The sequence below is a fragment of the Streptomyces azureus genome (assembly GCF_001270025.1).
Classification (GTDB): domain Bacteria; phylum Actinomycetota; class Actinomycetes; order Streptomycetales; family Streptomycetaceae; genus Streptomyces; species Streptomyces azureus.
The window spans coordinates 175-45,411 of the sequence record NZ_DF968486.1 but is presented as its reverse complement, the minus strand read 5'-3'; the positions used below and the strand labels follow the sequence as shown (position 1 = coordinate 45,411).

Below are 45,237 nucleotides of genomic sequence, written 5' to 3'. Positions count from 1 at the left end.
GGGCGGTGGCGGAGGGCGCTGGGGGCGGGGGGTCGGGGTGTTGTGTCGCGGCGGGGATGACGTCGGGGGCGTGGGGGTCGTGACCTGGGTGGGCGGGTGTGCGTTACCAGGGCATCGCGACACCGCCGTTCGGGCGGATGATCTGGCCCGTCGTGAAGGCCGAGGCGTCGGATGACAGGTGGAGGACCGCGTGGGCGATGTCCTCGGGGGCGCCGACTCTGCCCAGGGGTGACATGCGGGCCATGACGGCCTCGGCGTGCGCCTGGGCCTCGCTGTCGTGGCGGTCGGTCATGGGGGTACGGGTCCAGCCCGGTGCGACCGCGTTGACACGGATGCCGTGCCGGCCGACCTCGGTCGCGAGGGTCTTGGTCAGCTGGAACACCGCCGCCTTGGCCGCGCCGTAGCAGAGCAGGCCGGGGGCGCCGGTGTCGACGGCACCCGAGGCCATGGTGACGATGCTGCCGCCGGTGCCCCGGGCGATCATCAGGCGGGCCGCCTCCTGGCAGGCGTACAGCACGCCCTTGAAGTTGACGTCGAGCACCCGGTCGAGGTCCTCGTCCCGGGTCTCCAGGACCGGGCTGCTGTGCATGATGCCGGCGATCGCGGCCAGGACGTCCAGGCGCTCGCAGGAGGTGATGGCCTGCCTCAGCCGGGTGCGGTCGGTGACGTCGAGGTCGTGGGTGCGGGCGGTGCCGCCGCTGTCCTTGATCAGGGTCGCCGTCTCGTGCAGGCCCTCGGTGTCACGGTCCGCGCAGTGCACGGTGGCGCCCGCCTCCCCGAGCAGGAGCGCCGAGGCGCGGCCGATGCCGCTCGCGGCTCCGGTGACGAACGCGGTGCGGCCGGTGAGGTCGTACGCCGTGACGGGCATGCAGGGACCGTACGAGCGTTTCTGACGGTCCGTCAATTGGTGCGGCTTCGCCGGGGTGGGGGAGTGGGCGGGGCGGGGCCCGGCTGGCAGGTGGGGCACCAGTACGTGGGGCGGTCGCGGGAGCCGTCACCCTGGTCGGCGACGCGGACGGAGGTGTGGCAGCGCAGGCAGGGGCGGGGAGCCCGGCCGTACACGAAGAGGTCCTGCCCGCGGCGGCCAGTCGTAGCGCGGATCGGGCGGTCGCGGTTGGTCTCCAGCAGCTTCTTGGCGAGCGCGGGCAGCTTGGCGGCGCGCTCGGCGGGCAGGTCGCCGACGGGGAGCCAGGGGGTGACGCCGAGCAGGAAGCAGAGCTCGCTCTTGTAGACATTGCCGATACCGGCGAGGTTGCGCTGGTCGAGCAGGGCCTCGCCGAGGGGGCGGGCGGGGTCCTGGAGGAGATTGGCGAGGGCCCGGTCCGGGTCCCAGTCCGGGCCCAGGAGGTCGGGGCCGAGGTGGCCGACCGCGCGGTGCTCGTCGGCGGTGCGCAGGAGTTCCAGGACGGGGAGGCGGTAGCCGACGGCCGTGCGGTCGGTGTTGCCGAGGATCGCGCGGATCTGGTGGCCGGGGCCGCCGCTCCAGCGCCGACCGTTCTCGTACACCTTCCAGGAGCCGTCCATCCGCAGGTGGGAGTGCAGGGTCAGGCCGCCCTCGACGCGGGTCAGGAGGTGCTTGCCACGCGGGGTGACGTCCAGGACCGTGCGGCCCGTGAGGTCGGCCGTGGCGAGCCGGGGCACCCGGAGGTCGCTGCGGGTCAGCACCTTGCCCGCGAGGGCTCCGTGCAGTCGCCTCGCGGTCTGCCAGACGGTGTCACCTTCGGGCATGGGTCAAGGGTGGCACGGGCGCGGGACGATCAGGCGCGCAGGCGGAGGCCCCGGGGGGTCGCGATGAAGCCCGTTCCTTCCAGGAGGGTGCCGATGGGGGAGGTCAGGGCCTGGGCGCCGTTGACGCGCTCCACCGTGACCGTGCCCAGGGAGCCCGCTCGGGCGGCTGCGGCGAGTGCCTCGGCGGCGGTGTGGAGGCGGGGGTCCTCGGTGGGGTCGCCGTCCGGGGCGGTGGTCCAGGCCAGCAGGGTCTTGCCGCCGCGCTCCATGTAGAGCGTCAGCTCACCGTCGACGAGGACCACCAGGGAGCCCGCCTTGCGGCCCGGCTTGTGCCCGGCGCCGGCCGGGGGTTCGGGCCAGGCCAGGGCGGCACCGTACGCGTTCGCAGGATCGGCGGCGGCGAGGACGACGGCCCGGGAGGCCGGGTTCGGGCGGGTGTGGCGGCCCGGGAACCCGGCACCGTACGGCGCGCCTCCGCCGTTCTGCCAGGGCGGGGTGCCCTGTGGGGCGTAGTCCCGGGGGGAGACGTACTCGTCCCGGGACGGCTGGGGGGCCGGGGTGACGTAGGGGGGGCCGAGGCCGGGGAATCCGTCGGGGCCGGGGTCGTCGGGGTGGGCGCTGGAAGGGAGCGAGTCGTCCTGCCCGGCGAAGTCATGGGCGGGGAACGGATCGAGATCGGGGCCCGGAGGGAGGCCGGGCAGGTCCTCGCCGCGGTCGCGGGCGTTGGACACCGCGCGCAGGCGGTCCACGGCACCGTCCATCGCGAACTGTGCGGCGCCGAGGCCCTCCACGACGTAGCCGCGGCGGGCCTGGCCGCTGTCCTCGAAGGCGGACAGGACGCGGTACGTCGCCGAGAACCCGCCCTCGACGCCTTCCGCCGAGACCGCGCCCCTGGTCACCACGCCGTGCCGGTCGAGGAGGGTGCGGGCGAGGGCGTGGGCCCGCACCGTGGGGTCCGGCTCGTGGGCCGGGAGCAGGGACCAGCGGCCTGCGACCGTCGGTGGGCCGGAGCGGGAGGCGGCGGGGCGGGCCGCGGCCGTCAGGGAGCCGTAGCGGCCGCGCGGGACCGTGCGTTTGGCGCGGTGGGCCGTGGAGCCGGCGGTGCGGCCCGAGCCGAGCAGGGAGCGCATGGGAGCGAGCGTGTCGTTGGTCAGGCGTCCGGACCAGGCCAGGTCCCAGAGGATGTCCGCCAGTTGGGGATCGGTGGCCTCGGGGTGGGTGGTGGCGCGGACCTGGTCGGCGATCTGGCGGAAGAACAGGCCGTAGCCGCCGGAGAGGGTGTCCAGGACGGACTGGTGGAGGGCGGTCAGCTCCAGGGGGTGCGGGGGCGGCAGGAGCAGGGGGGCGGCGTCCGCCAGGTAGAGCGAGACCCAGCCGTCCTTGCCGGGGAGGGAGCCCGCCCCGGCCCAGAGCACCTCTCCGGCGGCGGTGAGCTCGTCCAGCATGGCCGGGTTGTAGTTCACGACCCGGGAGGGCAGGACCAGCTTCTCCAGGGCGGAGGCGGGCACGGACGCGCCCTGCACCTGTTCGATGGCGCGCACCAGGCCGTCGATGCCGCGCAGGGAGTGCCCCTTGCCGATGTGCTGCCACTGGGGAAGGAACTGCGCGAGCGCGGCCGGCGGCACCGGCTCCAGCTCATGGCGCAGGGCGGCCAGGGAGCGGCGGCGCAGGCGGCGCAGCACGGCCGCGTCGCACCACTCCTGGCCGATCCCGGCCGGGTGGAACTCGCCCTGGACGATCCGGCCCGCCGCGGCCAGCCGCTGGAGGGCGCCCTCGGTGACGGCCACGCCCAGGCCGAAGCGGGCCGCCGCCGTGGTCGAGGTGAACGGGCCGTGGGTGCGGGCGAAGCGCGCGAGGAGGTCGCCGAGCGGGTCCTTGACGGGCTCCGTGAAGGCTTCCGGGACGCCGACCGGCAGGGCGGTGCCCAGTGCGTCGCGCAGCCGGCCCGCGTCCTCGATCGCCGCCCAGTGCTCCCTGCCCGCGATCCGGACCCGGATGGCGCGGCGGGCGCCGGCCAGTTCCTGAGCCCATTGCGGTTCGGCGCCCCGCTCGGCCAGTTCCGCGTCCGTGAGCGGGCCGAGGAGGCGGAGGATGTCCGCGACACCTTCGGCGTCCTTGACGCGGCGGTCCTCGGTCAGCCACTGAAGCTCCCGCTCCAGCTCCGTCAGCACCTCCGCGTCGAGCAGCTCACGCAGCTCCGCCTGGCCCAGCAGCTCGGCCAGCAGCCGTGAGTCCAGCGACAGGGCCGCGGCGCGGCGCTCGGCGAGCGGTGAGTCACCCTCGTACAGGAACTGGGCGACGTAGCCGAAGAGGAGCGAGCGCGCGAAGGGGGACGGCTCGGGAGTGGTGACCTCGACGAGGCGCACCTTCCGGGACTCCAGGTCGCCCATCAGCTCGACGAGACCGGGAACGTCGAAGACGTCCTGGAGGCACTCGCGGACCGCCTCCAGGACGATCGGGAACGAGCCGAACTCGCTCGCCACCTGGAGCAGCTGGGAGGCGCGCTGGCGCTGCTGCCACAGCGGCGTGCGCTTGCCCGGGTTGCGGCGCGGCAGCAGCAGGGCGCGGGCGGCGCACTCGCGGAACCGGGCCGCGAACAGGGCCGAGCTGCCCACCTGGTCGGTGACGACCTGGTCGACCTCGCCCTTGTCGAAGACCACGTCCGCCGCGCCGACCGGTGCCTGCTCGGCGTCGTACTCCCGGCCCATCTTGACCGGCTCCTGGTCGAGCAGGTCCAGGCCCATCAGGTCGGCGTCCGGCAGGCGCAGCACGATGCCGTCGTCGGCGTGCATGACCTGCGCGTCCATGCCGTACCGCTCGGAGAGCTTCGCGCCGAGCGCGAGGGCCCAGGGGGCGTGCACCTGGGCGCCGAAGGGGGAGTGCACGACCACGCGCCAGTCGCCGAGCTCGTCACGGAAGCGCTCCACGACGATCGTCCGGTCGTCCGGGACGTGCCCGCACGCCTCGCGCTGCTCGTCCAGGTACGAGAGCACGTTGTCCGCCGCCCAGGCGTCCAGGCCGGCGGCGAGGAGACGGAGCCGGGCGTCGTCCTTGGACAGCGAGCCGACCTCGCGCAGGAACGCGCCCACCGCCCGGCCCAGTTCCAGCGGGCGGCCCAGCTGGTCGCCCTTCCAGAAGGGCAGCCGGCCCGGTACGCCCGGGGCCGGGGAGACCAGGACGCGGTCGCGGGTGATGTCCTCGATGCGCCAGGAACTCGTGCCGAGCGTGAAGACGTCGCCGACGCGGGACTCGTAGACCATCTCCTCGTCGAGCTCGCCGACCCGGCCGCCGCCCTTCTTGGGATCGGCGCCCGCGAGGAAGACGCCGAAGAGACCGCGGTCGGGGATCGTGCCCCCGGAGGTGACGGCGAGGCGCTGTGCGCCGGGGCGGCCCGTGATCTCGCCGGTGACGCGGTCCCACACCACGCGCGGGCGCAGCTCGGCGAAGGCGTCGGACGGGTAGCGGCCGGCCAGCATGTCGAGGACCGCCGTGAAGGCGGACTCGGGGAGCGAGGCGAAGGGGGCGGCCCGTCGGACGGCGGCGAGGAGGTCGTCGAACTGCCAGGTGTCCATGGCCGTCATCGCGACGATCTGCTGGGCCAGGACGTCCAGCGGGTTGGCGGGGACCCTGAGGGACTCGATGGCGCCGGTCCGCATGCGCTCGGTGACCACCGCCGCCTGGACCAGGTCGCCGCGGTACTTCGGGAAGACCACGCCGGTGGAGACCGCGCCCACCTGGTGGCCGGCCCGGCCGACGCGTTGCAGGCCGGAGGCCACCGAGGGGGGCGATTCGACCTGGACCACCAGGTCGACCGCGCCCATGTCGATGCCCAGTTCGAGACTGGACGTGGCCACGACCGCGGGGAGGCGGCCCGCCTTGAGGTCCTCCTCGACCAGGGCACGCTGCTCCTTGGACACCGAGCCGTGGTGGGCTCGGGCGATGACCTGGGGCGCGCCCTGGGCGGCTCCCGAGCCGCCCATGAGCTCGGCGGGGGAGTGGTGCTCGTCGAGGGTCTCGCCCGTGGCTCGCTCGTACGCGATCTCGTTCAGGCGGTTGCACAGGCGCTCCGCGAGGCGGCGGGAGTTCGCGAAGACGATCGTGGAGCGGTGGGACTGGACGAGGTCGGCGATCCGCTCCTCCACATGCGGCCAGATCGACGGGCGCTCGGCGCCCTCCGAGCCGTCCGCCACCGGGGAGCCGCCCAGCTCGCCCAGGTCCTCGACCGGCACGACCACGGAGAGGTCGAACTCCTTGCCCGACTCCGGCTGGACGATCTCCACCTTGCGGCGGGGCGAGAGGAAACGGGCCACCTCGTCGACCGGGCGGACCGTCGCGGAGAGGCCGATGCGGCGGGCGGGCTTCGGAAGGAGGTCGTCCAGCCGCTCCAGGGAGAGCGCGAGGTGGGCGCCGCGCTTGGTGCCCGCGACCGCGTGCACCTCGTCGAGGATCACCGTATCCACACCGGTCAGCGCGTCGCGCGTGGCCGAGGTCAGCATCAGGAACAGTGATTCGGGGGTGGTGATCAGGATGTCCGGCGGGCGGGTGGACAGGGCGCGGCGCTCGGCGGCGGGGGTGTCGCCCGAGCGGATGCCCACCTTGACCTCGGGCTCGGGCAGGCCCATGCGTACGGACTCCTGGCGGATGCCGGTCAGGGGGCTGCGGAGGTTGCGCTCGACGTCCACGGCCAGGGCCTTCAGGGGGGAGATGTACAGGACCCGGCAGCGCTTTTTGGGGTCGGCGGGGGGAGGGGTCGAGGCCAGTTGGTCCAGGGCGGCTAGGAAGGCGGCCAGGGTCTTGCCGGAGCCGGTGGGAGCGACGACCAGCACGTCCGAACCCTGGTGGATGGCCTGCCACGCGCCGGCCTGGGCGGTGGTGGGCGCGGAGAAGGCGCCCGAGAACCAGGCGCGGGTCGCGGGGGAGAAGGTCTCCAGGGCTCGGTGTGCGTTGCTGGCCATGCGTCCATCGTGCACCTCGCCACTGACAACGGGTGCCTCCGGCGGTCGGGCCGGGGCGCGCCTGACCGCCGGGGGAGGGTGCGGCTGCGTGAGGCTTGCCACCGTGCGTTCGGGGCCGCGGACAATGGTCGTATGAACGAGCGCGCGCGGCATTGGCAGTACGACGAGCTGCCCGGGGTGGATCTGCTGCGGGCCCGGTATGTGCGGAAGAACTTCGTGCGGCACACGCACGAGAACTTCGTGATCGCTGCCATCGCCGACGGGGTGGAGGTGTTCCACCACGGTGGGGGTGACCAGTACGCGGGGGCCGGGGCGCTCGCGCTGGTGAATCCGGATACTCCGCACACCGGGCGGGCCGGTGTGCCCGAGGGGTGGCGGTACGGGGCCGTGTATCCGCCCGTCGATGTGGTGGCGGAGATCGCGGCCGAGACCACGACGCTGCGGGGGACACCCGGGTTCGTCAGCCCGGTGGTGGATGACCCGTATGCCGTGGGGCTGGTGCATCAGGTGCTGCGGGCCGCCGACGAGGGCAACCCGCTGGCCGCGGACACACTGCTGCGGGTCGCCGTGACAAGGTTGCTGAGGCTGAACGGTGGGCCCATGCCGCGGCGGCAGGTGCGGACGGCGGGGGCACGGATCGCCGCACGCGCGCGTGCCGTGCTGGAGGAGCGGATGGCGCGGCCGCCGAGCCTGGAGCGGTTGGCGGCCGAGCTCGGGACCAGCCCGTTCGCGTTGTTGCGGGCCTTCCGGGACGCCTACGGGATGCCGCCGCACGCGTGGCTCACCGATGCGCGGGTACGGCGGGCGCGGCGGCTGCTGGACCTGGGGACGGCGCCCTCGGAGGTCGCCGTGACCGTGGGGTTCACCGATCAGCCGCATCTCAACCGGCACTTCAGCCGGATGGTCGGCGTGCCGCCGGGGGCGTACCAGAGCGAGCGCAAGAACGTACAAGACGTGCGGTAGCCGTCCCTCGTAGCGTGCGGGGCGTGGCAGACCGGACAGTTCTCAGAGACACAGAGACCGGTGGGAAGGCGGACCGTGCCGTCGTGCGGGACGCCCTGGGCGTCGGGGTGGCCGTCGGGCTCTCCGGGTTCGCCTTCGGGGTGACGTCGGCCGGCAGCGGAATGACACTGATGCAGACGTGCGCGCTCAGTCTGCTGGTGTTCACCGGGGCGTCCCAGTTCGCCCTGGTGGGCGCCCTCGCGGCCGGTGGCGGCCCGTTCACGGCGGCGGCCGGGGCCTTCTTCCTGGGCGTGCGGAACGCCTTCTACGGTTTGCGACTGTCGCAGTTGCTGGCCCTCCCGCGCGCGGTGCGGCCGTTCGCCGCCCAGTGGGTGATCGACGAGACGACCGCCGTCGCGCTGGCACAGCCCACACGGCGCGCGGCGCGAATCGGGTTCGTCGTGACCGGGCTGAGCCTGTACGTGCTGTGGAACCTCACCACGCTGCTCGGTGCCCTGGGCGCCGGGGCCCTCGGGGACACCGACGCGTGGGGGCTGGACGCCGCGGGGCCCGCGGTGTTTCTGGCGCTGCTCGCGCCGATGCTGAAGACCGGCACCGAGCGGGCCGTCGCCGGGCTCGCCGTGCTGCTGCTGCTCGGGCTGCTGCCCGTGCTGCCTGCCGGTGTGCCGGTGCTGATGGCCGCGCTGGCGGCGCCGGTCGTGCTCTGGGCGGACGGCCGGCGCAAGAGGCGGGGGGACGAGGGGTGAACGTCTGGATCGCGATCGGTGTGACCGTCCTCGGGTGCTACGCCGTCAAGCTGGCCGGGCTGCTGGTGCCCGCCGGGGCTCTTGAGCGGCCCATGGTGAAGCGCCTTGCCGCGTTGCTGCCCGTGGCTCTGCTGGCGGCCCTCACGGCCGAGCAGACCTTCGCCGACGGCCAGGTGCTGGTCCTGGACGCGCGGGCCGCCGGGCTCGGAGCCGCGGCCGTGGCGCTGGTGCTGCGCGCCCCGTTCCTGCTCGTCGTCGCGGCGGCCGTGCTGGTGACCGCGGGCGTGCGGGCCATGGGTGTGGGGTGATCAGCCGACGGGGCGACCGTGGGACCGGAGCGTGCGCAGGGCCTCGACCGTCACCAAGGGGCGTGACTCCAGGACGGGAGCCGGGGCCCAGTGGCGCCACCGGACGGGCCAGCCGCCGTCCTCCTGCTGCTGGGCCGCGAGGTGGTCCAGGGAGCGCGCCATCTCGTCGTCCGTGAACCACGCGCGCGCGAGCGACTGCGGTGTCCTCGCGTAGTCGTACGGGAAGTGGTGCTCGCCCGGGGCGTAGCCGGGGGAGACCGGATACGCGTCCAGGTCGTCGGGATCCAGGGCCGCGAGGCGGTGTGCGCGTACCAGGCGGCCCAGGCGGTCGGCGGCAGCCTCCGCGCGCGGGCGGTCGGGGGCGGAGTCGAGGAAGGCCACGGCGGCCTCGATCTCGTACGGGTGGGACTCCTCCAGGGACTCGACCGCCTGCCAGCAGAAGTCCGTGGCCCGGAACAGCCAGGCGTGCCACACCTCGTTGCGATGCAGCAGCCCCACCACCGGTCCGGTGGCCAGGAGAGCGCTGGGCGGGTCGTCCACGACCGGCACGAAGGGGGCCGTCGGGTAGCCGCGCTGACTCGGGTGGATCGCCGGGAGGGCACCGTCCGCCGTGGATACGGACGTCAGGTAGCGGCAGATGCGTTCCACACGCTGTCCGGCGCAGCGTCCCACGGCGTCCAGGACGTGCAGGGCGTGGGCGGTGTGCAGCGGCTGGCTGACCGGGCCGCGCAGATCGGGCTCCAGCGCGTGGCCGTACCCGCCGTCCTCGTTGCGGTAGGCGTCCAGGGCGGTCTCCACCGGGTCGGCGGCGCCGCCCCGGAAGTGGTGGGCGAAGAGGCGCTGCTCGAGCACGCGCGCGGTGAGCCAGACGAAGCGTTCCGCGCGCGCCACGGGGATGTGCGGCGGAGGCGACTGGGGGAGTGAGGGAGCTCCTGTTTCGGCCATGGGTCAGACCGTAGGGCGGAAAACGGTGCCGGCAGGCGGTCCCGGCTCAGGGCCACCCCCAGGGGCGGGATACTTGAGTCATGCGGTTGACGGTCTTCTGGCAGCGGATGGCGGAGCACTTCGGTCCGGGCTACGCCGACACCTTCGCACGCGACCATGTGATGTCGGATCTCGGCGGGCGCACCGTGCACGAGGCCCTCGACGCCGGCTGGGACGCCAAGGAGGTCTGGCAGGTGGTGTGCACGGTGATGGACGTGCCGGGGGAGAAGCGTTGACCCGTCGTGGAGACCGCTGACCGGCGGCCCACGAAGATCGCAGGCGGGCAGACGGCTGTCGGTGGTGTGGGCGAGACTTGGTGCGTGGCACGCACTGACGAGACCGGGCAGGAAGCCCAGCAGTCCTCCCCGTTCGGTACGACACCGCCCGCCCCGCCCCCCGTCGGCGGGGCCGCCGGGCCGAACGGCCGTATGCCGCGCTGGCTGCCGCGTGCCCTGGTGCTCGCTCTCGCCCTCGTCGCCGTGTTCCAGCTGGGCAGCTGGGCCTTCCACCAGCTCACCGGCCTGCTGATCAACATCCTCATCGCGTTCTTCCTGGCGCTCGCCATTGAACCGGCGGTGAGCTGGATGGCCTCGCGCGGCATGCGCAGAGGACTGGCCACGTTCGTCGTCTTCATCGGCGTGATCGTCGTGGCTGCGGGCTTCGTCACGCTGCTCGGCTCCATCCTGGCGGACCAGATCATCAAGATGATCGAGGGCTTCCCGGACTACCTCGACTCCGTCATCAACTGGATCAACACGCACTTCAAGACCGACCTGAAGCGCGTGGACATCCAGGAGGGCCTGCTCCGCTCCGACTGGCTGCGCAACTACGTGCAGAACAGCGCCACGGGCGTCCTGGACGTGTCCGCCCAGGTCATCGGGGGTCTCTTCCAGCTGCTGACGATCGCGCTGTTCGCGTTCTACTTCGCCGCGGACGGCCCGCGACTGCGCCGCACGATCTGCTCCCTCCTGCCGCCCGCACGGCAGGCCGAGGTGCTGCGCGCGTGGGAGATCGCCGTGATCAAGACCGGCGGCTACATCTACTCGCGCGGTCTGATGGCACTGATCTCCGGCATAGCCCACTTCGTCCTGTTGCAGGGTCTGGACGTGCCCTACGCGCCCGTGCTCGCCGTGTGGGTGGGCCTGGTGTCGCAGTTCATCCCCACCATCGGCACATATCTCGCCGGCGCGCTGCCCATGCTGATCGCGTTCACGGTCAACCCCTGGTACGCGCTGTGGGTGCTGATCTTCGTGGTGATCTACCAGCAGTTCGAGAACTACGTGCTCCAGCCGAAGCTGACGGCCAAGACCGTCGACATCCACCCTGCGGTCGCCTTCGGCTCGGTCATTGCGGGCACCGCGCTCCTGGGTGCCGTCGGCGCGCTGATCGCCATCCCCGCCATCGCCACGCTCCAGGCCTTCCTGGGGGCGTACGTGAAGCGGTACGACGTCACGGACGACCCCCGGGTCCACGGCCATCGCCGACGCGGGGAGGGGCCGAGCCTCGTCACGCGCGCGAGGCAGCTGTGGGCGGGGCGGACAGGGACGGTGCGGCCCGACGGCGGGGGCTCCGAGGGCGGGGGCTCCGGGAAGAGCCCGGCCTGAGCCGCTGCGCCCTGCGGCACGGAGGTGCCGCGTGGTGCGCTTGACACGAAAATCGAACATCCATTCTTATGGAGTCTTCGGTGCAGCTCAACGACGGGCGTTTCGACGTAGTTTGGGTGGAGAAGTGCCCGAGTTATCCACAGGCCGGACGTGCGTCGAGGCGCATTGTCAGTGGCAGGCGTTAGCGTCTTTGACGTGAAGCGATCGACTCAAGCAAATCGGGTGGAACCCATGGCAGGAACCGACCGCGAGAAGGCTCTGGATGCCGCTCTCGCACAGATTGAACGGCAATTCGGCAAGGGCGCGGTCATGCGCATGGGCGACCGGACCAAGGAGCCCATCGAGGTCATCCCGACCGGATCCACCGCCCTCGACGTGGCCCTCGGCGTAGGCGGCCTGCCCCGCGGCCGTGTCGTGGAGATCTACGGACCGGAGTCCTCCGGTAAGACCACCCTCACCCTCCACGCGGTGGCGAACGCGCAGAAGGCCGGCGGTCAGGTCGCCTTCGTCGACGCGGAGCACGCACTCGACCCCGAGTACGCGAAGAAGCTCGGCGTCGACATCGACAACCTCATCCTGTCCCAGCCGGACAACGGCGAGCAGGCCCTGGAGATCGTGGACATGCTGGTCCGTTCCGGAGCCCTCGACCTCATCGTCATCGACTCCGTCGCGGCGCTCGTCCCGCGCGCGGAGATCGAGGGCGAGATGGGCGACAGCCACGTGGGTCTTCAGGCCCGCCTGATGAGCCAGGCCCTGCGAAAGATCACCAGCGCGCTCAACCAGTCCAAGACCACCGCTATCTTCATCAACCAGCTCCGCGAGAAGATCGGCGTCATGTTCGGCTCCCCGGAGACCACGACCGGTGGCCGGGCGCTGAAGTTCTACGCCTCGGTGCGCATTGACATCCGCCGCATCGAGACCCTGAAGGACGGCACGGACGCGGTCGGCAACCGCACCCGCTGCAAGGTCGTCAAGAACAAGGTCGCGCCGCCCTTCAAGCAGGCCGAGTTCGACATCCTCTACGGCCATGGCATCAGCCGCGAGGGCGGCCTGATCGACATGGGTGTGGAGCACGGCTTCGTCCGCAAGGCTGGCGCCTGGTACACGTACGAGGGCGACCAGCTCGGCCAGGGCAAGGAGAACGCGCGCAACTTCCTGAAGGACAACCCCGACCTGGCCAACGAGATCGAGAAGAAGATCAAGGAGAAGCTGGGCGTCGGCGTGCGTCCCGAGGAGCCGGTCGCCGAGCCGGGCACGGACGCGGCGGTCTCCCCGGCACCGGCCGAGGCTGCGGCGGTCCCCGCCCCGGCACCGGCCAAGGCCGCCAAGTCCAAGGCCGCCGCAGCCAAGAGCTGACCCGTGACACGACGAACCGACTGGGCGGAGTACGAGTACGCCGCCTCCGGCGCCCCACGGGGGAGGGGCACCGGAGGGGAGACGGGCTCGGCCGTGGACGGGGCGGACGCGCACGAGGACGATCTGCTGTACGGAGACGACGGGCCGTACGGGGGCGCCTCCCCGGGCAGCGGCTCGGCTGGCAGAGGCTCACGCGGAGACAGCTCGTCCAGGGACGGCTCGCGTGGCGGCGGGTCGCCTGACGGGCGTGGACGCGGGCGCCGCCGGCGCGGCTTCGGCGCGGCGGTTGCCGAGGACGGAGGTTCCCTCTCCTCGTCGAGGGCCGAGCACGGGGAGCCTCCGGGGGACCCGGTCGAGCAGGCTCGGGCGATCTGCCTGCGCCTGCTCACCGGGACCCCGCGGACCCGCAAGCAACTCGCCGTCGCCCTGCGCAAGCGGCAGATCCCGGACGACGCCGCCGAGGAAGTGCTGTCGCGGTTCGAAGAAGTCGGCCTCATCAACGACAGCGCCTTCGCGGAGGCCTGGGTGGAGTCCCGGCACCACGGCCGAGGGCTGGCGCGGCGTGCGCTCGCCCGAGAGCTGCGGACCAAGGGCGTCGACTCCACGCTGATCGACGAGGCCGTCTCCCAGCTCGACTCCGAGCAGGAGGAAGCGACCGCGCGGGAACTCGTCACGCGGAAACTCCGCTCCACCCGTGGGCTCGACCGGGACAAGCGACTCCGCCGCCTCGCGGGCATGCTCGCCCGCAAGGGCTACTCCGAGGGCATGGCCCTGCGCGTGGTCCGGCAGGCGCTGGAGGAGGAGGGCGAGGACACGGAGTTCCTCGGGGACGAAGGAGTCTGAGGCGAGGCGGGACCCTCATGGGCCTGCGCCCGCTGTCGAGCCCCGCGATCACACCACCGGCAGCCCCGCCGCCCGCCAAGCCTGGAACCCGCCGACCAGATCGGTGGCCCCACGCAGTCCCAGCTGGTGCAGGGACTGGACCGCCAGGCTGGAGGCGTACCCCTCGTTGCAGATCACGACGACGCGCAGGGCGTGGCTCGTGGCCTCCGGGAGACGATGGCTGCCCTGCGGGTCGAGGCGCCACTCCAGCTCGTTGCGCTCGACGACGAGGGCGTCCGGGATCAGACCGTCCCGTTCGCGCAGGGCCGCGTAGCGGATGTCCACCAGCAGCGCGTCACCGGCGCGAGCGGCCTCGTACGCCTCCTGCGGCTCGATCCGCTCGTAGCCCGCCCGTACGCGCTCCAGCAACTCGTCGATGCCGACGGCACGCTGGACACGGCCGCTGCCATCGCCGCCGCTGCTGCCGTCACTCACCCGCTCGTGCGTCGCGCTCACTGCCAGTCCTCCGGTCGCTCCACCTGCTCGAGCCGCAGGATCGACCCGCTGCGGCTGTACCGGCGGATCTGCGGCAGGGGCGGGTAGTAGGCGTGGACGGAGATCGCGTGCGCGTACGGGGATTCGTTGAGCACCTCGTGGACGTGGTGACGGCCGAAGGCGCGGCCCTGGCCGGCCGGCAGTCGGCGTTCGCGGTCGACACCGTCGGTGAGTTCCAGGGTCTTCCAGCCGTCGGTGGGCAGCCGCGCGGCGAGCGAGTACTCCTTGAGCTCGCCCGACGCGGTCAGGAAGGCGCCGACGGAGTCGGCGTGGTCGTGCCAGCCAGTGCCCGTGCCGGGCGGCCAGCCGATCAGCCAGGCCTCGCTGCCACCGGGCCCGTCCAGCCGCACCCAGGTGCGGCCCTCCGGGTCGAGGGGCAGGGAGGCGATCAGCTCGGTGTCGGCGGCCGTACGCCGCACGAAGTCGAAGAGGTCGGCCTGAGTGGGCGCCGAAACGGCGGAGGAGACAGACGAGGAGCCGGAAGCGGAGCCGGAAGAGGAGACAGCGGGGGATGCGGAAGGGGATACAGACACGGGTGCCGTCCTGAAGATCCTGATGAGGGTTCGCGAGTCAGGCGCGTCGGCCGCGGCAGACAGAGCGCGGCGCGCGCACAGAGGAAGAGGGATGCGAAGTCAGCAGGAGGGGCGACACACGCAGCCCGCATAGCGGACGAGGTCCATATGGACCCTCCGCCACAGGCGCACACAGGTGTCGGTCACGCACCGGAGTACACCATGACCGCCCGGACCGGTCAACTCACTGTCACCATGCGGACGCACGGTGACAGTGAGCACGTCACCCGATGACGACGTTGATGTCGACGTCAGCGAGAGCCGGCCGACGCACCGGCGTCGGCCTGCGCCTTCGCCGGTCCGCCCACCGTGGCCTCCGCCGCCGCGTACAGGTCGTCCGGGCGCACTCCGCTCAGCGCGGTGACGAGGTGCCCGTCGGGGCGCACCAGGAGCACCGTGTGCGCGGCAGCACCCGGATAGCTCTCGGCGACCAGCAGCTCGGCGGGGTGCGGCAGTGCCGCGACCGCGGCCGCGAGCCGGGGCATGATGCCGGCGCCGACCCAGTGCTTGCGCTCCCACACGCCCGTGCCCGGTGCGATCAGCACTACGAGCAGGGCGCCGCGGCCGAGCCGGTCCCGCAGCCGTACGAAGGTGCCGTCCTCCGCGGTGACCCGTACGTCGGCGACCGGCGCTCCGGGCGGTGTGTCGACGGGGGTCTCTCCTTCGAGGCGTCCGGGAGCGAGGGGCGAGTCGGCGTACGCCCCCGGCGCGCCGAGCTGGCCGAGCCCCAAGTGACCGTCCGTCAGGAGCGCGTCGTGGCCCCGGGACGAGCCGGGGACGTAGGAGCGCAGGCCTCCGCCGCCGCGCAGCAGCGGCAGTGCCTGGTCGGCGGCGCGCAGCCGGGCGGCGACGACCGCCCGGCGTTCGGTCTGGTAGCTGTCGAGGAGTGCCTCGTGCGGCCCGTGGTGCCAGGCCAGGGCCAGCTTCCAGGCGAGGTTGTCGGCGTCCCTGAGGCCCTCGTCCAGCCCGTGCGTGCCCAGCGCGCCGAGCAGGTGTGCCGCGTCCCCGGCGAGGAAGACGCGGTCGGCGCGCCAGCGGCGCGCCAGACGGTGGTGGACCGTGTGGACGCCGGTGTCCAGCAGGTCGTACGGCGGGGCCGTGCCGCCCGCCCAGCCGGCCAGGGTCTCCCGGATGCGGGTCAGCAGGAGTTCGGGGGTGACCAGGTCCTTGCCGGGCGGCAGGAGCCAGTCCAGACGCCAGACGCCGTCCGGCAGCGGGCGCGCGGTGACCTCGCCGGCCGAGGGGCCCGACATGCGCCACGGCGGCATGCGGTGCAGCAACGCCTCGTCGTGCCAGGGCAGTTCCGTACGCAGGGCGGCAACGGCGTGACGTTCCACCGCCGTGCGGCCAGGGAAGCGGATGTCCTGGAGCTTGCGCACGGTCGAGCGGGGGCCGTCGCAACCGACCAGGTAGCTGCCGCGCCACCAGGTGCCTTTGGAGCCGCGGGTGTGGGCCGTGACGCCCGAGGACTCCTGTTCGAGGCCGTCGAGTCGGCTGTCCACCGCGACCTTGACGAGTCGTTCGCCGGAAAGAGCCGCACGCAGGGCATCGGTCAGCACGTGCTGGGCGATGTGCAGGGGAGCGGGCTCGGTGCCGTCGAAAACGATCTCGCGCATCACCTGCTTGCGCCGCATCGACCGCCATCCGGCCCAATGGGCGCCGGCCCGGGACAGGGGCACGCCGGTCAGCCGTTCCATGAGGGCGGCGGTGTCCTCGCGCAGGACGACGGTGCGCGCCGCACGGGGTTCTTCCTTGCCCGGCCCCTCGTCGAGGACGACACACGGCACCTCCTGACGCGCCAGCGCCAGGGCGAGCGTGAGCCCGACCGGCCCCGCTCCGACGATGATCACCGGATCCACGGCGCGGCGCCCCCTGCCCGTGGTGTTGTCCTGAGAGACGTAGGTGAACAGGAAGTTGGAGCAGGGTGCACGATCACAGAACGTATGCAACCCATTGCCGGTGCTTGCGTCAAGTGACCGGCGGCCGGTGGCGATCATGCCGTCGCACCAAGGGTAGCCGGGCGGCACGCTCGTCACTTGATGGGGTGTCAGGGTTGGCCGGAGCCGGATGGCTCAGGTCGCGGCACGACTGTGGCCCGCCGGAAAACCGGCGGGCCACAGTCGTGCCGGTTGTTGGGCCGTCAGATCCTGCCCTCGGCACCGGTGCCGTAGGTGTCGCCGACCTCGGCCGCGTTCACGTCGTCGACCTTATCGGCACCGAGAACAGCACCCGTGCTGCGCTTGCTGCGGCGCAGCCTGCCCTCCAGCCAGGAGGCGAAGGATGTGAGGATGAAGTTCAGGACGATGAAGATGACCGCCACGACGATGAAGCTGGGGATGACGTTCGCGTAGTTGGCCGCGAGCGTGCTGCGCGTGTTGAGCAGTTCGGTGAACCCGAGCATCACGCCGCCCAGCGCCGTGTCCTTCACGATGACGACCAGCTGGCTGACGATGGCGGGCAGCATGGCGGTGACGGCCTGCGGGAGCAGGATGCTCGACATGGTCTGGCTCTTGCGCAGGCCGATCGCCATCGCCGCCTCCGACTGCCCCTTGGGCAGGGAGAGGATGCCCGCGCGGACGATCTCGGCGAGGACCGACGCGTTGTAGAGCACCAGACCGGTGACGACCGCGTACAGGGGCCGCTCGTCGCTGGGGATGCCCGTGGAGCGGACGTAGAACTCGTTGGCGAACAGCATCAGCAGCAGCACCGGGATGGCCCGGAAGAACTCGACTACCGCGCCGGCCGGGATGCGCACCCAGCGGTGGTCGGACATGCGGGCGATGCCGAGGATAGCGCCCAGCGGGAGGGCAATGACCATCGAGAGGGCGGCGGCCTTCAGGGTGTCGGCCAGGCCTGGCAGCAGGTACGTCGTCCAGGCCTCGGAGGTGGTGAACGGCTCCCACAGGGACCACTTCAGCTGGCCCTTGTCGTCCATCGTCTGCCAGACCCACCACAGCAGGAGGGCGAGCAGGACGAAGAAGAGCACCGAGAAGAGCACGTTGCGCCGCTTAGCCTTCGGGCCCGGGGCATCGTAGAGAACGGACGTCATCGCTTCACCGCCAGTCGCTTGCTCAGCCAGCCGAGGATCAGGCCGGTGGGCAGGGTCAGTACCACGAAACCGAAGGCGAAGATCGCGCCGATGAGCACCGTCTGTGCCTCGTTCTCGATCATTTCCTTCATCAGGAGGGCGGCCTCGGCCACGCCGATCGCGGCCGCCACGGTCGTGTTCTTGGTCAGGGCGATGAGCACGTTGGCCAGCGGGCCGATGACCGAACGGAACGCCTGCGGCAGCACGACGAGCCGCAGAACCTGGCTGAAGCTCAGCCCGATGGCGCGGGCGGCCTCGGCCTGTCCGACGGGCACCGTGTTGATGCCGGAGCGGATGGCCTCGCACACGAAGGCCGCGGTGTAGGCGACGAGTCCGAGCACAGCCAGCCGGAAGTACTTGGTCTTGAAGTCGTCGGGCGCGCCCATCGTCACGGCGAAGATGTCGGCGAGGCCGAGCGAGGTGAAGACGATGATGACGGTCAGGGGAGTGTTACGGACGATGTTCACATAGGCGGTGCCGAAACCGCGCATCAGCGGAACCGGGCTGACCCGCATGGCCGCCAGCAGGGTGCCCCAGATCAGGGAACCGACGGCCGAGAGGACGGTGAGCTGCACCGTGACCCAGAAAGCGCCCAGCAGGGTCGGGTCGTCATAGTCTGAAAGAAAGTCGAACACGATCTCCCGCGCTTCCGGGTGTGTGGCGTACGTGGCGGACGTGGCGCGCCGCCGCCGGAGAAGCGGCGGACGGCGGCGCGCCTGCAGATCCCCGCGTCGACCGCGGGGGATCCTGCGTCGGCGGAGTCCCGCGTTACTTGACGATCTGGCCGATCTTCGGCGCTTGCTCGTTCTTGTAGTTGGCCGGGCCGAAGTTCTTGTCGACGGCCTTCTGCCAGGAGTCGTCGCTGACCATCTTCTCCAGCGCCTTGTTGATCTTGTCCACGGTCGCGGTGTCGCCCTTCTTGACACCGATGCCGTAGTTCTCGTTGCTCAGCTTCAGGCCGGCGAGCTTGAACTGCCCCTTGTACTGGTCCTGGGCCGCGTAACCGGCGAGGATCGAGTCGTCCGTGGTCAGGGCGTCGACCTGGCCGTTCTGCAGGGCCGCGAGGCACTCGGAGTAGCCGCCGCGCTCACTCAGCTGGGCCTTGGGGGCGATCTTGTCCGCGACGTTCTGTGCCGAGGTGGAGCCGACGACCGAGCAGAGCTTCTTGCCGTTGAGGTCCGTGCCCTTGGTGATGTCCGAGTCCTTCTTCACCAGCAGGTCCTGGTGGGCCAGCAGGTACGGACCGGCGAAGTCGACCTTCTGCTTGCGCTCGTCGGTGATCGAGTACGTGGCCGCGATCATCTTCACGTCGCCGCGGGCCAGCGCGTTCTCACGGTCGGCGCTCTTGGTCTCGACCCACTCGATCTGGTTGGGCTCGTAGCCCAGTTCCTTGGCCACGTACGTCGCCACGTCCACGTCGAAGCCGGAGAAGGAACCGTCGGGCTCCTTCAGGCCCAGACCGGGCTGGTCGTACTTGATGCCGATCTTGATCTTGTCACCGCCGCCGGAGCCGGAGCCGTTGGAGTCACCGCCGTCGTCGCCACCACAGGCGGTAGCGGTCAGGGCGAGAACGAGAGCGGTGGCGGCCGCGGCGGAGACCTTGCGGAGCTTCATGGTGAACATCCTTTGCCGTGAAGAGAAAAACCGTCGTTTCGGGTGACGCGGGTCGTCGCAGGAGCGACGCGCGCCCTAGTGGTGCAGGATCTTCGACAGGAAGTCCTTGGCACGGTCGCTGCGCGGATTGCTGAAGAACTGGTCGGGCGCAGCCTCCTCGACGATTCGGCCGTCCGCCATGAACACCACGCGGTTTGCGGCCGATCGTGCGAAACCCATCTCATGGGTAACGACGATCATGGTCATGCCGTCGCGGGCGAGCTGCTGCATGACCTCCAGCACCTCGTTGATCATCTCGGGGTCGAGCGCGGAGGTCGGCTCGTCGAAGAGCATGACCTTCGGCTCCATGGCCAGCGCCCGCGCGATCGCGACGCGCTGCTGCTGGCCGCCGGAGAGCTGTGCCGGGTACTTCTCGGCCTGCGCGGCCACGCCGACCCGGTCGAGTAGGGCCCGGGCCCGCTCCTCGGCCGCCTTCTTGTCCTTCTTGCGGACCTTGACCTGGCCGAGCGTCACGTTCTCGAGCACGGTCTTGTGCGCGAAGAGGTTGAAGGACTGGAAGACCATCCCGACGTCGGCCCGCAGCCGGGCGAGTCCCTTGCCCTCGGCGGGCAGCGGCTTGCCGTCGATCTCGATCGTGCCGGAGTCGATCGTCTCCAGCCGGTTGATGGTGCGGCACAGGGTGGACTTGCCGGACCCGGAAGGTCCGATGACCACGACGACTTCGCCGCGGGCGATCGTCAGGTCGATGTCCTGGAGTACGTGCAACGCGCCGAAGTGCTTGTTGACGCTCTTCAGGACGACCAGTTCTCCGGTCGCGGCCACATCTTCCTTGGCCACCGATACTTCGGTCATCGCTCTCAGGCTCCGTCCTCCTCGGTTTCGGAGGACAGTAGTGACCCTCTACGACCTGCGTCATTACATCTGAGGGGAATCTGAGCATCACGATCCGATAGCAATCGGACACGCGTCGTAGCACTTGTGAGCAGCGCTCATATCGGCCGGGTAACGGAAGCTCTCCGCAACCGGAACCCTCTTGACGCCGTCCTCATCCATCAGCGTGACTGCACAAGGTGCACGCGCGCGCGTGCACGCTTTTTCGTACACATCCAGATCGTACGGCCAGTTAACCGAAGGGGGCCCGGATGAGACTGCTGCTCGTCGAGGACGACAACCATGTCGCCGCCGCCCTGTCGGCGGTTCTGGCACGGCACGGGTTCGACGTCACGCACGCGCGCAGTGGCGAGGAGGCCCTTCAGGCGCTGGTCCCCGAAGTCGACGGCTTCGGTGTCGTCCTGCTCGACCTGGGCCTGCCCGACCAGGACGGATACGAGGTCTGCGGCAAGATCCGCAAGCGCACCAGCACGCCGGTCATCATGGTCACCGCGCGCTCCGACGTGCGCTCCCGCATCCACGGCCTCAATCTCGGCGCCGACGACTACGTGGTGAAGCCGTACGACACCGGGGAACTGCTCGCCCGTATCCACGCCGTGAGCCGGCGCACCTCCCACGAGGACACCTCCAGCGGCATCGAGACGGAACTGCGCCTCGGCCCGGTGCACATCGAGCTGCCCACGCGCCGGGTCAGCGTGGACGGAACCGTGATCCAGCTGACCCGCAAGGAGTTCGACCTCCTGGCCCTGCTCGCGCAGCGGCCCGGGGTGGTCTTCCGCCGGGAGCAGATCATCAGCGAGGTGTGGCAGACCAGCTGGGAGGGGACCGGGCGCACCCTGGAGGTGCACGTCGCGTCCCTGCGCGCCAAGCTGCGCATGCCGGCCCTCATCGAGACCGTACGCGGAGTCGGCTACCGGCTCGTCGCGCCTGCCGGGTAGCGGGGCCGGGTGCGCACTCGTCTGCTCCCGCTGCTGATCGTCCTGATGGCGGCCGTACTGCTCGCGCTCGGCGTCCCGCTCGCCGTCAGCCTGGCCGGCGCCCAGCAGCAGAAGGTCGTCGTCGACCGGATCGACGACACGGCCCGCTTCGCCGCTCTCGCCCAGTTCGTCACCGATTCGCCCACCGGGACCGCCAGCGCGTTCGAGAACGAGCGCCTGGCCACGCTCAGCAGTGAACTCGACAGCTACTACAAGGTCTACGGCATCCGGGCCGGTGTCTTCTACCGCAGCAGCCGTGCCATGGCTCACGCACCCGCCGAGTGGTCCCTGCCGGAGCAGGGCGAGGTGCGTGACGCCTTCGACGAGGCGTTGCTCAGCCGCCGCAGCCACGACCCGCGGCAGGTGTGGCCCTGGCAGCGGGGCAACCTCGTGGTCGCCTCGCCGGTCATCCGGGACGGTGACGTCGTCGCGGTCGTCGTCACCGATTCGCCCACCGGGCAGATGCGCTCCCGCACGCTGCACGGCTGGCTGGTCATCGGCGCGGGCGAGTTCGCCGCGATGCTGCTGGCCGTCGGCGCGGCTCTGCGGCTGACCGGCTGGGTGCTCAAGCCCGTACGGGTGCTGGACGCCACCACCCACGACATCGCCACGGGGCGGCTGAAGTCCCGGGTCGCCGCCGCCGGCGGTCCGCCGGAGCTCAGGCGTCTGGCCCGGTCGTTCAACGAGATGGCGGACAACGTCGAGGACGTGCTGGAGCAGCAGCGCGCCTTCGTCGCCGACGCCTCGCACCAACTGCGCAACCCGCTCGCGGCGCTGCTGCTGCGCATCGAGCTGCTCTCCTTCGAGCTGCCCGAGGGCAACCAGGAGATCGCCTCCGTCCAGTCCGAGGGCAAGCGCCTCGCGCAGGTCCTGGACGATCTGCTCGACCTGGCGCTGGCCGAGCACACCGAGGCCGATCTGAAGATCACCGACATCGGCGAGCTCGCCGCCGAACGGGTCGCGGCCTGGTACCCGACCGCCGAGGCCAAGGGCGTCCACCTGGTGGGCGACTGCCCGCCGACGACCGCGTGGGCCGACCCGGTGGCGTTGTCCAGCGCGCTGGACGGTGTCATCGACAACGCGGTGAAGTTCACGCCCGAGGGCCGGACCGTCGAGGTGAGCGTCGCCTCCAACGGCGACACCTCCACCGTGGTCGTCACCGACGAGGGTCCCGGCCTCACCGACGAGGAACTGGCCCGCATCGGCGACCGCTTCTGGCGCAGCAGCCGCCACCAGAACATCAAGGGCTCCGGCCTAGGACTGTCCATCTCGCGGGCGCTTCTCGCGGCGGGCGGCGGCTCGATCGCGTACGACCGTCACGAGCCGCACGGGCTGAAGGTGACGGTGACGGTGCCGAGGGTCGGACCGGCGTAGCGACGTCGAGGGCGGGGGCGGCTCAGCGAAGGCGAGGGCGGGGGCGGCGGGCTATGGCTTGACGGACCGGTAGTAGCGCCGGGCCCCCTCGTGCAGCTTGAGCGGGTCCGTGTAGATCGCCGTGCGGACGTCGACCAGCTGGGCGGAGTGGACCGTCGCGCCGATGCCGTCCCGGCTGTCGATCACCGTACGGGTCAGCCACTCGGTGAGCCGGGGGTCCATGTCATTGCGCGTGACCAGCAGGTTGGACACCGCCAGGGTGGGGACCGGGTCGCCGCGCTGGATGGTGGGGTAGGCCGACTCGGGCATCTTGGTGGCGCGGTAGTAGCGCGTGGCACCGCCCTGGTCGTGCAGCTTCGACACGAGGCCGACGTCGATCGGCACGAAGCGGAAGGCCGACGCCGACTTCTTGGCCAGCCGGCTGAGCCCGTCCGTGGGCAGTCCGCCCGACCAGAAGAACGCGTCGAGGCCGTGTCCCAGCCGTTTGGGTCCGGTGTCGATGCCGTCCGACGACGGCTTGATGTCCTTCTCCGGGTCGATCCCGGCCGCCTTGAGCACGCCGTTCGCGATCAGCCGTACGCCGGAGTTCGGCAACCCTATGGCCACGCGCTTGCCGCGCAGGTCCGCGATGGAGCGGATGTCCGAGTCCGGTGGTACGACGAGCTGGGCGTAGTCGTCGTACAGGCGCGCGACACCGCGCAGCCGGTCGGCGCCCGTGCTGTTGTCGAGCTTGTACGTGGCGACCGCGTCGGCCGCGGCGATCGCGAAGTCGGCCTTCCCCGTCGCCACGTCCGCGACGTTCTCCTGCGAACCGGCACTGGTCAGCAACCGCACTTTCAGATCGGGCATGTCCTTGTCGATCTCGGTGCGCAGGAGTTTGCCGTACTCGTGGTAGACGCCCGCCTGGGTGCCCGTGCTGAACCTGATCGTGCCGCCCGGAGGCTCCTGGGCCCACGGGCGCAGCCACCACAGCAGCAGCCCGAGGACCACGAGGGAGGCGGCGCCGCCCTGAAGGGCCCGGCGCCTGCCGAGAGGGGGGAACGTCTTGGGCATGCGCGAGATCCTGCCAGCCGTGGTGCCCCGCTGACCAGGGGCGGGGTCACGGGATGGGGTCGGACACGGGGCGAGGGGAGTGTCAGTGGCGGCCACTACAGTCGCCCCCATGAGCTCCTCGCCCGCAGACCTGGTCCGAGAATTCCACCTTGCCTTCGGCCTGGACGCCCGCAGTACCCCGACGGAGGTGTCCCCGGAACTCGCCGCCCACCGCGGTGAACTCCTCGCGGAGGAGGCCGCGGAGGTCGCCGAGGTGTCGGTGACGGGCCCGCTCGACCGGCTCGCCCACGAGCTCGCCGACGTCGTCTACGTCGCCTACGGCACCGCCCTCGTCCACGGCATCGACCTCGACGCGGTACTGGCCGAGATCCACCGCTCCAACATGACCAAGATCGGCCCAGACGGTTCCGTCTCCCGCCGCGAGGACGGAAAGGTGCTCAAGGGGGAGCACTATGAGGCGCCAGATGTGACTGGGGTGCTGCGGAAGCAGGGGTGGGAGCCGGCCGCCGGCGCCTGAGCCGCGGCCCGGGCCGGTGGCTCCCGGTGGCTCCCGGTGTCTCCCTTGTCCGGCGCTTTACGGCTGCCCGGGTGAGCGGGTGGCTCCCTTGTCCGACGCCTGGTGGCTGCCGGGCGGGCGCTGGTTCCCTCGTCCGGCGGCTGCCCGGCTGCCCGGGTGTGCGGTTGCGCCTCTGTCCGGCGGCCGGCGGCCGACGGCCGCAAGCGTGCGCGGTGGCTTCCCTGTCCGGTGGCTGACGGCCGCCAGGGCCGACGGCGGCCGTCAGCCCGTCAGGGCCGGCGGCGGCTCCCCTGTTCCCTGCCCGGCGCCGCCCCTCAGTCGGCCACCGGCGCGTCTGCCTCCTTGGTCCGGGGCGTCGTCTCCGCCGTACCCCGTGGCGACTCGCGGCGTCGGCTCCACCAGGTCGCCACGGGCTCCGTGTAGCGGGCGGTGAGGGGGCCCAGGACGACCAGGATGAGCACGTAGGCCGTGGCCAGGGGGCCGAGGGACGGTTCGATGCCCGCCGAGACAGCAAGACCGGCGATGACGATCGAGAACTCGCCACGGGCCACCAGCGCACCGCCCGCCCGCCAGCGGCCCTTGACGGAGATCCCGGCCCGCCGCGCCGCCCAGTAGCCGGTGGCGATCTTCGTCAGGGCGGTGACGACGGCCAGGCCCAGGGCGGGCAGCAGAACCGGCGGGATGCTGGACGGGTCGGTGTGCAGTCCGAAGAAGACGAAGAAGACCGCCGCGAACAGGTCACGCAGAGGGCTGAGAAGAGTGTGCGCACCTTCCGCCACCTCTCCCGACAGCGCGATGCCCACCAGGAAGGCACCCACCGCCGCCGACACCTGGAGCTGCTGCGCCACACCCGCGACCAGGATCGTCAGCCCCAGCACGACCAGCAGTAGCTTTTCCGGGTCGTCGCTGGAGACGAAGCGGGAGATGACCCTGCCGTAGCGCAGGGCCAGGAAGAGGACGAGGCCCGCCGCGCCCAGCGCGATCGCCAGGGTCAGGCTGCCGGCCAGCAGCCCGGCTCCCGCCACCAGCGCCGTGACGATGGGCAGGTACACCGCCATCGCCAGATCCTCCAGCACGAGCACGCTGAGGATCACCGGCGTCTCCCGGTTGCCGACCCGGCCCAGATCGCCGAGGACCTTCGCGATCACTCCGGACGACGAGATCCAGGTGACACCGGCCAGGACGACGGCGGCCACCGGCCCCCAGCCGAGCAGCAGCGCCACCGCCGCCCCCGGCAGAGCGTTGAGCGCACAGTCGACCAGACCGGACGGGTAGTGGGTCTTGAGGTTGGAGACCAGATCGCTCGCCGTGTACTCGAGGCCCAGCATCAACAGCAGCAGGATGACGCCGATCTCGGCGCCGGTGGCGACGAACTCCTCGCTCGCGCCCAGCGGCAGCAGACCGCCCTCGCCGAAGGCCAGACCGGCGAGGAGGTACAGCGGTATCGGCGACAGCCGGAAACGGCCGGCGAACCGGCCGAGCAGGCCGAGGCCGAGGATGATGGAACCGAACTCGATCAGCAGGACCGCGGAGTGCACAGGCTCACTCCCGACCGAGTATCGTCGCGGCGGCGTCGACGCCCTCACGGGTGCCGACGACGATCAGCGTGTCACCGCCCGCCAGCCGGAAGTCCGGGGCGGGGGACGGGATGGCCTCGGCCCGGCGCAGCACCGCCACGACCGACGCGCCCGTCTCCGTCCGCATCCGCGTGTCACCCAGTACCCGCCCGTTCCAGTGCGAGGTCGAGGCCACCTCGATCCGCTCGGCGACCAGCCCTAGGTCCGTGGTGTACAGCAGACTCGGGCTGTGGTGGGACGGCTTCAGCGCGTCGATCAGCGAACCCGCCTCCGAGCTGGACAGTCGCAGGGAGTGCGCGCAGGAGTCGGGATCGTCGGCCCGGTACACGTTCACCGTGCGCGTGCCGTCGCGGTGCGCCACCACCGACAGATGGCGGTGTTCCCGGGTCTCCAGGTCGTACTGGACCCCGATGCCCGGCAGCGGCGTCGCCCTCAGGCGCGGAGCTGACACGTTTCTTCCCCTTGTTCGTTTGGCTCTTGTCGGTCTGGTGAACGGTGTCGACCAATGGACGGGTCAAGTCCGCATGCTGTCATCCAGCCGTACGGTGACGACATGGGTGTCGTGACGGATATACGCAGCGGTCGGTCGCCGGAGAGGGTGGAGGGGGCGATGTCATACGCGAAGGCCGGGCCGTACGCGAGGGCCGGGTCGTACGCGAAGGCGGGGTCGTACGCCAAAGCCGGAAGGAGCGGATCCAGGAACGTGTCGCTGTTCTGGCGGATCTTCTCGCTCAACGCGGCCGGCCTGGTCGTGGCCACCGCGTTGCTGCTCGGCCCGGTCACCGTGTCGACCCCCGTCCTGGCGGGCGAGGCGCTCGTGCTGCTCGGCGGCCTGGCGGTGCTGCTCGCCGGCAACGCGCTCGTGCTGCGCTTCGGCCTCGGGCCCCTGCAACGGCTGGACCGGGCCATGGCCACCGTGGACCTGCTGCGCCCGGGCTCCCGCCCGGTGGTCGCCGGACCCGCGGAGACGGCCGGGCTGATCACGACGTACAACGCGATGCTCGACCGGCTGGAGGCCGAGCGGGCTGCGGGCGCCGCCCGGGCGCTGTCCGCACAGGAGAGCGAACGGCACCGGATCGCCCGGGAGCTCCATGACGAGGTCGGGCAGACCCTGACCGCCGTCCTCCTCCAGCTCAAGCGCGTCGCGGACCGGGCGCCCGAGGACCTGCGCGAGGAGGTCGGCCAGGCGCAGGAGGCGACCCGGGCCGGCCTGGACGAGATCCGCCGTATCGCCCGCCGGCTGCGCCCCGGCGTGCTGGAGGAACTCGGCCTGGCCAGCGCCCTGCGCTCGCTGGCCGCCGAGTTCACGACCCACGGGCTGACCGTGCGCCACCACGTCACCGGCGACCTCCCCGCCCTGACCCCCGAATCGGAACTCGTCGTCTACCGAGTGGCCCAGGAAGGCCTGACCAACACCGCCCGGCACGCCGGTGCCGACCGTGCCGAACTCCGCCTCCGGCCGGTCCCCGGCGGCGTCGAACTCCTCGTACGCGACAACGGCACCGGCCTCGGTGACGCCCCGGAGGGCGCCGGCATCACCGGCATGCGCGAACGCGCCCTCCTGATCGGAGCCGCCCTCACCCTCGACCCGGCCCCCGGCCGGGGCACCGACGTACGCCTGCGCGTACCGGTGCCGGAAGGAGCACGCTGATGTCCACACCGGTGACGCCGGGAAGCCCGCCGACCACCACCCGGCCCCCGATCCGCGTCCTGCTCGCCGACGACCACACCCTCGTCCGCCGGGGAGTGCGCCTCATCCTGGACGGGGAGCCCGACCTGACGGTCGTGGCCGAGGCCGGGGACGGGGCCGAGGCCGTCGCCCGCGCCCGCGACACCGCCGTCGACCTGGCCGTCCTGGACGTCGCCATGCCCCGCATGACCGGTCTCCAGGCGGCCCGCGAACTCTCCCGCCGACTGCCCGCGCTGCACATCCTGATCCTGACGATGTACGACAACGAGGAGTACTTCTTCGAGGCGCTCAGGGCCGGAGCCAGCGGCTACGTCCTCAAGTCCGTCGCCGACCGTGACCTGGTCGAGGCCTGCCGGGCGGCCGTGCGCGACGAGCCGTTCATCTACCCGGGCGCCGAGCGGGCCCTCGTCCGCTCCTACCTGGAGCGGCTGCACCGGGGCGACGGCCTGCCGGAACGCGCCATCACCGAACGCGAGGAGGAGATCCTCAAGCTGGTCGCCGAGGGCCACACCTCCAAGGAGATCGGCGAACTCCTCTTCATCAGCGCCAAGACGGTCGAACGCCACCGCGCCAACCTCCTCCAGAAGCTCGGCATGCGCGATCGTCTGGAGCTGACCAGGTACGCGATCCGCGCCGGTCTCATAGAGGCGTGAGCCCGGGTCCCGGGTTGTCCACAGGCGACCGAGCCACCTCCGTCGACCGCCTACCCTTGTCCCCATGAGCAGCATCGACCGGAGCCAGTCAGTGGGCGGCACGCGCACATATGAGGTACGCACCTACGGGTGCCAGATGAACGTCCACGACTCCGAGCGATTGGCCGGTCTGCTGGAGGACGCGGGCTACGTCCGCGCCCCCGAAGGCGCCGACGCGGCCGACGTCGTCGTCTTCAACACCTGCGCCGTGCGTGAGAACGCCGACAACAAGCTCTACGGCAATCTCGGTCACCTGGCGCCCAAGAAGGCCGCCCGCCCCGGCATGCAGATCGCCGTCGGCGGCTGTCTGGCGCAGAAGGACCGCGACACCATCGTGAAGAAGGCGCCCTGGGTGGACGTCGTCTTCGGCACGCACAACATCGGCAAGCTGCCGGTCCTGCTGGAACGCGCACGCGTGCAGGAGGAAGCGCAGGTCGAGATCGCCGAGTCGCTGGAGGCGTTCCCCTCGACGCTGCCGACGCGGCGCGAGAGCGCGTACGCGGCCTGGGTCTCCATCTCCGTCGGCTGCAACAACACCTGCACCTTCTGCATCGTCCCGGCCCTGCGCGGCAAGGAGAAGGACCGCCGCCCCGGCGACATCCTCGCCGAGATCGAGACCCTGGTCGCCGAGGGCGTCTCCGAGATCACGCTCCTCGGGCAGAACGTCAACGCGTACGGCTCCGACATCGGAGACCGCGAGGCCTTCAGCAAGCTCCTGCGCGCCTGCGGGAAGATCGAGGGCCTGGAGCGCGTCCGCTTCACCTCCCCGCACCCGCGCGACTTCACCGACGACGTCATCGCCGCCATGGCCGAGACGCCGAACGTGATGCCGCAGCTGCACATGCCGCTCCAGTCCGGCTCGGACACGGTCCTGAAGGCCATGCGCCGCTCCTACCGTCAGGAGCGCTACCTGGGGATCATCGAGAAGGTCCGCGCCGCCATCCCGCACGCGGCGATCAGCACCGACATCATCGTGGGCTTCCCCGGCGAGACCGACGAGGACTTCGAGCAGACGCTGCACGTGGTGCGCGAGGCCCGCTTCGCCCAGGCCTTCACCTTCCAGTACTCCAAGCGCCCGGGCACCCCGGCCGCCGAGATGGACGGCCAGATCCCCAAGAAGGTCGTCCAGGAGCGCTACGAGCGTCTCGTCGCCCTCCAGGAGGAGATCTCCTGGGAGGAGAACAAGAAGCAGGTCGGCCGGACGCTGGAGCTGATGGTCGCCGAGGGCGAGGGCCGCAAGGACGACACCACGCACCGCCTGTCCGGCCGCGCCCCCGACAACCGCCTCGTCCACTTCACCAAGCCGGACCAGGAGGTCCGCCCCGGCGACGTGGTCACGGTCGAGATCACCTACGCCGCCCCGCACCACCTGCTCGCCGAGGGCACCGTGCTGGACGTGCGCCGCACGCGCGCGGGTGACGCCTGGGAGAAGCGCAACGCCGAGAAGGAGGGCAAGCCGGCCCAGTCGGCCGGAGTGCTCCTGGGCCTGCCGAAGATCGGCGTCCCCGAGCCTCTCCCGGTGGCGGCGGGCGGCTGCGGCAGCGACTGAGCCGAGCCGCTGAGGCGAGCTGCGGCCGCGTCCGGACCTGACTGCGGCCGCGTCCGGACCTGACTGCGGCCGCGGTCGGATCTGACCGCGGCTGGGGCCGGCTGCGGTCGGCTCCGGCCGTGACTTGTTCCGAAGGGCTCGCGGGTTACCCTGCCGATCATGCTTGTCGCCGCCGCTGTCTGCCCCTGCCCGCCCCTGCTGGTGTCCGACGTCGCCGCGGGCGCCGCTCCGGAGCTGGACGCCGCGCGGGCCGCCTGCACGGACGCGCTGGGCGTGCTCGCCGCCGCCCGGCCCGGTCGGCTCGTGGTCGTCGGACCGGTGGAGAGCGCCGGGCCCGAGACGTATCCCGAGACGTATCCGGAGGGCACGCGGGGCTCGTTCCGGGGCTTCGGCGTCGATCTCGACGTACGGCTGGGACAGGGCTGTGAGGGCCCGCCCGTCGAACAGCGGCTGCCGTACTCGCTGGCGGTGGCCGCCTGGCTGCTGGAACGGACGGGGTGGTCCGACGCCCCGGTCGAGGGGCTCGGCGTGGGGGACCGGCTCGCGCCCGAGCGGTGTGCCCGGATCGGGCGGGACCTCGCCACACGGTCGGAACGGGTCGCGCTGTTGGTGATGGGTGACGCCAGTGCGTGCCGGACGCTCAAGGCCCCGGGGTATCTGGACGAACGGGCGGCGCCCTTCGACGCGGACGTCGCACGCGCACTCGGCACGGCGGACATGGCCGCGCTCACGACGCTGGACACAGGGCTGGCGCGTGAACTGAAGGCCTCCGGCCGGGCTCCCTGGCAGGTCCTGGCGGGCGCGGCCGAGGGCGCGGACCTCGGTGGATCACTGCTGTACGAGGACGCGCCGTACGGGGTGGGATACATCGTGGCCACCTGGTCGTAGACCCGGCGGCAGGGCGGCCCCGGCGGCGGGCACGGGAAACGGCTGTGGGCACGGGAAACGGCGGACGGCCGGGAGCCCTCGTGCTCCGCGGCCGTCCGCCGATGTGCCCTTCGGTGTGCCGATGTGTGTTCAGTACCTTCTGCGTCGATGTGTGCTCAGGAAGTGGGCGGTGGTGCGTCCGGCGGCGGGGTGCCTCCGGCGTCCCGTGGCGGTGCCGTACGTCCCGTGTCCGGCGGCATGGTGCCGCCCGTGTCCGGCGGCGGTGTCGTGCCGCCCGCGGCCGGTCCGCTGTCGCCCTTGTGCGCGAGTCGGTCCATGGCGCCCTTGGCCTTGCCCGTGCCCGACTGGATCCTGTCGCTGTACTTGCCCTTGGTCCTCTTGTCGACGACCTGCGCGGCCTTGTCGAGGCCGTGCTGGATCTTGTCCTCGTGCCGTTGCGCGAGGTCCGAGACCTTGCCCTTGGCCGGGCCCAGCTTGGCTTTCACATTGTCCAGGAGACCCATGGTTCACCTTCCGTCGCGCGGGGCGGTCACGTGCGGGCGCCCTCACCGGCCTCGTTGTCGGCCGCCTTGTCGGTGGACTGCTGCTTCGGGATGTCGACGCCCTCGGTCTCGGTGACCTCGGCCGCTACAGCCGCTTCAGCCGCCGGCTCGGCCGCTTCCGTTGCCCCATCAGCCCCCTTCGCCGCCTCTGCCCCTGCCGTTTCCTCCGCCTCGGTCCCGGCCGTCGCCTTGTCGGCCTGACCCTCGGCAGGCGCCTCCTCCGTGGCCTTGGACCGCCGGAGAAGTCGTGCAAAAACGCCCATATCCACTCCATACGTTACTCGTGCGGGCGAAATCCCGCGTCGCCCGGTGCGTCCGTTTGCGCGACCCGGGCCACCGCCTCTGCGATCCGGCGGCAGGAACCTCGCAACGGGCAACGACCCCGGGGCCGTAGCGTCACGTAACTCGTTCGAGAGCGGGGTTCGAGGTTTGCGAGACTGGGTCGGTGAGCAGTGCACCCCCCGCCCCCCGCGTCATCGCCGTCGTCGGACCAACTGCGGCCGGAAAGTCCGATCTGGGCGTCTTTCTGGCCCAGCGTCTCGGCGGTGAGGTCGTCAACGTCGACTCCATGCAGCTCTACCGAGGGATGGACATCGGCACCGCCAAGCTGACGCCCGAGGAGCGCGGCGGCGTCCCCCATCACCTCCTGGACATCTGGGACGTGACCGTCACGGCGTCCGTCGCCGAGTACCAGCGCCTGGCTCGTGAGCGGATCGAGGCCCTGCTGGCCGAGGGCCGCTGGCCGATCCTGGTCGGCGGCTCCGGACTGTATGTGCGCGGGGCCGTCGACAACCTGGAGTTCCCCGGCACCGACCCTGAGGTCCGCGCCCGCCTGGAGGAGGAGCTGACGCTGCGCGGCTCCGGCGCGCTGCACGCCCGTCTGGCCGCCGCCGACCCCCAGGCGGCGCGGGCGATCCTGCCGAGCAATGGCCGCCGGGTCGTCCGGGCCCTGGAGGTGATCGAGATCACCGGCAGGCCCTTCACCGCCAATCTCCCCGGCCACGACTCCGTCTACGACACGATCCAGATCGGCGTCGACGTGGCCCGGCCCGAGTTGGACGAGCGCATCGCGCGCCGGGTCGACCGGATGTGGGAGGCCGGCCTCGTGGACGAGGTGCGCGCACTGGAGGCGCGGGGGTTGCGCGAGGGGCGTACCGCCTCGCGTGCGCTCGGCTACCAGCAGGTGCTCGCGGCGCTCGCCGGGGAGTGCACCCTGGAGGACGCGCGGGCCGAGACCGTACGTGCCACCAAGCGCTTCGCGCGCCGTCAGGATTCATGGTTCAGGCGCGATCCCCGGGTGCACTGGTTGAGTGGGGCTGCGGCCGATCTCACAGAACTTCCGCAGCTCGCGCTGTCTTTGGTCGAACGACCGGTTACAGCCTGATCACGTCATGGCATCGGGACGCCCAGGCCGTCATCCGGGCCTGCGGCGGCGTGCCATCATCGAGCTTCGATCGACCGAGTTGAGTCCTAGTTGGGAGGGCGCGTGGCGATGGAGGCCGGCCCTCGCGACACCGCACAAGGCACCGATCACATCACCGCCGACCGGGATGTACCGGAGCGCCGGGACGAGCCGGAGTTCGGGGACGGACCGGAGCAGGAGTCGGACCGTCTCAGCTCCGACGGGCCCGAGACGCAGGGTGTGACGGACGACGGCCCCGAGCCCGAGGAGATGTTCGCGGGCGAGGTCGAGGTCGAGCTGCGCCCGCAGCGCCGGCTGCGCATCTGGCAGCTCGCGCCCATCGTGAGCCTGGCCGCGCTCGGCTCCCTGATGTTCGCCTTCCCGCTCGCCTTCGACTTCGGCGACAGCGGAGCCGTGATCGCCATGCTCGGGCTGCTGATCTGCTCGTGCGCGGCCGGCTGGGGCATGATGGCCGCCCGCCGCGTGGGCTACACCTGGCCGGGCCTGCCGGCCAAGGGATCGGGCCGCAGACCCGACTGGCGGGTCGTCCTCGCGTACGCGGTGACGGTGGCAGTGGTGGTCGTACTGGCGGTCTGGCGCGTAGCAAGGCTCCGCTAGGGGCTGTCCGCCCCTTCAAGAGGCGCGGGACTGTATCGATGTGCGGCTCCGCCGCGTGGGCGCGACCAGCCACGATGGTCCCGCACGGACCCACGGCCTCACCACCTCGAACCCTCCTTCGGCCAGACCCACGGAGCGCCCCGTACGATCGGGGAATGAGCACGCGGATCCCCTTCCTCAAGGGTCACGGCACCGAGAACGACTTCGTGATCGTCCCGGACCCCGAGAACGCCATCGGACTGCCCCCGGCCGCCGTCGCAGCCCTCTGCGACCGCCGCGCGGGCATCGGCGGTGACGGACTGCTGCACGTGGTGCGATCCGCGGCGCATCCCGAGGCGAAGGGCATGGCGGCCGAGGCGGAGTGGTTCATGGACTACCGCAACGGCGACGGCTCGATCGCGGAGATGTGCGGCAACGGCGTGCGGGTGTTCGCGCGCTACCTCCAGCGCGCCGGACACGTCACCGAAGGAGACCTCGCGGTCGCCACGCGCGGGGGCGTGAAGACCGTGCACATCGCCAAGGACGGCGACGTCACCGTGGGCATGGGCAAGGCGCTGCTGCCCGAGGACGACGTCACGGTCAGCGTCGGTGAGCGCAGCTGGCCCGCGCGGAACGTCAACATGGGCAACCCGCACGCGGTCGCCTTCGTGGACGACCTGTCCCACGCCGGTGACCTGCTCTCCCCGCCGCCCTTCAGCCCGGCCGCCGCCTATCCGGACGGCGTGAACGTCGAGTTCGTGGTCGACCGCGGCCCCGGGCACGTCGCGCTGCGCGTGCACGAGCGCGGCGCCGGCGAGACCCGCTCGTGCGGCACGGGCGCGTGCGCGGTCGCCGTGGCCACCGCCCGCCGCGACGGCGCCGACCCCACGGCCACCGGTACCCCGGCGACGTACACCGTGGACGTACCCGGCGGCACCCTGGTGATCACCGAGCGGCCCGACGGCGAGATCGAGATGACGGGCCCTGCGGTGATCGTGGCCGAGGGCGAGATCGACGCGGACTGGCTGGACACCGCCACGCGCGCGTGAGACAGGCGCCGACCGTCCTGAAAGGGCCGCGCGCTGTCGGCCCCTCGACCCGAAACCGCCGTACGGATCCGGCCACTTGGCGGGAACAGAGCAGTCATGGTCACGAAGCGCGAGGGTACAAACCTCACATTCATCCCTCGAATGGGTGATCAGTTTCACGCTCGGCGAGAGGCGGTCAGCCGGGCATGGTGGGCTCGGTAGCATCAAGCACCGGCCCGGACGGGGGACGAAGCCGCCCCTGAGCCGTGTCCGCCCTGGGGCGCCCCGTCCGCCGGTCCACGCAGCCGGAGGTGCCCATGAGTGCGGAGGCCACGAATTCCGTGACCCCAGGCCCGTTGCCGGGCGCGGTGTCAGGACCGGTGACGCCGACAGCCCCCCGCAGAAAGGCCCGCCCCCGGATCGACCTGCGCCGCCTCGGCCGTGCCGCGTTGCTCGGCCCCGCCGCCCGCGACCGGCTGCCCGACGCCATCAGCCACGTCGTCGACGCGCACCGCGCCCACCACCCCGACGCGGACCTCGAACCCCTGCGCCGCGCCTATGTCCTGGCTGAGTCCTCGCACCGCGGCCAGATGCGCAAGAGCGGCGAGCCGTACATCACGCACCCGCTCGCCGTGACCCTGATCCTCGCCGAACTCGGCGCCGAGACCACGACGTTGACCGCCTCCCTGCTCCACGACACCGTCGAGGACACGGATGTGACGCTCGCCCAGGTCGGTGAGCAGTTCGGCGAGGAGGTCCGCTACCTCGTCGACGGCGTCACCAAACTGGAGAAGGTCGACTACGGCGCCGCCGCCGAGCCCGAGACCTTCCGCAAGATGCTGGTCGCCACCGGCAGCGACGTCCGCGTCATGTCGATCAAACTCGCCGACCGGCTGCACAACATGCGCACCCTCGGCGTCATGCGCCCCGAGAAACAGGAGCGCATCGCCAAGGTGACACACGACGTGCTGATCCCGCTCGCCGAACGGCTCGGCGTCCAGGCGCTCAAGACCGAACTGGAAGACCTCGTCTTCGCGATCCTGCGCCCCGAGGAGTACGAGCACACAAGGGAGTTGATCGTCCGCAACGCCGCCCGCGCGGACGACCCGCTCGCCGAGGTCGCCGACGAGGTACGCACCGTGCTGCGCGAGGCGGACATCCCGGCCGAAGTCCTCATCCGGCCCCGCCACTTCGTCTCCGTGCACCGCGTCTCCCGCAAGCGCGGCCGGCTCCGCGGTTCCGACTTCGGCCGCCTGCTGGTGCTGGTGAACGAGGACGCCGACTGTTACGGCGTCCTGGGCGAACTCCACACCTGCATGACGCCGGTGGTCTCGGAGTTCAAGGACTTCATCGCCGTACCGAAGTTCAACCTGTACCAGTCACTGCACACCGCCGTCGCCCGCGAGGACGGCCAGGTCGTCGAAGTCCTCATCCGCACGCACCAGATGCACAAGGTCGCCGAGGCCGGAGTCGTCGCGCTCGGCAACCCGTACGCGCCGGCCCCTGACGACCCGGCCGACGGCGAGCGCGTCGACCCCACCCGCCCCGGCTGGCTCTCCCGGCTCCTCGACTGGCAGGAGGCGGCGCCCGACCCGGACCACTTCTGGTCGACGCTGCGCGAGGACCTCGCCCAGGACCGCGAAATCACCGTCTTCCGGCCCGACGGCGGCACACTCGGCCTGCCCGAAGGGGCGACCTGCGTGGACGCCGCGTACGCGCAGTACGGCGAGGACGCGCACGCCTGCATCGGCGCACGTGTCAACGGCCGTCTCGCGACGCTGAGCACCGTCCTGAAGGACGGCGACACGGTCCAGCTCCTCATGGGCCAGGACCCGGCGTCCGAGCCCTCCCGGGAGTGGCTGGAGCACGCGCACACGCCCGCGGCCCGGATCGCCATCCAGCGCTGGCTGGCGGCCCATCCCGCGCAGGCCGAGGCCCAGCGGGCCGACGTCCAGGACGACCGGCGGGCCGAGGAACGCGCGGCGGCCCGCCGGCCCGCGACCGCCGAGGCATCCGACCCGGACGGACAGGCTCCCGAGCAGGCGGCCGTCCGCCCCGCCGGTGGCAACGTCCTCACCGACCGGCCCGGCGCGACCGCCCGGCTTGCCGGCTGCTGTACACCCGTACGGCCCGACGAGATCACCGGCTTCGCCGTACGCGGGGGCGCCGTCACGGTGCACCGCGCCGAGTGCGCCGCGGTGGCCCGTATGAAGGACGGGGGGCGCACGGAGGTCGGCGTGCGCTGGGGGGATGCCACCGAGTGCCGGGTCACGCTGGTTGCCGAATCGTTCGTCCGTCCCCATCTGCTCGCGGACCTCACGGAGGCCATGGCCCTCGAAGGCGCCGAGATCGTCTCCGCGACCGTCGAACCCCCGACCCAGCAGCAGGTCCGTCACACCTACACCGTGCAGCTCCCGGACGCGGCCCACCTGCCCGCCCTCATGCGCGCGATGCGCAACGTTGCCGGGGTCTACGACGTCACCCGGGCCCAGCCGCAGACGCAGGGCGGCTGAGCCCGCACAGGTGCCGGCCACCGGATACGGCTCGGCCGAGCCCGCCCGGACGCCGGCCACCGGACAGGGGGGGCACCCGGCGCAGGCCCCGGTCCCCGGTTCGGGTGGGGCGGACGCGCGTCGTCCCCGTCGCACACGCGCGCGCTGATAGCCGTGGGGCATGCGCCTCACCCCCCACCGCACCCGTACCCGCTCCTGTCGCCGGCGGACGTCCGCGGCGCTGCTCTCCTCGGCCGTCTCCGTCTGCCTCGTCGCGGCGAGTGCCCCCGTCGTCCCGCTCGGCGTCGGCGACCGCCTCTTCCCGTACCTGGGCAACCCCGGCTACGACGTCGCGTCGTACGACCTCTCCTTCAACTATCCCGGCACCAACAGCGAGCCGCTGCGGGCCGTCACCACCATCGACGCCTGGACCACCGCCGACCTGGACCGCGTCAACCTGGACTTCGCCCACGGCACGGTCCACTCGGTCGAGGTCGACGGCGAGCCCGCCACCTTCAGCACCGCCGGCGAGGACCTGGTGATCACGCCCGAGGACTCCGTGTCGGGAGGTAACTGGATGCGGATCACCGTGCGGCACACCAGTGACCCCATGCCCGCCAAAGGCCGAGAGGGCGGCTGGGTGCGCACCGCGGACGGCCTCGCCATGGCCAACCAGGCCGACGCCGCGCACCTGGTGTTCCCGTGCAACGACCACCCCTCCGACAAGGCGATGTTCACCATCCGGGTCACCGCACCCGACGGTCACACGGCCGTCGCCAACGGCCTGTCCGCCGGGGTGGACAAGTCCGCCGGGTCGACCACGTGGACGTACCGCACCCAGCACCCCATGGCCACCGAGCTCGCCCAGGTCTCCATCGGCCGCTCCACGGTGCTGCACCGCACCGGCCCGCACGGACTGCCCGTACGGGACGTCGTCCCGACCAAGCACCGCAAGGCGCTCGAACCCTGGCTGGAGAAGACCCCGGAGCAGATCGCCTGGATGGAGAACAAGGTCGGCCGCTACCCCTTCGAGACGTACGGCCTGCTCATGGCCGACGCCTCCACCGGCTTCGAACTGGAGACCCAGACGCTCTCCCTCTTCGAGCGGGAGCTGTTCACCGAGTCCGCCTACCCCGCGTGGTACGTCGAGTCGATCATGATCCACGAGGTGGCCCACCAGTGGTTCGGCGACAGCGTCGGCCCCCGCACCTGGTCCGACCTGTGGCTCAACGAGGGACACGCCACCTGGTACGAGGCGCTGTACGCCGAGGAGCAGGCCGGCAAGCCCATGCGGGACCGTATGAAGGCCGCGTACGGCGCCTCCGACCGCTGGCGCGCGGCCGGCGGACCACCCGCAGCCCCGAAGGCCCCCGAGCCCGGCCGCAAGACCGGCATCTTCCGGCCCAACGTCTACGACGGCGCCGCGCTCGTCCTGTACGCCCTGCGCCAGGAGATCGGTCGCCCGGCCTTCGAGCGCCTGGAGCGCGCCTGGGTCGGCCGGTACAAGGACCGCACCGCCACGACGGAGGACTTCGTCCGGCTCGCCGCCGAGATCTCCGGGCGCGACCTGGACGGCTTCTTCCGGGGCTGGCTGTACGGGGAGAAGACCCCGCCGATGCCGGGGCACCCGGACTGGAAGCCGGCCGCGTCGGCGAAACCGACTGCGCCTGGGGAGGCGGCCGCACCTGTTGGGGCAGCTGCTCGATAACACGGTGACGAGACGCCCCGTGCCGTGCGACTATCTTCAGGTCGGCGCGGCACGGAGCGCCGGGAATCTCCCGGAACGCTCGCGCGTTATGCCGGTGACGGAAAGCTCGCAGCGCTCTGTCGCCGTAAACGGTTTCCCAGCTATGTAAGGATCCAATGACCTCCTCTTCTTCCCCTTCCCAGGACACCAAGCGCTTCGCGCACAGCCACCCCGAGGGTCTTCGGGCCGATGCCCTGATGGAAGAGGACGTCGCCTGGAGCCACGAGATCGACGGAGAGTGGGACGGCGACCAGCTCGACCGCTCCGAGCGCGCGGCTCTGCGCCGTGTGGCGGGCCTCTCCACCGAGCTCGAAGACGTCACCGAGGTCGAGTACCGCCAGCTCCGCCTGGAGCGGGTCGTACTCGTCGGCGTCTGGACCTCGGGAACCGCGCAGGACGCGGACAACTCCCTCGCGGAGCTCGCCGCCCTCGCGGAAACGGCCGGCGCGCTGGTGCTCGACGGTGTGATCCAGCGCCGCGACAAGCCCGACGCGGCCACCTACATCGGCTCCGGCAAGGCCGAGGAGCTGCGCGACATCGTCCTCGAATCGGGCGCGGACACCGTCATCTGCGACGGTGAGCTCAGCCCGGGCCAGCTGATTCACCTCGAGGACGTCGTCAAGGTCAAGGTCATCGACCGGACCGCCCTGATCCTGGACATCTTCGCCCAGCACGCCAAGTCCCGAGAGGGCAAGGCGCAGGTCGCGCTCGCGCAGATGCAGTACATGCTGCCGAGGCTGCGCGGCTGGGGTCAGTCGCTGTCCCGGCAGATGGGCGGCGGCAAGGGCGGCGGCCTCGCCACCCGTGGTCCCGGTGAGACCAAGATCGAGACGGACCGGCGGCGGATCCGCGAGAAGATGGCGAAGATGCGCCGGGAGATCGCGGACATGAAGACCGGCCGCGAGATCAAGCGCCAGGAGCGCAAGCGCCACAAGGTGCCCTCGGTCGCCATCGCGGGTTACACCAACGCCGGCAAGTCCTCGCTGCTCAACCGCCTCACGGGCGCGGGCGTGCTGGTCGAGAACGCCCTGTTCGCGACCCTCGACCCGACCGTGCGCCGGGCCAAGACCCCGAGCGGCCGGCTGTACACGCTGGCCGACACGGTCGGCTTTGTCCGCCACCTGCCCCACCACCTGGTCGAAGCGTTCCGCTCCACGATGGAGGAGGTCGGCGAGTCCGACCTGATCCTGCACGTGGTGGACGGTTCGCACCCGAACCCGGAGGAGCAGCTGGCCGCCGTGCGCGAGGTGATCAGGGACGTCGGTGCCACCGACGTACCCGAGATCGTCGTGATCAACAAGGCCGACGCGGCCGACCCGCTGACGCTTCAGCGGCTGCTGCGTGTCGAGAAGCGGTCCATGGCCGTCTCGGCCCGCACCGGCCAGGGCATCGACGAGCTGCTCGCGCTCATCGACAACGAGCTGCCGCGCCCGTCGGTCGAGATCGAGGCGCTCCTGCCGTACACGCACGGCAAGCTGGTCGCCCGTGCCCACGACGAGGGCGAGGTCCTCTCCGAGGAGCACACCCCGGAGGGCACCCTGCTCAAGGCGCGGGTGCACGAGGAACTGGCGGCGGAGCTCGCGCCGTACGTCCCGGCGCCGGCGCTCTGACGGCTTCGGCGTGAGCGCGTCGTCGACCTGAGCGCGACGCGAGAAGGCCCGCTCCTTGTCCGCAGGGAGCGGGCCTTCAGCATGTCCCGGTCACCGACCGCCGTACGTCTTGCTCATGTTCTGGTAGAGCGCCTCGGCATCGCGGCCCAGCTGCGGGCCGGCCAGCCAGCTGTTGTCGGCCGGGCCGATCGAGGTGTTGGACACGAGCACGGACTTGCCGTTCAGCACCCGGAACCAGCCGCCCCCGGACGAACCGCCGGTCATGGTGCAGCCGATGCGGTACATCGTCGGCAGGCTCGGGCTGAGCGAGAACCGGCCCGGGACGTCGACGCACTTGAACATCTTCAGGCCGTTGTAGGGCGGCGCCGCCGGGTAGCCCCAGGCGCCCATCTTGGCGGCCTCGGCCGCGGACGGCGCCGAGAAGTCCACGTCCAGCGCGGCGCCCACCGTCTCCTCCAGGGACTTGGCACCCTGCTCGGGCTTCACGTGCAGCACGGCATAGTCGTACGCGGCGCCGTCACCGCCGGTCTCCGAGCCGCCCCTGATCCACTGGTTCGAGGTCGAGGCCCAGTCCGCCCACCAGTTGCCGTACGGCGCGGCCTCCGTCGGGTTCGCGTTGCTCAGCTCCGTCTCGGACTTGCCGAGGTCGTTGTAGGCCGGGACGAACACGAGGTTGCGGTACCAGCCGCCGTTGCCGCCGGCGTGCACGCAGTGGCCCGCCGTCCACACCAGGTTGGACTTGCCCGGGTGGTTGACGTCCTTGATCACCGTGCCGGAGCAGACGGCCGGGCCGTCGGGGGAGTCGAAGAAGACCTTGCCTACCGGGGCGGCGTTCCGGTGGTACGGCGTCTTCTCGGCCTGCGCCTGGACGGGCGCCGGATCCGGATCGCTGACGCCCTGGCCGGCCGACGCGTCCCTCGTCGTGACCGTCTTGTCGGCCTCCTTCGCGGACTGCATCCGCTCCGGCTTCCAGAGGCCCTCGATGACCGGGTTGACGAAGTCCTCGGCCTCACTGAGCCACTTGTCCTTGTCCCAGTCCTTCCAGCCGCCGCCCTTCCACTGGTCGACGTCGATCCCGTGGTCCTCGAGCTTGTCGGCGAGGTCGGCCGGGATCTTGACCTTGCCCCCGCCGTCCGCGGCCTGCGAGGTGGTGGCGTCGGGCTTGTCGCTCGCCGAGTCGGCCGAACCCTCACAGGCGGTCGTGGTGAGCGCCAGGGCGGCGACGAGCCCGGTGGCGGTGAGAAGGGTGCGCCGCCCGCGCTTCGGTGCCGTGGGCGTACGTGTGGAACGCATGGTGCGAAGACCCCCGTTGGTGCGTGTGCTGCGTGCGCATGTCATGCCTGGCGCCGGAGCCCCCGGCGCGACATCCCACTAAGCCCGTGGAGTTGGGGGCGTACCGGGGTGGGGCAGCGAAGGTTTCCGTGAGCCCACGGGCCATTGAGCCAGGTGGGCACGGGTACGGGCACGGGTCACCACCCCACCGCCGACGGTGTTCAGCGGGCCGTCACCGGCCCGCGAACTTCTCGCTGACCGAGTCGTACACGCCCTTCGCCACCTCGCCCAGGCGCGGACCGGCCAGCCAGCCCGACGTCACCGGGCCGATCGAGGTGTTGGACACCAGCGCCGGCTTGCCGTCCGGACCCGGCGCGACCCAGCCGCCGCCGGACGAACCGCCGGTCATCGTGCAGCCGATGCGGTACATCGTCGGGTCCGACGCGGTGACCGACAGCCGGCCCGGCTGGTCCTGGCACCGGTACAGCTTCTGCCCGTCGTACGGCGGCGCGGCCGGGTAGCCGATCGCCGTGACGCTCTTCACCTTCGGTACGGCGGGAGCCTTGAAGTCCACCGGCAGTGCCGAACCGACCGTCTCCTCCAGCGACTTGCCGCCGCTGCCCTTCTCCGGCGTCACATGGATGACCGCGAAGTCGTAGGGTGCGCCGTCCCCGCCGGTCGAGCCGCCCTGCTCGATCCACTGGTCCGAGGTCTGCGCCCAGTCTCCCCACCAGACGCCGTAGGGAGCGACGTCCTCCCTGGTGGCGTTCTCCAGTTCCGCGACCGGCTTGCCGTCGTCGTTGTACGACGGCACGAACGCGATGTTGCGGTACCAGCCGCCCTTCTTGCCCGCGTGCACGCAGTGGCCCGCCGTCCACACGAGGTTGGACTTGCCCGGGTGGGCCGGGTCCTTGACGACCGTCGCCGAGCAGACGGCGGAGCCCTTGGGGGAGTCGAAGAACACCTTCCCGGCCGTGGGCGCGTTGGCGTGGTACGACGGCGGCACGGCCTGCGCCCGGACCGGCTCGGGCGTGGGATCGGTCACGCCCTGGTCACCGGCGAGGTCGCTGTCGTCCACGCCCTGGTCGGGCTCCTCGGCCTCCCGCATGCGGTCCGGGTCCCAGAGCCCCTCGATGATCGGGTTGATGTACTCGTTGGCCTCGCGCAGCCAGTCGTCCCGGTTCCAGTTCTTCCAGGCGCCGTTCTTCCACTTGTCGATGTCGATCCCGTGCTCGCGGAGCCGGTCCCTGATGTCGTCCGGGATCCTCAGCTTGCCGTCGTCGGAGGTGCCGGCCGACGGGGAGGCCTCGCCGCCCGCCGCGGCGTCGCCCGGCTCGCAGGCGGTGGCGGTCAACGCGAGCGCCGAGGCGAGGGCGACGGCGGCCAGCACGGGGGAGTTCCTGCGGCGCGCCCTCCCCCCTCGGCTGGCGATGGACGACGGCCGTATGGATCGCATGATGTGACTCCCCCTGATATGGAACGAACATGGACGAACCGGCGCTTCGGCCCTGGTTTCCGCCAGCTCATGGGGAGTTCGGGCCGACCTCACGGCGTCCGGGAACGGCACCACACACTATGCGGTGGCTGTGGGGGTGGCCCGACGGAACCGCAACAGTTCCGTCACGGAAAGGATCTTGAGGCAACCCGTAACCCGGTGAGCGGACCGGGGTTGGTAGCGGTGGGGGGCCCGCTGTCTGGGTGCGCTCCTCTGTGCCCGTGCCCAGTGGGAGGTCAGGGAAGTCGTGGCGGAATCCACCCATGGGGGATGTGCGTCCGAGGAGGCCGCTGTGGGGCGTATGCCGGTGAGTGCCCTCCCAAGTGCCGTCGACGACACGGCACCGGGAGCGCGCGCCGCGTACGAGGGGATGCTGCGCCGCCAGTCCGCGCGCGAGTCCGCCGCCCGCACCTACGCCCGCGCCCTGCCGATCGTGCCGGTGCGGGCCCGGGGACTGACCATCGAGGGCGCGGACGGCCGCCGCTACCTGGACTGCCTCTCCGGCGCCGGCACGCTCGCCCTCGGGCACAACCACCCGGTCGTCCTGGAAGCCATCCGCAGGGTCCTCGACTCCGGCGCGCCCCTGAACGTCCTCGACCTGGCCACACCCGTCAAGGACGCCTTCATCACCGAGCTGTTCCGCACCCTGCCCCCGGGGCTCGCCGACCGGGCTCGCGTGCGGTTCTGCGGACCGGCCGGCAGCGACGCCGTGGAGACCGCTTGCGAGCTGGTGCGCGCGGCGAGCGGCCGGACCGGCCTCATCGCGTTCACCGGCGCCTCCCACGGAAGGACGGCCGGGGCACTCGACGGGTCCGCCGGTGCCCACGACGTACCGGTCACCCGCCTGCCCTACCCGCAGGACTACCGCTGCCCCTTCGGCGTCGGGGGCGAGCGCGGGGCCGACCTCGCCGCCCGCTGGACCGAGTCCGTCCTCGACGACTCCGGGCCGGGCGCTCCTCTCCCCGCCGGGATGATCGTCGAGCCCGTCCAGGGCGAAGGCGGGGTGATCCCCGCACCGGACACCTGGCTGCGGCGCATGCGGCAGCTCACGGCCGACCGGTCCGTCCCCTTGATCGCCGACGAGACCCAGACGGGCGTCGGGTGGACCGGCGCCTTCTGGGCCGTGGAGCACAGCGGAGTGACCCCCGACGTGATGGTCCTCTCCAAGGCCATCGGAGGCAGCCTCCCGCTGGCCGTCGTGGTCTACCGCGACGACCTAGACGTCCCGGAATCCGGCGCCTCCGCCGGCACCTTCCGCGGCAACCAACTCGCCATGGCCGCCGGCACGGCGACCCTCACCCACGTCCGGGAGAACCACCTCGCCGGGCGCGCGGCGACTCTCGGGGCGCGCATGCTGAGTCGACTCCGGGGGCTGGTCGCGGAGTTTCCGTGCGTGGGGGATGTGCGGGGACGGGGGCTGATGATCGGGATGGAGTTCGTGGATCCGGAGGGGGAGACCGGGAGAACCCGGCGGGTGGCTGAGGCGGCGGGGACGCCTCTCCCCGCCGCCCCCGAACTGGCGGCCGCCGTCCAGCGGGAGTGCCTGAGGCGCGGCCTCATCGTCGGACTCGGCGGCCGTCACGCCAGCGTCGTCCGGCTGCTGCCGTCCCTGACGATCACCGACGAACAGGCGGCCGCCGTGCAGGACCGCCTGGCCGACGCCGTCCGGGCGGTGGCTCGGTGCCATGGGGGCGCGGCAGCAGCGCCGTTCACACCGTGAGCCTTGACGCCGTGAGAGCTCATGCCATGAGCCTCCCCACCGCGAGTTTTCACGCCGCGGGCCTGTGTGGGACCCCCGGCTTGCAAGTCCCGATCGGACGTCCCGGAACCACCCGACGAGGTACCCGTCTTGAACACCATCTCCGAGCCCGACGACCACGCCACGACACCGGGACGGGGCTCTGCTGACGTCCGGGCCTCGGGGGCGTCGGTGAACCCGGTGGTCCCTGCGATGCCGTGTCAGAGGCCCGGGGCGGCACAGCTCGCCGAGGTGCGGGGAAGCGAGGTGAGGGCCGGTGAGCTGCGGGGCGGCGAGGTGAGGGCCGGTGGAGTCAGCGCCGACCTCTTGGAGCATCCCGACCCGCACACCGTCGCCCAGGCAGCAGCCGTGGAGACGCTGCTTCGCTGCTGGGTGCGCGAGACCAACCAGACCGCTCCCGCCGACGGCATCCTCCGCATCTCCCTTCCCACCAGCGGCACGGGCCTGCTCGCCCCCGTCCGCTACTGGTCCCCGACGGGCTGGCACCGCTTCGGTCTCCCGCGTCTGGCCGACGCTCCCGACCATGCCCCACCGGCCGACGCCGTCACGGTCGCCGCTCTGCTCTCCAGGGAGACGCCCGCGGACGGGAACGGCCGCGGCCACGGCAACCACGGCGGTAACGGCGACGGCGTCGGGCTCGTCGCGGGTGTTGCCGACTCTCTCCGCCGCGTCACCTCCTTCCTCAGCGACCGCCGTGAACACCCGGTCGACGGCCCCGACCTCTTCCTGGCCGCGGAGCAGTCACTCGTCCTCGGACACCCCCTGCACCCGGCTCCGAAGAGCCGCGAGG

40 protein-coding genes and 1 pseudogene are annotated in these 45,237 nt (G+C 71.6%); 22 read left to right on the top strand and 19 right to left on the bottom strand.

The features are described from left to right. Positions 1-103: 103 nt before the first annotated feature. The 3 genes from AOQ53_RS37290 to AOQ53_RS37280 are packed head-to-tail and all read right to left on the bottom strand — an operon-like array spanning position 104 to position 6,683. Positions 104-868: an SDR family NAD(P)-dependent oxidoreductase gene (locus AOQ53_RS37290; protein ID WP_059424245.1), complete on the bottom strand. Its 765-nt coding sequence runs from the start codon at positions 866-868 to the stop codon at positions 104-106. Positions 869-900: 32 nt separating this feature from the next. Next, positions 901-1,728 (bottom strand): Fpg/Nei family DNA glycosylase, encoded by an 828-nt coding sequence (locus tag AOQ53_RS37285; RefSeq protein ID WP_059424243.1) that lies wholly within the window; start codon positions 1,726-1,728, stop codon positions 901-903. Between the two features lie 29 nt (positions 1,729-1,757). Next, positions 1,758-6,683: an ATP-dependent helicase gene (locus AOQ53_RS37280; RefSeq protein WP_059424242.1), complete on the bottom strand. Its 4,926-nt coding sequence runs from the start codon at positions 6,681-6,683 to the stop codon at positions 1,758-1,760. A gap of 132 nt (positions 6,684-6,815) precedes the next feature. Here AOQ53_RS37280 and AOQ53_RS37275 point away from each other — a divergent pair, with 132 nt between their 5' ends. The 3 genes from AOQ53_RS37275 to AOQ53_RS37265 are packed head-to-tail and all read left to right on the top strand — an operon-like array spanning position 6,816 to position 8,700. Continuing rightward, positions 6,816-7,646, top strand: a complete 831-nt coding sequence (locus AOQ53_RS37275; RefSeq protein WP_059424241.1) for an AraC family transcriptional regulator — start codon at positions 6,816-6,818, stop codon at positions 7,644-7,646. A gap of 23 nt (positions 7,647-7,669) precedes the next feature. Further along, positions 7,670-8,392, top strand: a complete 723-nt coding sequence (locus AOQ53_RS37270) for an AzlC family ABC transporter permease (protein WP_059424248.1) — start codon at positions 7,670-7,672, stop codon at positions 8,390-8,392. Then, positions 8,389-8,700, top strand: coding sequence for an AzlD domain-containing protein (locus tag AOQ53_RS37265; RefSeq protein ID WP_059424240.1), 312 nt, complete (start codon positions 8,389-8,391; stop codon positions 8,698-8,700). The genes AOQ53_RS37270 and AOQ53_RS37265 overlap by 4 nt, the downstream gene beginning before the upstream one ends. Here the strand turns inward: AOQ53_RS37265 and AOQ53_RS37260 are convergent, their stop codons facing one another. Continuing rightward, positions 8,701-9,645, bottom strand: coding sequence for a prenyltransferase/squalene oxidase repeat-containing protein (locus AOQ53_RS37260; protein ID WP_059424238.1), 945 nt, complete (start codon positions 9,643-9,645; stop codon positions 8,701-8,703). An 80-nt stretch (positions 9,646-9,725) separates the two neighbouring features. Here AOQ53_RS37260 and AOQ53_RS37255 point away from each other — a divergent pair, with 80 nt between their 5' ends. From AOQ53_RS37255 to recX, 4 genes are all read left to right on the top strand, one after another. Continuing rightward, complete coding sequence (locus AOQ53_RS37255) at positions 9,726-9,920, top strand: DUF3046 domain-containing protein (RefSeq protein WP_059424237.1); 195 nt, start codon at positions 9,726-9,728, stop codon at positions 9,918-9,920. A gap of 84 nt (positions 9,921-10,004) precedes the next feature. Then, the gene (locus tag AOQ53_RS37250; protein WP_078945688.1) at positions 10,005-11,288 is read left to right on the top strand and encodes an AI-2E family transporter; all 1,284 of its coding nucleotides are present in this window, start codon (positions 10,005-10,007) and stop codon (positions 11,286-11,288) included. Between the two features lie 231 nt (positions 11,289-11,519). Next, on the top strand, positions 11,520-12,644 hold the full coding sequence (recA, locus tag AOQ53_RS37245) for a recombinase RecA (protein ID WP_059424236.1): 1,125 nt from the start codon (positions 11,520-11,522) through the stop codon (positions 12,642-12,644). Positions 12,645-12,647: 3 nt separating this feature from the next. After that, positions 12,648-13,487: a recombination regulator RecX gene (gene recX / locus AOQ53_RS37240; RefSeq protein WP_059424235.1), complete on the top strand. Its 840-nt coding sequence runs from the start codon at positions 12,648-12,650 to the stop codon at positions 13,485-13,487. Positions 13,488-13,535: 48 nt separating this feature from the next. On the opposite strand, the gene AOQ53_RS37235 is transcribed toward recX, so the two are convergent. The 8 genes from AOQ53_RS37235 to AOQ53_RS37205 all read right to left on the bottom strand — a co-directional run bounded on the left by AOQ53_RS37235 (position 13,536) and on the right by AOQ53_RS37205 (position 20,147). Continuing rightward, positions 13,536-13,961 (bottom strand): rhodanese-like domain-containing protein, encoded by a 426-nt coding sequence (locus AOQ53_RS37235; RefSeq protein ID WP_174523412.1) that lies wholly within the window; start codon positions 13,959-13,961, stop codon positions 13,536-13,538. A 17-nt stretch (positions 13,962-13,978) separates the two neighbouring features. Further along, the gene (locus tag AOQ53_RS37230) at positions 13,979-14,554 is read right to left on the bottom strand and encodes a cupin domain-containing protein (RefSeq protein WP_059424232.1); all 576 of its coding nucleotides are present in this window, start codon (positions 14,552-14,554) and stop codon (positions 13,979-13,981) included. A 99-nt stretch (positions 14,555-14,653) separates the two neighbouring features. Next, positions 14,654-14,725, bottom strand: coding sequence for a putative leader peptide (locus tag AOQ53_RS47890; protein ID WP_309544753.1), 72 nt, complete (start codon positions 14,723-14,725; stop codon positions 14,654-14,656). A gap of 119 nt (positions 14,726-14,844) precedes the next feature. Then, positions 14,845-16,452 (bottom strand): FAD-dependent monooxygenase, encoded by a 1,608-nt coding sequence (locus AOQ53_RS37225; protein ID WP_059424231.1) that lies wholly within the window; start codon positions 16,450-16,452, stop codon positions 14,845-14,847. Between the two features lie 281 nt (positions 16,453-16,733). Then, entirely contained in the window at positions 16,734-17,642 is a 909-nt protein-coding gene (locus tag AOQ53_RS37220; RefSeq protein ID WP_059424229.1) for an amino acid ABC transporter permease, read from the bottom strand. Further along, the gene (locus tag AOQ53_RS37215) at positions 17,639-18,316 is read right to left on the bottom strand and encodes an amino acid ABC transporter permease (protein ID WP_059424227.1); all 678 of its coding nucleotides are present in this window, start codon (positions 18,314-18,316) and stop codon (positions 17,639-17,641) included. The genes AOQ53_RS37220 and AOQ53_RS37215 overlap by 4 nt, the downstream gene beginning before the upstream one ends. Positions 18,317-18,449: 133 nt before the next feature. Beyond that, positions 18,450-19,295: a glutamate ABC transporter substrate-binding protein gene (locus tag AOQ53_RS37210; protein ID WP_174523411.1), complete on the bottom strand. Its 846-nt coding sequence runs from the start codon at positions 19,293-19,295 to the stop codon at positions 18,450-18,452. 75 nt (positions 19,296-19,370) lie between these two features. Beyond that, positions 19,371-20,147, bottom strand: a complete 777-nt coding sequence (locus AOQ53_RS37205) for an amino acid ABC transporter ATP-binding protein (protein ID WP_059424223.1) — start codon at positions 20,145-20,147, stop codon at positions 19,371-19,373. A 290-nt stretch (positions 20,148-20,437) separates the two neighbouring features. Here AOQ53_RS37205 and AOQ53_RS37200 point away from each other — a divergent pair, with 290 nt between their 5' ends. Both AOQ53_RS37200 and AOQ53_RS37195 read left to right on the top strand, forming a co-directional pair. After that, complete coding sequence (locus AOQ53_RS37200; protein WP_059424221.1) at positions 20,438-21,124, top strand: response regulator transcription factor; 687 nt, start codon at positions 20,438-20,440, stop codon at positions 21,122-21,124. A 9-nt stretch (positions 21,125-21,133) separates the two neighbouring features. Further along, positions 21,134-22,537 (top strand): sensor histidine kinase, encoded by a 1,404-nt coding sequence (locus tag AOQ53_RS37195; RefSeq protein ID WP_059424219.1) that lies wholly within the window; start codon positions 21,134-21,136, stop codon positions 22,535-22,537. A gap of 51 nt (positions 22,538-22,588) precedes the next feature. On the opposite strand, the gene AOQ53_RS37190 is transcribed toward AOQ53_RS37195, so the two are convergent. After that, positions 22,589-23,590 (bottom strand): TAXI family TRAP transporter solute-binding subunit, encoded by a 1,002-nt coding sequence (locus tag AOQ53_RS37190; protein ID WP_059424217.1) that lies wholly within the window; start codon positions 23,588-23,590, stop codon positions 22,589-22,591. Positions 23,591-23,699: 109 nt separating this feature from the next. Here AOQ53_RS37190 and AOQ53_RS37185 point away from each other — a divergent pair, with 109 nt between their 5' ends. Then, positions 23,700-24,107 carry a pyrophosphohydrolase domain-containing protein gene (locus tag AOQ53_RS37185; RefSeq protein WP_059424215.1) on the top strand — a complete coding sequence of 136 codons (408 nt, stop codon included), beginning with the start codon at positions 23,700-23,702 and terminating at the stop codon, positions 24,105-24,107. A 314-nt stretch (positions 24,108-24,421) separates the two neighbouring features. Here the strand turns inward: AOQ53_RS37185 and AOQ53_RS37180 are convergent, their stop codons facing one another. Both AOQ53_RS37180 and AOQ53_RS37175 read right to left on the bottom strand, forming a co-directional pair. Beyond that, positions 24,422-25,645 carry a cation:proton antiporter gene (locus AOQ53_RS37180; protein ID WP_059424213.1) on the bottom strand — a complete coding sequence of 408 codons (1,224 nt, stop codon included), beginning with the start codon at positions 25,643-25,645 and terminating at the stop codon, positions 24,422-24,424. A 4-nt stretch (positions 25,646-25,649) separates the two neighbouring features. After that, positions 25,650-26,135: a cation:proton antiporter regulatory subunit gene (locus AOQ53_RS37175; RefSeq protein ID WP_059424211.1), complete on the bottom strand. Its 486-nt coding sequence runs from the start codon at positions 26,133-26,135 to the stop codon at positions 25,650-25,652. Between the two features lie 252 nt (positions 26,136-26,387). On the opposite strand from AOQ53_RS37175, the gene AOQ53_RS37170 reads away from it, so the two are divergent. From AOQ53_RS37170 to AOQ53_RS37155, 4 genes are all read left to right on the top strand, one after another. Next, a complete protein-coding gene (locus AOQ53_RS37170) occupies positions 26,388-27,335 on the top strand; it encodes a sensor histidine kinase (protein ID WP_059424209.1) in 948 nt (315 codons plus the stop codon). After that, positions 27,335-28,027: a response regulator gene (locus tag AOQ53_RS37165; protein WP_059424207.1), complete on the top strand. Its 693-nt coding sequence runs from the start codon at positions 27,335-27,337 to the stop codon at positions 28,025-28,027. Before AOQ53_RS37170 ends, AOQ53_RS37165 begins: the two co-directional genes overlap by 1 nt. A 64-nt stretch (positions 28,028-28,091) precedes the next feature. Beyond that, the gene (miaB, locus tag AOQ53_RS37160; protein ID WP_059424205.1) at positions 28,092-29,615 is read left to right on the top strand and encodes a tRNA (N6-isopentenyl adenosine(37)-C2)-methylthiotransferase MiaB; all 1,524 of its coding nucleotides are present in this window, start codon (positions 28,092-28,094) and stop codon (positions 29,613-29,615) included. A 159-nt stretch (positions 29,616-29,774) separates the two neighbouring features. Next, positions 29,775-30,503 (top strand): class III extradiol dioxygenase subunit B-like domain-containing protein, encoded by a 729-nt coding sequence (locus AOQ53_RS37155; RefSeq protein WP_059424203.1) that lies wholly within the window; start codon positions 29,775-29,777, stop codon positions 30,501-30,503. A 155-nt stretch (positions 30,504-30,658) separates the two neighbouring features. Here the strand turns inward: AOQ53_RS37155 and AOQ53_RS37150 are convergent, their stop codons facing one another. Further along, entirely contained in the window at positions 30,659-31,006 is a 348-nt protein-coding gene (locus AOQ53_RS37150) for an antitoxin (RefSeq protein ID WP_059424201.1), read from the bottom strand. A gap of 26 nt (positions 31,007-31,032) precedes the next feature. After that, entirely contained in the window at positions 31,033-31,308 is a 276-nt protein-coding gene (locus AOQ53_RS37145) for a hypothetical protein (protein ID WP_059424199.1), read from the bottom strand. A gap of 182 nt (positions 31,309-31,490) precedes the next feature. Here AOQ53_RS37145 and miaA point away from each other — a divergent pair, with 182 nt between their 5' ends. From miaA to hflX, 6 genes are all read left to right on the top strand, one after another. Next, a complete protein-coding gene (gene miaA, locus AOQ53_RS37140) occupies positions 31,491-32,429 on the top strand; it encodes a tRNA (adenosine(37)-N6)-dimethylallyltransferase MiaA (protein ID WP_059424197.1) in 939 nt (312 codons plus the stop codon). A gap of 108 nt (positions 32,430-32,537) precedes the next feature. Continuing rightward, positions 32,538-33,065, top strand: a complete 528-nt coding sequence (locus tag AOQ53_RS37135) for a hypothetical protein (protein ID WP_059424195.1) — start codon at positions 32,538-32,540, stop codon at positions 33,063-33,065. Positions 33,066-33,220: 155 nt separating this feature from the next. Then, a complete protein-coding gene (gene dapF, locus AOQ53_RS37130) occupies positions 33,221-34,093 on the top strand; it encodes a diaminopimelate epimerase (protein WP_059424193.1) in 873 nt (290 codons plus the stop codon). A gap of 296 nt (positions 34,094-34,389) precedes the next feature. Next, positions 34,390-36,585 (top strand): RelA/SpoT family protein, encoded by a 2,196-nt coding sequence (locus AOQ53_RS37125; protein ID WP_059424191.1) that lies wholly within the window; start codon positions 34,390-34,392, stop codon positions 36,583-36,585. 160 nt (positions 36,586-36,745) lie between these two features. Beyond that, on the top strand, positions 36,746-38,272 hold the full coding sequence (locus AOQ53_RS37120; protein WP_059424189.1) for a M1 family metallopeptidase: 1,527 nt from the start codon (positions 36,746-36,748) through the stop codon (positions 38,270-38,272). Positions 38,273-38,427: 155 nt separating this feature from the next. After that, positions 38,428-39,921 (top strand): GTPase HflX, encoded by a 1,494-nt coding sequence (hflX, locus tag AOQ53_RS37115; RefSeq protein WP_059424187.1) that lies wholly within the window; start codon positions 38,428-38,430, stop codon positions 39,919-39,921. A gap of 90 nt (positions 39,922-40,011) precedes the next feature. Here the strand turns inward: hflX and AOQ53_RS37110 are convergent, their stop codons facing one another. Both AOQ53_RS37110 and AOQ53_RS37105 read right to left on the bottom strand, forming a co-directional pair. Beyond that, positions 40,012-41,214, bottom strand: coding sequence for a trypsin-like serine peptidase (locus AOQ53_RS37110; protein ID WP_059424185.1), 1,203 nt, complete (start codon positions 41,212-41,214; stop codon positions 40,012-40,014). Between the two features lie 211 nt (positions 41,215-41,425). Then, positions 41,426-42,649 (bottom strand): trypsin-like serine peptidase, encoded by a 1,224-nt coding sequence (locus AOQ53_RS37105; RefSeq protein WP_059424183.1) that lies wholly within the window; start codon positions 42,647-42,649, stop codon positions 41,426-41,428. A 340-nt stretch (positions 42,650-42,989) separates the two neighbouring features. Between AOQ53_RS37105 and AOQ53_RS37100 the strand changes: the two genes are divergently transcribed. Both AOQ53_RS37100 and AOQ53_RS37095 read left to right on the top strand, forming a co-directional pair. Further along, positions 42,990-44,408, top strand: a complete 1,419-nt coding sequence (locus AOQ53_RS37100; RefSeq protein WP_059424181.1) for a diaminobutyrate--2-oxoglutarate transaminase family protein — start codon at positions 42,990-42,992, stop codon at positions 44,406-44,408. Between the two features lie 231 nt (positions 44,409-44,639). Then, positions 44,640-45,237: pseudogene (locus tag AOQ53_RS37095) on the top strand (iron transporter); the annotation flags it as partial.

Coding starts and splice junctions, on each gene's coding strand:
- miaB (WP_059424205.1), top strand. CDS start 28,092: ATGAGCAGCATCGACCGGAGCCAGTCAGTGGGCGGCACGCGCACATAT.
- AOQ53_RS37290 (WP_059424245.1), bottom strand. CDS start 868: ATGCCCGTCACGGCGTACGACCTCACCGGCCGCACCGCGTTCGTCACC.
- AOQ53_RS37145 (WP_059424199.1), bottom strand. CDS start 31,308: ATGGGCGTTTTTGCACGACTTCTCCGGCGGTCCAAGGCCACGGAGGAG.
- AOQ53_RS37200 (WP_059424221.1), top strand. CDS start 20,438: ATGAGACTGCTGCTCGTCGAGGACGACAACCATGTCGCCGCCGCCCTG.
- AOQ53_RS37260 (WP_059424238.1), bottom strand. CDS start 9,645: ATGGCCGAAACAGGAGCTCCCTCACTCCCCCAGTCGCCTCCGCCGCAC.
- AOQ53_RS37125 (WP_059424191.1), top strand. CDS start 34,390: ATGAGTGCGGAGGCCACGAATTCCGTGACCCCAGGCCCGTTGCCGGGC.
- AOQ53_RS37275 (WP_059424241.1), top strand. CDS start 6,816: ATGAACGAGCGCGCGCGGCATTGGCAGTACGACGAGCTGCCCGGGGTG.
- hflX (WP_059424187.1), top strand. CDS start 38,428: ATGACCTCCTCTTCTTCCCCTTCCCAGGACACCAAGCGCTTCGCGCAC.
- AOQ53_RS37205 (WP_059424223.1), bottom strand. CDS start 20,147: ATGACCGAAGTATCGGTGGCCAAGGAAGATGTGGCCGCGACCGGAGAA.
- AOQ53_RS37150 (WP_059424201.1), bottom strand. CDS start 31,006: ATGGGTCTCCTGGACAATGTGAAAGCCAAGCTGGGCCCGGCCAAGGGC.
- AOQ53_RS37135 (WP_059424195.1), top strand. CDS start 32,538: ATGGAGGCCGGCCCTCGCGACACCGCACAAGGCACCGATCACATCACC.
- AOQ53_RS37185 (WP_059424215.1), top strand. CDS start 23,700: ATGAGCTCCTCGCCCGCAGACCTGGTCCGAGAATTCCACCTTGCCTTC.
- dapF (WP_059424193.1), top strand. CDS start 33,221: ATGAGCACGCGGATCCCCTTCCTCAAGGGTCACGGCACCGAGAACGAC.
- AOQ53_RS37155 (WP_059424203.1), top strand. CDS start 29,775: ATGCTTGTCGCCGCCGCTGTCTGCCCCTGCCCGCCCCTGCTGGTGTCC.
- AOQ53_RS37110 (WP_059424185.1), bottom strand. CDS start 41,214: ATGCGTTCCACACGTACGCCCACGGCACCGAAGCGCGGGCGGCGCACC.
- AOQ53_RS37120 (WP_059424189.1), top strand. CDS start 36,746: ATGCGCCTCACCCCCCACCGCACCCGTACCCGCTCCTGTCGCCGGCGG.
- AOQ53_RS37210 (WP_174523411.1), bottom strand. CDS start 19,295: ATGAAGCTCCGCAAGGTCTCCGCCGCGGCCGCCACCGCTCTCGTTCTC.
- AOQ53_RS37105 (WP_059424183.1), bottom strand. CDS start 42,649: ATGCGATCCATACGGCCGTCGTCCATCGCCAGCCGAGGGGGGAGGGCG.
- AOQ53_RS37190 (WP_059424217.1), bottom strand. CDS start 23,590: ATGCCCAAGACGTTCCCCCCTCTCGGCAGGCGCCGGGCCCTTCAGGGC.
- AOQ53_RS37100 (WP_059424181.1), top strand. CDS start 42,990: ATGCCGGTGAGTGCCCTCCCAAGTGCCGTCGACGACACGGCACCGGGA.
- AOQ53_RS37285 (WP_059424243.1), bottom strand. CDS start 1,728: ATGCCCGAAGGTGACACCGTCTGGCAGACCGCGAGGCGACTGCACGGA.
- AOQ53_RS37165 (WP_059424207.1), top strand. CDS start 27,335: ATGTCCACACCGGTGACGCCGGGAAGCCCGCCGACCACCACCCGGCCC.
- AOQ53_RS37220 (WP_059424229.1), bottom strand. CDS start 17,642: ATGACGTCCGTTCTCTACGATGCCCCGGGCCCGAAGGCTAAGCGGCGC.
- AOQ53_RS37255 (WP_059424237.1), top strand. CDS start 9,726: ATGCGGTTGACGGTCTTCTGGCAGCGGATGGCGGAGCACTTCGGTCCG.
- recA (WP_059424236.1), top strand. CDS start 11,520: ATGGCAGGAACCGACCGCGAGAAGGCTCTGGATGCCGCTCTCGCACAG.
- AOQ53_RS37280 (WP_059424242.1), bottom strand. CDS start 6,683: ATGGCCAGCAACGCACACCGAGCCCTGGAGACCTTCTCCCCCGCGACC.